The sequence below is a fragment of the Erythrobacter sp. SN021 genome (assembly GCF_021864455.1).
The window spans coordinates 478,385-533,705 of the sequence record NZ_JAKKUW010000003.1 but is presented as its reverse complement, the minus strand read 5'-3'; the positions used below and the strand labels follow the sequence as shown (position 1 = coordinate 533,705).

The window sequence follows — 55,321 nt, the reverse complement described above, 5'->3', positions numbered from 1 at the left end:
ACAGCCAGAGGCGCGACTTACGGGAACGTGTTTTGGCCGTTGCCAAGCGGGATTCCTTCGTGCGAGTGACGCGGGTTATGACCACGCGGACCGCCCCCCTTATCGCGCTTGCCCTCGCCACCTCAACCCTTGCGGCATGCGGCTCCCCCGGTCCCGTCGAAGAGCCGCCGCTCAGCCAAGAGGCGCTGGCAGCGGTAACCGCCGACCCCGGTGCGCCGACGCGGCCGCTGGCACGCGCGGCGGACGATCTCTTCACGCTCGACGGGCTTGGCGAGACCCGCGCCCTGATCGTCTATCACGGCGGCAAACCGGCAGTGGAGCGTTACGCTCCGGGCTATAACGAGACCACCCGCTTCGTCAGTTGGTCGATGGCCAAGACGGTTACCGCCCTGATGATCGGTATGCTGGTCGCGGACGGGCAATTGCGCCTCGATGCGCCCGCCCCCGTCCCGCGCTGGCAGCGCACGGGCGATCCCCGTGCCGAAATCACCTTGCGCCACCTGCTCCAGATGCGCGCTGGCCTCGAACACACCGAAGCGGGCGACCCGCCCTATGAAAGCGGCGAGGTGCGCATGCTGTTTCTCGACGGGCGCGACGACATGGCCGACTACGCCACGGCCCAGCCGCTCGAAGCCGAGCCGGGCGAACGGTTCGAATACTCCTCCAACACCACCGTTATACTTGCCGATATTGCCGCACGCGCGCTGACCGACAGCAAAGACCCGGATGAACGCCGCGAGGCCGTGGCCGACTATCTCGAAGCGCGCCTTTTCGCACCGCTGGGCATGACCAGCGCGGTGCCCGAATTCGACCGGGCGGGCACGTTGATCGGCGGCAGCCTGATCCACGCTACGGCACGCGACTGGGCCAAGCTCGGCGAGCTGTTGCGCAACAAGGGCTCGTATCGCGGCGAACAACTTGTTCCCCGCCAATGGGTCGATGAAATGATCGAGCCGAGCCCCAAAAGCCCGCATTACGGCCTTCAGACTTGGCTCAACCGCCCTCTTCCCGAGGGCGAGGAACACCCGCTGTTCCCCGACCGCGCGCCGCATAGCGCCTTTTCGCTGATCGGCCATATGGGCCAATACGTCTTCGTATCGCCGACGCAGAAGCTTACCGTGGTACGGCTTGGCCATTCGAACCGCGAGGAACGGATCGCGATGCTCCGGCAGCTTGCCGACGTGATCGAACTCTATCCGGAAACCTAGGGCAGGTAGAAACTGCCTTCGACCACGGTCACGCAGGATCCGCTGAGCACCGCCTTTTCGCCGTCGCGGCGGCAGATCGCATGCCCCCCGCGCCGCGAGGCCTGGAAGGCGGTGAAATCGTCGCGCCCGAGCCGCTGGGTCCAGAAATAGGTCAGCGCGGCATGGGCAGAGCCGGTGAAGCTATCCTCGTCCACGCCGCCGCCGGGAACGAACACGCGGCTGACCACATCGGTGTCCCGCCCCGGCGCGGTGCAGATGAACTGGTCGTTCCCGAGCGCGCGCAACCCCCGCAAATCGGGGGCGAGCGCGCGCACCCGATCTTCACTGTCGAACAGGTAAATGCCGTAGCGATCGGGGCTGAGCCAGACCTCCTGCGCCGGCGCGCCGATCAGCGCGATCGCTTCGGCCCATTCGCCCGGCTGGGTGCGGATCAGCGGCAGGGCGAGTTCATAACCCGCATCCGCCTGCGACACGTCGAGCAAACCCGCCTTGCGGGTGCGGAACGTCACGCGATCGCCGCCGTCGCGGGTCAGCAGGACGTGCCCGCTGGCCAATGTCGCATGGCCGCACAGCCGTACTTCCTCGGTAGGAGTGAACCAGCGCAGTTCCCAATCGGCCGCACCGCTCTTGTCGCGGACCACGAAAGCGGTTTCGGCGAAGTTGTTCTCCTCCGCAATGGCCAGCAAAGTGGCGTCATCGAGCCAATCCTCAAGCGGCATCACCGCTGCCTGGTTTCCGGCGAAGGGCCGGTCGGCGAAGGCATCGACATGCCAGTATGGTAGCGCGCGCATCATGCGTCCTTCTCAAGCTTGGCGAACTCATTTTCCTCGACCAGCGGATTGTCGGGCTCGTCGACATGCCCTTCGGGATCGATATGGATGAGCAGCTCCATGCACGGGAATTTGCAGCAGAGGTCTCCTTCTACTTTCTCGATTATGTCGTGAGCTTGCTCGATCGTCATGTCCGGCGGCAGGTCGACATGGAACTGGACGAAATCGCGGTTGCCGCTGGTGCGCGTGCGCAGATCGTGCAGGTTTGAAAGTTCGGGATGCGCGGCCGCCGCCTCGATGAAAGCCAGCCGCTTTTCTTCTGGCCATTCGCGGTCCATCAAGTCATCGACCGCTTCGCTCATCCCGCGCCACGCGCCCCGAGCAAGCCATGCGGCAATAGCCAGGCCGAAGAGCGGATCGGCGACCCCGAAACCGAGATACTGGTCGAATATCAGGGCTGCGATGACGGCCAGGTTGAGGAACAGATCCGATTTGTAATGCAGGTGATCGGTCTGGATCGCGAGGCTGCGCGTCCGGTTCATCACATAGCGCTGCCATCCGAGCAGGGCGAAAGTCAGCGCGATGGCGATCAGGGAAACGGCGATCCCTTCCTCGGCCGCGGCGGTCTCGCCCTGCCCGGCAAGCTGCATGATCGCCCGTACCGCGATACCGAAGGCCGACAGCGCGATAAGCATGACCTGGAAGATCGCTGCCAGCGCCTCGGCCTTGCCGTGGCCGAAACGGTGATCCTCATCGGCAGGCCGGGAGGCGATCCACACCCCGGTGAGCGTCGCGAGGCTGGCAATGAGATCCAGCGCCGAATCGGCAAGGCTGCCGAGCATGGCGGTCGACCCGGTGCGCCAGCTGGCCCAAGTCTTGAGCGCGACCAGCACCAGCGCGACCGAAATCGAGGCCATGGCCGCCGATCGGGCAAGAAAGGCGCGATTATGGCTCATGGATACAGCAGCGTATTGGTCCACGGGTCACTCGCGTCATCGCGGGAAAACAATCGGCGGTCGTGAAGGCGATACTGTCGATCCCGCCAGAATTCGATCCAGCGCGGGCTCAGGCGGAAACCCGTCCAGTGCGGCGGGCGCGGAATGTCGCCATCGGGATAACGCGCCTCTACCGCCGCAACCCGGTCGAGATAGACCTGCCGGTCGGGCAGCGGGCGTGACTGGTCGCTGGCGGCGGATCCGATCTGCGAAACACGCGGGCGCGAATGGAAATAGGCGTCCGCCTCGGCTTGGGTTACTTCATCCAGCGGGCCTTCGATGCGAATCTGGCGGCGCAGGCTCTTCCAGTGGAACAGCAAAGCAGCACGCCTATTGGCACGGATCTGCTCTCCCTTGCGGCTTTCCGCATTGGTATAGAAGACGAAACCATCGCTACCGTAGCCTTTCAACAGCACCATGCGGACCGATGGGAAACCATCGTCGGACGCTGTTGCCAGCGCCATCGCATTCGGGTCGTTGGGTTCGCTCTCCTTCGCTTCGGCAAACCAGACTTCGAACAGGGCGAAGGGGTCGCTTTGCGGGATGGCGCTTTCATCGTTCTGCATCGGGACAGATCCTACAGAATGGAACATTTGGACTACAGTTCAGGAGCAAAACACGCCGAGGCCCGTTCTTGCCCCGGAATCCGCTACGAACGGGGAAGGTTTACCGTCCATGCCATGGCCCCTATCGCCAATCAGTCTCCTAGGAAACCGCTCACGCTTGCGTAGCCGCGCTGTGATGCCTAGCTAACACGCCAAATGGTCATGAACACACCCGATCCCTACACCACACTTGGCGTTGCGCGCGGAGCGTCCGAAAAGGACATCAAAAGCGCCTATCGCAAGCTCGCCAAGGAACTTCATCCCGATCGCAACAAGGACAATCCCAACGCGGCCGAGCGCTTCAGCCAGGTCACCAACGCCTACGACCTGCTGTCCGACAAGGATAAGCGCGCGCAATTCGACCGCGGCGAGATCGATGCCGATGGCAATCCCGCCAACCCCTTTGCCGGCATGGGGGGCGGAGGCGGATTCCGCCCGAACGGCGGCCAACACGGCTTCCGGGCGGAGGATTTTCAAGGCTTCGGTAACGACCAGGTCGATCTGGGCGATATTTTCGAAGGGCTGTTCGGCGGCCGCGGCCCGCGCGGCGGAGGCAACCCCTTCGGCGGTGCGCAGCAACACCGCCCGCCACCACGGAAAGGGGCCGATATCGCCTATAAGCTTCGGGTGCCCTTTGTGGATGCCGCCACCCTCAAGACGCAGCGCATCACGCTGTCCGACGGCAAGACGGTCGACCTGAAATTGCCGAAGGGCGTCGAAACCGGCACGCAAATGCGCCTCAAGGGCAAGGGCGAACAAGGCCCTGGCGGCGCGGGCGACGGCTTGGTGACGATCGCGATCGACCGACACAAACTCTACAGGCGCGACGGCGACGACGTGCGGTTCGACCTGCCGATCACCTTGGATGAAGCAGTGAACGGCGGCAAGGTCCGCGTACCCACGGTCGACGGTCCGGTCATGATGACAATCGAGCCCGGCACACATGGCGGCACCGTATTGCGCCTGAAGGGCAAGGGGTTCACGCGCAAGAATGGCACGCGCGGAGACCAGTTGGTGACGCTCGAGATACAATTGCCGGATAATCTGGACGAACTTGCCAAGCGGCTCGAGGGGTGGAAGGACACCAGCGATCCGCGGAGCAAGCTAGGGGTCTAGCCCTTGTCGCCAAAACCAATTCCGGAAAGTCAGGAACGCGAGATCCAGTCGCTGTCTCCCGAGCAACGCCGGAAAGAAGCGGGTAATCTCAGAGGTCGTATCGAGAACCGTGTCGGCCCCGGCACCCGCGTGTGGAAAATCGCAAAGCGTACCTTTGTCGGCACCTATAATGACGGTTTCATTCACGCGGGGAACCTCGCTTATCTGTCGATGCTGGCGATCTTCCCCTTTTTCATTCTCGGCGCGGCGGTGTTTTCCGCCTTTGGGGAGGAGGCGGAACGCGCGGCGACGATCAACGCCGTCCTCTTCGCCCTGCCGCCCATGGTCGGCAATGTCATCGAGCCGGTCGCGCGCGACGTGATCGAAGCGCGCAGCGGCTGGCTGCTATGGGTCGGCGCGCTGATCGGATTGTGGACCGTAGGGAGCCTGGTGGAAACCATCCGCGATATCCTGCGCCGCGCCTATGGCACGCAGGCGACGCATGCATTCTGGAAATACCGGCTGCTGTCCTCCGGCGTGATCCTGGCGGCGGTATTCCTCCTCCTCCTGAGCCTGATCGCGCAATTCCTGATCGGCACCGCGCAGGAAGTCATCGAAGCCTATTTCCCCCAGCTGGTGGACAGGGTGGTGGCGCTGCGCTTGTCGCGTATCGTGCCGTCGCTCGGCCTGTTCGGTTCGCTCTACCTGATCTTCTACTCGCTCACCCCGTCGAAATACCGGCGCAAGCGCTATCCCAAATGGCCGGGGGTATTGTTGACCACCTTCTGGTGGATTTCGGTCACGACGATCATGCCCACGGTGCTGCGCAATTTCTTCGCCTACGATCTCACCTATGGCGGATTGGCGGGTGTGATGATCGCGCTGTTCTTTTTCTGGCTTGTCGGGCTCGGGGTGGTTATCGGCGCGGAACTGAATGCCGCGCTGGCCGAAACGCCGGAAGAGAAACTGGCCGAGGAAACCGACGAAGGGCGCAGGGCAGCGCTGGCAAGGGAAATGGAAGAAGAGGAGCACGCCGGATGAGCGGGTTGATGGCAGGAAAGCGCGGGCTGATCATGGGGCTCGCCAATGACAAGTCTCTGGCCTGGGGCATCGCGCAGCAGCTTGCCCGGCACGGGGCGGAGCTGGCGTTCTCCTATCAGGGCGAAGCGCTCAAGAAGCGCGTCGGGCCATTGGCGGAAAAGCTCGGGAGCAATTTCCTGATCGAATGCGACGTGTCCGATATGGCGGCACTCGATACCGCCTTCGACACGCTCAAACAGCGCTGGGAGACGATCGATTTCGTCGTCCACGCCATCGGCTTTTCGGACAAGAACGAGCTACGCGGGAAATATGTCGATACCAGCCTCGACAATTTCCTGATGACGATGAACATTTCCGCCTATTCGCTGGTCGCGGTGGCGCAGCGGGCGGCGGCCATTATGCCCCAGGGCGGATCGATCCTGACCTTGACCTATTACGGCGCGGAAAAAGTCATTCCGCATTACAATGTGATGGGTGTGGCCAAGGCTGCGCTGGAAACCAGCGTGAAATATCTCGCCAACGACCTTGGGCCGCAGAATATCCGCGTCAATGCGCTGAGCGCGGGTCCGGTCAAGACCTTGGCCGCGAGCGGCATCGGCGATTTCCGCTATATTCTGAAATGGAACGAGCTTAATTCGCCCCTGCGGCGGAATATCACGATCGACGATGTCGGCGGGTCGGGCCTGTATCTCCTGTCCGACCTGTCATCGGGCGTGACCGGCGAGACGCACCATGTCGATGCAGGCTATCATGTTGTCGGCATGAAGCAGGAAGACGCGCCGGATATCGCGCTGGACAAGGGCTGATTGTCCTCACTAAGTCATTGCGAGCATAGCGAAGCAATCCAGTCCGGACCGTTCTTGATTGCCGCGTCGCCTGCGGCTCCTCGCAATGACAGTGAATTGGTCTATGCCGCGTCGGGCCAGATCCCGCGCGTATCGTAAACGGCCTTGTCCCGCCGCTCTTCGGGCGGAATGACCTTGAAGACATCGTGATCGACCAGCGCGACGAGTACGCCTGATTCCTCCAGCGCCGTATCGATGTCGACGAGTTCGGCTCCGGTGCCGTCGAATTCCCTGGGCAATTCGCTCGCATAGGGTTCGACCACCTGAATGCGCGCCCCGAATTCCCGGGCAAGGCCTGCCGCGACGTAGCGCGCCGGGCTCTCGCGAAAGTCGTCGATATTGGCCTTGAAGGCCAGGCCCAGGCAAGCCACCTTGGCGTCCGGATTGGCTTCGATCAGCGCTTTCGCACGGGCGAGAACGTGGTGCATCTTGGCATCGTTGACCTCGCGCGCCTGGCGGATGATCTTTGCTTCTTCGGGCGCACCGTGGACGATGAACCACGGATCCACCGCGATGCAATGCCCGCCGACGCCCGGGCCGGGCGTCAGAATGTTCACGCGCGGATGCCGGTTGGCGAGGCGGATAACCTCCCACACGTCGAGGCCCTGCTTGTCGGCGATCATCGACAGTTCGTTGGCGAAGGCGATATTCACATCGCGGAACGCGTTTTCGACCAGTTTGGTCATCTCCGCGCTGCGCGCATCGGTGGTGACGCATTCGCCCTTCACGAACCGCTTGTAGAAAGCGAGCGCCTTCCTCGCGCAGCGCGGTGTGATGCCGCCGATCGATCGATCGTTATGCGTCAGTTCCTCGAGGATTTTCCCCGGCAGGACGCGCTCGGGACAATAAGCGAGCGATATGTCAGCTCGGTCGTCCGTGAGGCCCGGCATGGCGAGATCGGGGCGCTTTGCCGCGATCGCATCGCGCATCGCTTCGGTCGTGCCGACGGGCGAGGTCGATTCGAGGATCACCGTGTCGCCCTTCTTGAGCACCTCGGCAACCTTCTCGGCCGCGGCCATGACATAGGAGGTATCGGGCGTGTGATTCCCATCCTTCGCGAAGGGCGTCGGCACCGCGATCACGAAGACATCGGCCGGTGCGATCTCGGTCGAGGCCTTCAGCAGCCCGCGCTGGACCACCGCCTGCACCAGCCCGTCGAGATCGACTTCCTCTATATGTATTTCACCGCGATTGATGGTGTCGACCACGGTTTGGGTCACGTCGACCCCGTGCACCGGGCAGCCCGCGCGCGCGATGATCGCGGCGGTGGGCAGGCCGATATAACCGAGGCCGATGACGCAGACTTCGGGCTTGGTGTCACCACGCATGAATGTGTTTCCCTGAACCGTTCACTAGCGGGTCTAGCGCCTGTCGGTAAATTTTACAGTAACGACGATCAGGCGGATGCGAGAAGGTCCGCGATGCGGGCCGCCGAGCGCCCGTCCCCGAAAGGATTGTGGGCGCGCGCCATGGCGGCATAGGCCGCATCGTCATCGAGCAGGCGGTTGGTTTCGCGCACGATAGTGTCCGTATCGGTCCCGACCAGCTTTGCGGTTCCGGCCTCGACGCCTTCCGGTCGTTCGGTGGTTTCGCGCATGACAAGCACCGGTTTGCCCAGGGCAGGCGCTTCCTCCTGCACGCCCCCGCTATCGGTGAGCATCATGTGACTGATATCGAGCAAACGCGCGAAATGCGGGTAATCTAGCGGCTCGATCAGCGCGACATTGTCGAGACCGGCAAGCTGTTCGTTCATCACGGCGCGCACATTAGGGTTGAGGTGCACCGGGAAAATAACCGCAACGTCATCACGTGAAGCAATATCTTTAACCGCATTGGCGATATTTTGCATGCCCTCGCCGAAATTCTCGCGGCGATGGCTGGTCATGCCGATAATCCGTTTGCCCGAGAAACGCGCCTCGAGGTCGGCGAGGCCGCAAGCAAGCGATGGCTCCTGGGCAATTCGCGCAGTCACCCACCGGAGCGCGTCGATCACCGTGTTTCCAGTGACATGGACGTTTTCCCGATCGACGTTTTCGCGCAGCAGAGCCTCGCGCGCGGTTTCGGTCGGCGCACAATGGAGCGCGGCGAAGCCGCCGACCACGCGGCGATTCACTTCCTCGGGCCAGGGGTGGTAGATATCACCGCTGCGCAAGCCCGCCTCGACATGGCAGACGGGGATTTTCCGGTAATAGGCAGCGAGCGCCCCCGCCATTACCGTGGTCGTATCGCCCTGGACGACCACCCAATCGGGCTTCTCCTCGTCAAGCACGGCGCCGATCTCGACAAGCGCCCGCGCGGTCAGCGCATCGAGCGTCTGCCCCGGCGTCATCAGGTCGAGATCGTGGTCGGGCACGATCCCCGCGATATCGAGCACCTGATCGAGCATCTCGCGATGCTGCGCGGAAATGCACACGCGACTTTCGAAACGCGGATCGTCAGCGAGAGCGTGGACCAGCGGGAACAGCTTGATCGCTTCGGGACGCGTCCCGAAAACGGTGAGGATCTTGCGGGGCGTAGCCATGCCCGCCCTAGTAAGGGCAAATGGTTAAGCGGCGATAGACCTCAGAGCTGGCTTTCGTCGCTATCGGGTTCGGTCCGGGGCTCGGGCTCGGGCAACGCCTCTTCCCCCGGCACTTCGGCCGCGCGTTCGCGTTCAAGCCGCTCCATATATTCGCGTTCGATCATCTCGACCCGCTCCTGCTCGGCGGCGGCATCCTCGTCGATCGTTGCCAGACGCTTCGCGCGTTCGGCAGCGATGATCTCGCCGAAGCGTACACCCGCGTCGTTGGCCTTGTCGGCATAGGCGGCGTTGATCATTTCCTGGGTGCAGCCGGTGAACCCGCCCGCGCCGGTCGGCGAACACGACATGGTGCCGAAATCGCCCACCATTTCGAAGCTTTCCACGCGTTCCGCCCAGGACTTGTTCTCCGGACTGTCCGAGAAGCGCAGATTTTGCGGGATGCGATAGCGCTCGTCTTCGGATTTCCGCGCACAGACGACGATGACGTCTTCCGTACTTTCCGGGCATTCGTCGTCTCCGTAGACGATCACCATATTGTAACTGTCGTCATCTGCGACGGTACTTTCCTGCGCCTGCCCAATTGCAGGGAAAGCGAGCGCAAGGCTGGCGATGGCAATCAACGGTTTCGACATGTCGGTCCTCTTGGCGGATTTCGTGCTGGGGCAATAGACGCCCGATGGGGTGAACTCTCGGTGAAGCATTGCTCGTATATCGGTCATTCCGCTCACACGCGCTCCGAAATGCGGATTGCGGCGCGGCAACCGAGGCGGATGAGGCCGGACAGCAGCGGATAGGCGGGCGCGCGTTCGGCACCGGCGGCCAGCGCCGCGTCGCGGTGTTCGCGCTCATCCTCGCGGAATTCCTCGATCATCGCGGCCAGTTCGGGGTCTTCGCCCGTTTCATGCAATTGGTCGAGCTGCCTCGAATAATGATCGTCGATTTCGGTTTCGACCGCGGCGGTACAGGCCATGGCCGCTTCCGGGCCAATCAGCGCGGTCACCGCGCCCAGGGCGAAACCCGCGCGGTCCCAGAATGGCTGAAGCGCGGTCGGGCGCACACCGCGGCGCGCCATCAGCGCATCGAATTTCTCGCGGTGCCCGACTTCCTGTTCCGCCATGCCGGCGATCTCGGCCGAATGAGGCCCGCGGTCGCCCATGACCGCAAGCTGGCCTGCATAAATCCGCGTTGCGCCGAATTCCCCCGCCTGATCGACGCGGATCATCCGGGCGATATGGTCGGGAACCTTGGTCATGCGCGACGATCCTTCGCCAAAAGCCCCAGCACCGCAAGTCCGCCAGCCGTCGAGATAAGGAAATTATAGCCGGCCAGGCTGATGCCGAACAGCGTCCAGGCGGGTGCGTCGCAGCGCACCAGCGGTGTGTTCATGATGTCTTCCAGCGCATTGCCGCTGCCGCCGCCCGAAACCACCGCGCAGGATGTGATCCCGGGCCACCAGCCATATTCGACCCCGGCATGGAACAGGCCGATTGCGCCCGATGCAAGTATCGCCAGGGCGGCAAGGGCCGTCCAGACCCGCGCCGGGGGAATGATGAAGGCGATCAGCGCGAGCCCGACCGCGGCAAAATGCGGCCAGCGCTGCCACCAGCACATTTCGCATGGGTAGAGGCCGAACCCATATTCGGAAATATAGGCGCCGCCCAATAACAGCGCGGGCAAGGCAAGAGCCAAGCCACGGGCGAAACGGGCGTTCTGCGAAAGGTCCATGGGGCGCGATGTAGCCTATTTCGTCCGCGCGGCAATGCTCTTCGGGCTGGTCCGGCGCAGCGTTTCCAGCGCATAGTGCAACTGGAAATCCTCGATACCCTTCTCCTTCAGCTCTTCCGCTGTCTGGAGAAAGCGCGGATCGTCACGCTTGTCCTTTTCCACCGCGTCATCGTCAATGCCGAGCTCGTTGATGAGATGGCCGCGCAGATCCGATTCGCGCATCTGGAAACGCGACCGCTTCGCAAGGTCGGGATCGGAAAGCTGCGGCACGGTAATATCCGGGGTAATCCCCCCTTCCTGAACCGAATGACCCGACGGCGTATAATAACGCGCCGTCGTCAGCTTCAGCGCCGCATCGCGGCCCAGCGGCAGCAGCGATTGAACGCTGCCCTTGCCGAAGCTGCGCTCGCCCATGACCACCGCGCGGCGATGGTCCTGCAATGCACCGGCGACGATTTCCGATGCGGAGGCGGAGCCCGCATCGATCAGCACGACGATGGGGAGCCCTTCGGCTATGTCGCCGCGGAACACCGTTTCCGCATCGTAGGTGATGTTCTCCCCCCGGGCGCGGCCACGCTGCGAGACGATTCGTCCGTCGGTCAGAAACAGATCCGACAGCGCCACCGCTTCATCCAGAGAACCGCCGGGATTGGACCGCAGATCGAGCACGAGACCGTTGAGACGCCCCGTAGCCTTGCTCCGCAGGCCTTCCCACGCGGCAAAGACATCGCTGCCGACATCGCGTGAGAATTCGTTGATCATGATGTGGCCGATATTGCCGTCCTGCAGTTCCCAGGTGACGGGCTCGAGTTCGATCACGCCCCGCGTAACGGTCACATCGAAGGGCTCGTCGCGGCCGGGACGGAAGATGGTCAGATCGATCGACGTTCCCGAACGGCCGCGCATCTGCGCAACGGATTCGTCCAGCTTCTGCCCGACGATCAGCCGCCCATCCAGGTGCGTGATGAAGTCGCCGGCCTTGATCCCCGCCTCGTCGGCCGGACTGCCACGGAAGGGCGATATCACCTTCACCGCGCCATCTTCGGCGACGACCGAAAGGCCCAAGCCCGAATAATTGCCGTCGATCATGGTCTCCAGGCGCTGGAGATCGCTGCCGTCGAGATAACCCGAGTGGGGATCGAGCGCGGTCAGCATGCCGTCGATCATGCCGCGCACAAGCTTGTCGTCATCGACCGGCTCGACATAGCTTGTCTTGATCCGTTGGTAGACCGCCAGGACGCGGGCGAACTCCGGACCCGCGCGCCCCTCGACCTGCGCCAAGCTGGCAGTGGTCGCAGGGATCAACGCGACCGCAGTCACGAGAGCAGCCGAGCGGGCGAGTGCGGCGAACTTCAACGGCATGAAAACTCCTTTGCGCGGACCATATTATCGCTTGTCGGCGCTGAATGCCACATGAGCATGGCGGGTATGCCGCGGGGAAGCGATTTTCGACCGGCGATCTATCGCAGGTGGTCCAGCGGGTTCACCGGCTCGCCGCCCTGCCTCAGCTCGAGCGTCACTTCGCCGCGCCGCGTTGGGGCGAGACCGAGCGGTGAGCCTGCCGTCACATTCTGTCCCACCGCAACATCGAGAATTTCGAGACCGGTGACGAGCGTGGTCCAGCCATTGGCGTGCTCGATAATGACGATTCTGCCAAAGCCGCGATACGGCCCGGCGAATCCGACACGCCCCGCCCCCGGAGCGACGACTTGCGCGCGTGGCCGGGCCGCGAGTGCGATCCCGGCCTGTCGCTGGCCGCTGGCGCTCGCCTCGCCGAAACCCGCGGTAATCTCGCCCGCGACAGGCAGCAGGTAGCGCGCTGGCGGTTCGGTGGCGCTGGGTTCGGGGCTGGGCGGCGTGACGGCGACCCTCGCGGCCCCTGGATCGGCGGGGCGCGGCACCGGGCCGGGCAGCATGGCAAGTCGTTCGCGCAGCGAGCCCGCCGCTTCCAACCGCCCCACCAGCTCGTCCAGATCGATCGCCTGCTCGGCAAGGACGAGAGCCCGCTGCGCCTCCCTATCCGCGCCGCCCGCGGCCTGGCGCGCCCGCAGTCGTTCCTGCTCGGCTAGGGCGACGAGTTCCTTGCGCCGCCGGAGCAGCACCTCCTCGCTTTCACGCCGATCGGCGAGAGCTTGGCGCGCCTCTGCCTGCAAGGCCCGCGCACGTTCCAGATCGCCGCGCAAGGCCGACGTTTTTTCGCGCACAAGAGGAATGGTGCTGTCGAGCACCGCGCGCGTGTAAACGAGATCGCGCAAACTGCCCGGTTGCAATGCAGAAAGCGCCAAGGGGCGGCTCGACATCGATTGAAGCGCCGCGGTCAGCCGGACGAGCGGAGTCCGCCGACGGGCCAGCTTGCGATCGAGCATGCGCTTCTCGCGATCGGCCAGCGCCAGCCGCGCCTCGGACGCCGCGATCCCGGCTTCGGCCTGTTGCACGCGCGCCGCCAGCGCCGCCGCCTCGGCCCTGGCCTTTTCCGACGCTTCGCGAGAGCGCGCCGCGCGCTGTTCCAGCCGCTCGCCCCGCGCCCGCGCGTTACGTTGCTGCTGACGCGCGGCGTCGAGCGCCTCGCGCGCCTGTTCCACCGCTTCGAAGCGGACCGGGGCCTGCGCGATCGCAGGCAGACCCAGCAGGCCTGCCAAGGTCAATCCGGCGATGACGGGGAGGCGGCGGTTCATGGCCGCGTTTCTGCCCTATCATCCACTGCGATGATAGGGGTGGCCGGCAATTATGGTCGTTGCGCGATATAGTTGTTCGGCAAGCATGGCGCGGGCCAGAAGGTGAGGCCAGGTGGCCTTGCCAAAAGCCAGCAAGAGATCGGCCTCATCGCGGTCCTCTTCCGGATGCCCGTCCGCCGCGCCCAGCATGAAGCGGCATTCACGTATGCCGTCATCGCGCCAGCGCCCCAGTATTTCGGCGAGTTTCTCGGACGACAGATCTCTGCCGCGCTCGTCGAGAAGCACGGTCCGGCAGGGTGTTTGCGATTCGGGAACACGCCCCCCGGTATCGGGCAACTCGGTAAATTTGGTCGGCCATGTAAGGCGCTTTTCATAGCGCGCGACCAGTTCGGCCTCGGGCGACCGACCGATCTTTCCTCGGGCAATGACGTGAAGAAGAATGGCTCCGCTCCTCCAGACCGACGATCATCCGACCCCTTCCGGATCCGCCAGGACAGCCGTTCACCCGCAAGCGCTCGGCGGAGAAGCGGCGTCGGGAATGCGGCCCCACAAGGGGGCTGCGAGAAACGGACTAGGCCGTGCCAGCCACGGGTGGCGCGTCGCCAAAAGCCCACATGCGCTCGAGATTGTAGAAGCTACGGACCTCCGGGCGGAACAGGTGGACGACCACGTCGCCGGCATCGAGCAGGACCCAGTCGGCAGCGGGAAGCCCTTCGAGCTTTACCGGCCCGAATCCCGCCTGTTTAACCTTTTCGGCAAGTTTCTGCGCCATCGCTGCGACCTGACGGGTCGAACGCCCCGAAGCGATCACCATGTGATCGGCAATCGAGCTTTTGCCTTCGAGATCGATGGTCACGACTTCCTGCGCCTGATCGTCGTCGAGCTGTTGCAGCACGAGTTTGAGCAGCGGATCGGTTGTAGCGTCAGCCAAGTTGATCACCTGGGCGGGTTCGGTCCCGGATGAAGCCGGGCCTGTATGCGCCTGTGTCATAGGCGGATGCGATACTCCTGGATTGAGAGGCTCGGGCCATGGAAGGAACAACGCGCATCATGGCGCGGTGGTTTCCTCCCCCGACAAAATCATACGATGTGTCACTTGGTCCCTCGGAGGCGGCCCGGTGTAACGTGCGGCCCAATCGGGATCGGCGCGGCGAATGGCCGTGGCCGATCGTTCATCGGGATCGAAACGCAATATCACCAGTGCCGGTGCGCTCCATTCGCCCCTGTTCACGAAGCTGGACAGGGGCACGGAAAAGCGCCTCAGCCAGGCCATCGCGGGGCTCGCGACAGCACCCGCATCATAACCAGGTCGGGCGATGACCGCAATCGGCATCCTTCGCGCGATCCCCCGCCAGTCCTTCCAGCGGTGGAACTGCGCGAGATTGTCCGCCCCCATCAACCACACGAATTCATATCGGGGGTAGCGCCGACCCATCGCACCGAGCGTATCCACGGTATAGCGCGTTCCCAGCTCTCGCTCGATCGCGGTCACGCGGATCGGCGCGCGCCTGGCCTGGTCCATGGCCGAACGGACGCGGGCATCGAGCGGCGCCATGCCCGCTTTGGGCTTGAGCGGGTTGCCAGGCGAAACCATCCACCAGATTTCATCGAGCGCGAGGGCGCGGAGGACGAATAGCGAAATCCGTCGATGGCCGCCATGCGCCGGGTTGAAACTGCCGCCCAACAGCCCGATTCGCCGCCGAACGTGCATCAAAACCCACTCCGGATTTTTTTGTCGTTTTTATACAATGGGTTGACAGACCCTGTGTTGGCGCAAGCCAAGTCTTTGGTAAACCACGGTTTAGGCTTTGGCTCCTCGCATATTTCAGAGACCGGGTCGCCATCGAACGACTCGTCCCGCTTAAGCTTCAACTCGTGGATTCTTCGGGAACCGCGATTCGATTTCATCGGCAACCTTTGTTAGCGCTCGGCCCGGGACGTTAAAGACCATAAGGGACGGGTCGTTTTGAGCAACAAGATTGCCACGAGTGGCTGGGGGAGCCGCGTGCGAAGCTGGTTTCCCGATCGCGAGTTCTTCATGCGATCGGAAGGGCAGGTTCGCTTCATCACCATTTCGTCGAAAGTCCAGATGACCGTCGCCGCCATCGCTTTGGCGGCGCTGATCGTTTGGGCCGTTTCGATGGCTGTAGCTGGCTGGACTCAATATCGGGCGACTGCCGATCGGCTTTCCTTGCTCGACCGCGAAGCGAAGGTTGCCACCGCGACCGAGCGTGTGAACGCTTACCGCGAAGACATCGATGCTGTCGCGACAGACCTGGTGAAGCGCCAGGAATTCATCGAGGACATGGTTTCCTCGTTACCGGATGATGTGAAGTCGGTCGCCAAGGTGAGCAATTCGGCGGGTGAAGCTGCCGCCACGGTCGACAAGGTCAGCCTGTCGATTCCAGAGGCCACCGCACTTGCGCGGATCGAAGCCCGCCAGCTTGCTTTCGTCGAAGGGCTGACCCGCTATGCGGACTGGCGCGCCCAGCGCGCTGCCGCCGCGCTCAAGTCGCTTGGCCTCAATCCCGACACCATGATCCGCAACGCCGACCGCAGCGCCATGGGTGGTCCGCTGGAAAAGCTCGTGACCAGTGCCGATGGCACGATCGACCCGCGTTTCGAGCGGCTCGGCCTGTCGATCGCGCGGATGGCGGCACTCGAACGTGGCCTCGCCGGTATCCCGCAGGTCACCCCGGCACGCAAGGACATGATTTCGAGCGGGTTCGGCTATCGGCGCGATCCCTTCACCCGCCGCGGCGCCATGCATAAGGGTCTGGACTTCAAGGGTGCAATCGGCACGCCGATCCGCGCCGCTTCGACCGGTCGCGTCAGCTTCGTCGGCTGGAAGGGTGGCTATGGCAAGACTGTCGAGATCACGCACGGCAATGGCCTGATGACACGGTACGCCCATATGTCGCGCTTCGAAACAAAGGTGGGTCAGCGCGTGGAAGCGGGCGACACCATTGGCGCGATCGGCAATACCGGCCGATCGACCGGACCCCACCTCCATTTCGAGGTTCGCATTAATAATCGCGCGGTCAACCCGCGCACCTTTCTGGAGACTGCCCCCAATGTTCTCGAAGAAATCCGGCGAGCTCCCCAATTCGCCTCAGCCGAATAATCCGGGACGCGAACGCATGGCCAGCAAGGGCAATTCCACTTTTTCCGTCTTCGGTTCCGACACTGCGATCACCGGCGATATCAAGGCCTCCGCAGACCTGCACATCGACGGATCGGTAGAGGGCGACATCAGTTGTTCGTCGCTTGTCCAGGGCGAAACGAGCAGCGTGAAAGGCGCTATCGAGGCTGAAAGCGCACGCCTTGCAGGCACGATCGAGGGCTCGATCGCGGCGCGCGAGCTGGTCATTCTCAAGACCGCCAAGATCACCGGCGATGTCTTTTACGATGCGCTTACGATCGAACAGGGCGCACAGGTCGAAGGGCGGTTCGCTCACCGCGACGCGCGGGCCAAGACGCCCGCACAGTCTGCGGGCAAGCCGGAACTCGCCGTGGCCGGCTGAGCAGGTTAAGTTTGGAGGGGATGAGGGCCGCCTGCGCAACGACGCCGGCGGCCTTCTCTTTGCATTCCGTCGGGGCTGCCCGGCTTCCCGCAGGAACGCGCCGGTTCAGTCCAGAACTTCGGCGCGCAAGGCTTTGCGGTCGAGCTTGCCGATCATCGTTTTCGGCAAATCGGTGCGGATCACGACCTCATCGACCCGTTCATGCTTGCCGATACGCGCGTTGAGCCAGCCGCGAAGCTCTTCCGCGGTTGCCTGCCCTTCTGCCTCCAGCGTGACATAGGCGACCGGCGCTTCGCCCCGATACGCGTCCGGACGGCCGATAACCAAAGCCTCCTTGATGGCCTCATGTTCAACCAGCACGTCCTCGACCTGGCTGGGAAAAACCTTGAACCCGCCTACCGCGATCATGTCCTTGATACGATCGACGATCTGGAGAAACCCGTCTTCGTCCATTGTCGCGACGTCGCCGGTACGCAGCCACGTCTTGCCGCGATGCTCGATGAAGACCTCTTGGGCGGCCTCGGGCCGATTCCAATACCCCTGCATGACTTGCGGGCCATGAAGCGCGAGTTCTCCCGGTTTCCCGTCAGCTACGACAATCGCGGGATCCTCCTTGTCGAGCAGCAGAACCTCGGTCTGCATCAGGACCTGGCCGATGGTTCCGGGCTTGCGCGTCCCTTCATAGGGATTGGCCGAGACCACGCCCGCGCTTTCCGTGAGACCGTAGCCTTCGACCAGACGCACACCCGTCGCCGCCTCGAATTTTTCGCGCAAGGGGCCGGGCAGCGGTGCGCCGCCCGAGATGCATATTCGGAGGCTGGAAAGATCGGTCTTGGCCAGATCCGGATGGTCGAGCAACGCCTGGAACATGGTGGGCACACCGGGAAACCCCGTCGCGCCATATTTCTCTACCGTTTGCAGCACTTGCTTGGTTTCGAACCGCGGGACCATCGCGATCGACGCCCCCGTCACGACCGCATGGTTGAGCAAGGCCGTGTTGGCGAAGACGTGAAAGAAGGGGAGCGCGCCCATGAACACTTCGTTCGCCGGATCACCGAACGGGTTGAGACCGGCGGTTTGCTGCGCATTGATGGAAAGGTTCGCATGGGTAAGCATCGCGCCCTTGGGCGTGCCGGTCGTCCCGCCCGTATATTGAAGAAGCGCGAGCGACTGCGGATCGACCGTCGGAAGCTGTCCGCCTGACCTTTCGCCCTGCTTCAGCAAATCGTCCCAGCGGAGAATATCCGCGCGATAATCGACCTTCGCCACTTTGCTGCGTGCGAACAGTCGCAGGGCGATTCCCTTGAGCCTGGGGAGCATTTGCGAGAGCGAGCTGACGACCAGCGTTTCAAGCTCGGAACCGCGCAACACCTCTTCCGCCGTTGCGTAGAGTTCGGGCACATCGACGGTGACGAGCAGACGCGTGCCGGAATCGGCAACCTGCTCTTCCAGTTCCTCGACCGAATAGAGCGGAGAGAAATTGACCACCACGGCCCCCGCCATCATCGCCCCGTAATAACCCACCACGTAGCTCGGCACATTGGGCAGGAACAGGCCGACACGATCCCCTTCGGCGATACCCCGCGCCTTGAGGGCATGCGCGAAAGCCCGCGCGTCGCGATAGAGTTCGGAATAGCTGTATGTGCGCCCGAGGAAATGCAGCAATGGCGCAGAGGGAGAGGCCTGGGCTGTCCGCGCGAACATGTCGGGAAGCGCGATCGGTTCGAAACGCGTATCCCATGCGACCGGGTGGTGGTTCGGCAACTTGCTTACATCCATGTCAGTAACATGGAGTATTGCGCTTTAAACGCAAGTAAAAAGGCGGGAGAAGCTCATGCCTCTCCCGCCTCGTGAAATACTGGGTGCTCTTGCTGTCAGGCTTCGCCGGTTTCCCCGGCTTCTTCCGCCTCTTCCGCTGCGCGCTTGGCTTCGAGCCAGGCGGCGGCCTCGGCCTCCTGCGCCGCTTCGGCGGCGGCCTTTTCATTGGCGTCGCGTTCGGCGCGCAGTTCCTCGATCAACTTGTCGCGATCGCTGGTGCCGGTCGGTGTCGCCGGAACGGTCTCGTCTTCGACCGGCAGATTCTTGGCTGCCTTCGCGACCACCGCATCGAGTTCGCGTTGCGAACACAGGCCGAGCGTGACGGGGTCCTTGGGCTGGATATTCTGGATGTTCCAGTGGCTACGCTCGCGAATCGCCGTGATCGTATTGCGGGTGGTGCCGATCAACTTGCCGATCTGTGCATCGGAGATTTCCGGATGGCTGCGCAGAATCCATGCGATGCCATCGGGCTTGTCCTGCCGTTTGGAAACCGGTGTGTAGCGCGGTCCCTTGGTGCGGCTGACTGCCACAGGTGCGCGCTGCATCTTCAGCTTGTATTCGGGATCGGCCTGGCCCCGCTCGATCTCTTCCTGCGTCAGTTCGCCCGAGTGGACAGGGTCGCGCCCGGTATATTTGCTGCCCGCGAGATCGTCGGCCATAGCCTGCACTTCGAGCAGGTGGAGGCCACAGAATTCGGCGATCTGCTCGAAGGACAGACCGGTGTTGTCGACCAGCCAGGTGGCGGTCGCATGCGGCATCAGCGGTTTGGGTTGGTCGGCCATGAACGTGCCTTTTCTCGTCATGCGAAAATAGAAGGGCCGCCCCTCGCGGGACGGCCGTTATCGTGCCGATGTAGGCGAGAGTGGCGGATTGGGCAAGCGTTTCGCTAGGCAGCGGGCAGTTCTTCCCTCTCCAGGGTCGCAAGCCCGTCGAGAAACTGGCCGGTGGCCGCAGTCCAACTGAAGCCGGCTCCATATTCGGCGCAAGCCCTGCGGTCGCAAAACAGGGCGGCGGCAATCGCCCGGTCGAGGTCTTCGCTCAGCGCCCCCACCTCGTCGGTCACGATATCGCGCGGTCCGGGAACCGGAAAGGCTGCCACCGGAATGCCGCAGGCAAGCGCTTCGATCATGACCAGGCCGAACGTGTCGGTCCTGCTGGGAAACACGAAGACATCCGCCCCTGCATAGCAGCCGGCCAGATCGCGGCCGGACCGCCGGCCCAGAAAATGCGCTTCGGGAAATCTGTCCTTGAGCGAGGCGAGCGAAGGCCCGTCGCCGACCACGACCTTGCTGCCGGGATAGCTGCTGGCGAGAAAGGCCTCGATATTCTTCTCTACGGCGACCCGCCCGACATAAAGCTGGATCGGTTTCGGCAGCCCCGCATATTCGGGCGGCGGCGACGCATCCGGCGTGAAGCAGGCCAGATCGACTCCCCGGCTCCAGCGGTGCAGCCGCGCGAGGCCGTGAGCGCGCAGTTCTTCGCAAATGCTCTCGGTCGCCACCAGCACGCGTTTGGCCGGGCGGTGAAACCAGCGAATGTAGTGCCAGAACCACTCGGCCGGCAGGCGAGTGCGTTTGGCCAGATAATCCGGGAACTGCGTATGGTAGGCGGTGGTGAAGCATATTCCGTGGCGGGCACAATGACGCCGTGCCGCCATGCCGAGCGGTCCCTCGGTTGCGATATGGATCGCCTCCGGAGCGAACTCGCGCAAGCGGGTCGCGACCGCTCCCGGCAGGGCCAGCGCAAGCCGGATCTCGGGATATGTCGGGCAAGGAACCGATGCGAACTGGTTGGGAGAGATCACCATCACGTGATGGCCTTGCCGTGACAGTTGCTCGCAAGTCGTGGTCAGAGTTCGCACCACGCCGTTCATCTGCGGCAGCCAGGCATCGGTAACGATAGCGATCCGTTGCGGAGGCGTGGGCGGGATCCCCGCGGTTCGGGCCGGCGCCGCGATCGACAAGGTCACGCCGCCTCCCGGACTTTCGTCTTGGCGTCAGTCCGCCCCGTTTCGCGCCGCGCGACTTCTTCGGGCCAATTGAGGATTTCCATGGACCCGTCGAAATGCTCCACCAGGGCATTGCACCCTTCCACCCAATCGCCATCGTTCCAGTATTCGACACCGTCGAAATCACGGAACTCGGCAGTGTGGATATGGCCGCAGACGACACCGTCGACCCCGCGCTCGGCCGCTGCGCGAGCGACCACCTCCTCATATTTCGAGATGAACTCGACCGCGTTCTTGACCTTGTGCTTGGCGGCCTTGGAGATAGACCAGTAGGGAAGACCCAACCGGTTGCGCGCGGCCGCCACCCAGTTGTTGAGCTTCATCATCAAATGGTACGCCGCGTCGCCGATGAAGGCGAGCCAGCGGTGCGCCAGCATGATGGTATCGAATTCATCGCCATGCAGCACCATCAGGCGCCTGCCATCGGCAGTGGTGTGAAAGGCCGCGCGCATGATTTCGACCCCGCCGAAGTTCATGCCGCTGAAGGGCCGCACCATCTCGTCGTGATTGCCCGGAATGTAGATGATCCGCGTACCGCGCCTGGCTCGCCGGAGAATGCGCCAGACGATGTCGTTGTGCTCGGCAGGCCAGTAGAACTTTTTCTTGAGCCGCCAGCCGTCGATGATATCGCCCACAAGATACATCGTTTCGCTGTCGGTGTGATCCAGGAAATCGATCAGCAGCTCGTGATTGCACCCCTTGGTGCCAAGATGCACATCGCTGATCCAGATCGTGCGGAACTTGCGCCTTTCGCCAACGACCCGTTCGGGCACGCTGGGCTTGATCGACGGAAAATTCGCAACCTTGTGGGCAACGTCGAAGTTTCTGGGCAGATCATTCATGGTCATGGCCCCCGACCAGTGTCGGCATGGTCATGACGCATGATTGTTACATGCGATTCACAGTACCATTACGGATCGGCGACAAGATGTCCGTGGCGCGTCAGGAGCCGGAGACCGCTAAAACGATCTTTCCGATATGATCCCCTGCCTCCATGTGCTCATGCGCGGCGCCCGCGCCTTCGAGCGGGAACGTCCGATCCATTACCGGAGCCACCGTGCCGCCTTCGAACAGCGGCCAGACATGCTTCTCGATTTCGTCGGTAAGGAGAGCCTTGAATTCGTCGGAGCGCGAACGCAGTGTCGAGCCTGTGAGAACCAGGCGTTTGCGCATGACCGTGGCCATGTTGATTTCGGCCTTCAGCCCGCCAAGCACCGCGATTGTCACATGGCGTCCGTCGGGTGCCAGACATTCGATGTTACGGGCGACGTAAGCGCCCGAGACCATGTCGAGCACGACATTGACGCCTGCCCCCTTGGTAAAGGCCTTCACCTCCTCGACGAAATCCTGGGTCTTGTAATTTATCGCGAGATCGCCGCCGAGATCGCGGATGGCCCGGCATTTTTCCTCGCTGCCCGCGGTGGCGATCACCGTGACATCGAACGCCTTGGCCAACTGGATCGCCATCGTCCCGATGCCGCTGGTGCCGCCATGGACAAGCAGCGTGTCGCCATCGCCTGCCCAGCCGCGTTGAAAGACGTTATGCCATACAGTGAAAAGCGTTTCCGGGATCGCCGCCGCGGCATCGAATGGCATCGCTTCGGGCAGTTGCAGGCAATGCCCCGCATCGGCGAGGCAGTATTGCGCATAGCCCCCGCCCGAAACGAGCGCGCAAACCCGCCGCCCGAGCATTTCGGGCATGACGCCTGCACCCAGCGCAACGACCGTCCCCGCAACCTCCAGTCCCGGGATCGGCGACGCGCCCGGCGGTGCCGGGTAGAAACCCTGTCGCTGGATGACATCGGGCCGGTTTATGCCCGCATAGGCGACACGGATCAGCACCTGGTCTTCACCCGGTTGCGGAACGGGAAGGGTTTCCGCCCGCAGCACCTCGGGTCCGCCCGGCTTGTCGAAACCCATTGCGGTCATCGTTTCGGGCAAATCTGCTGCCACCTGCGCCCCCATTGTCGTGTCATCCCCCGTGGCATCTCAGCCACGCGACGGTGCAATACCGCGCGACCCCGTTGACAGCAACCGCGCAGAATTGCGAGACTGCCCGCAATGGATACCGACGAGAGTCCCCGCCCGCGAGGCGATGCCGCGAGCTTGCTCGCCACGGAAGATCTCGGCCCTTATTCGCAGGACGAACTGGAAACGCGCATCGCGCTGCTCGAGGCCGAAATCGTGCGCGTGGAAAAGCACCGCCTCGCCGCCGCCGCGCATCGCGACGCGGCCGAAGCATTGTTCGGACGCAAGGATTAGTTGGCAGTGCAGGGGCTGCAAAATCCTGCCTCAATGCCCATATCGAACGCGCATACAGCATTGGCTAACCTTCGGCCCATAAGCTGTCCTGTCATCGCCCCGCGCGAGTCCCATGAGAAAGACATCTGAATGCCCAGCTTCGCCGCCAATCTCGAAAAGACCCTCCACGCAGCGCTGACCGATGCGGGCGAACGTCGGCACGAATATGCGACGCTCGAGCATCTGCTGCTCGCGCTGATCGACGATGAGGATGCCGCGCAGGTCATGGCCGCATGCGGTGTCGATCTGACCGAACTCACGGTAGTGGTGAAACAGTATCTGGAGCAGGAATACCAGTCGCTACAATCGGACGAGAGCGCCGATCCGCAGCCGACGGCGGGCTTTCAGCGCGTGATCCAGCGTGCCATCCTGCATGTTCAATCTTCGGGCAAGGATACGGTAACCGGAGCCAATGTGCTGGTGGCGCTGTTCTCCGAGCGCGATAGCTATGCGGTCTATTTCCTCCAGCAGCAGGACATGAGCCGTCTCGACGCGGTCAGCTTCATCAGCCACGGCATCGGCAAAGGCGGCAAGCAGATTGAGAACCGCCCGCCCGACGGCGCGGAGAACACCGAGACGCAGAGCGAGGACAAGCCCGGCGAAAAGGGCAAGAAGGAAACCGCGCTCGACCAGTTCACGGTCAACCTCAACAAGAAGGCCGAGGACGGGCGCATCGATCCGCTGATCGGTCGCGGGCCTGAAGTCGACCGGACCGTCCAAATCCTCTGCCGCCGCAGCAAGAACAACCCGCTCTATGTCGGCGATCCGGGCGTCGGGAAGACCGCTATTGCCGAAGGTCTCGCGCGCAAGATCGTCGAAGGCGAAGTGCCCGAAGTGCTGCAAGACGCGGTGATCTATTCGCTCGACATGGGAGCGCTGCTGGCGGGAACGCGTTATCGCGGCGATTTCGAGGAACGCCTGAAGCAGGTGGTGAACGAACTCGAAGGCATGCCCGAGGCCATCCTGTTCATCGACGAAATCCACACGGTGATCGGTGCGGGCGCGACCAGCGGCGGGGCGATGGATGCCTCGAACCTTCTGAAGCCCGCGCTTTCCAGCGGTGCGATCCGCTGCATCGGTTCGACCACCTACAAGGAATTCCGCAACCATTTCGAGAAAGACCGCGCGCTGCTGCGCCGCTTCCAGAAGATCGATGTGAACGAGCCGACGGTGGAGGACACGATCAAGATCCTCAAGGGCCTGAAGACCGCGTTCCAGGATCATCACAAGGTGACCTACACGGTCGACGCGCTGAAAACCGCGGTTGAGCTTTCGGCGCGCTACATCAACGACCGCAAGCTGCCCGACAAGGCAATCGACGTGATCGACGAGGTCGGCGCGATGCAAATGCTGGTTCCGCCGAGCCGTCGCAAGAAGAAGATCACCGCCAAGGAAATCGAGGCCGTGATCGCGACCATGGCGCGGATCCCGCCGAAATCGGTCAGCAAGGACGACAAAAAGGCGCTCGAGAATCTCGAACGCGATCTCAAACACGTCGTCTTCGGCCAGGACCCGGCGGTGCACAAGCTGTCGACCGCGATGAAGCTCAGTCGTGCGGGTCTGCGCGATCCGGACAAGCCGATCGGCTCGTTCCTGTTCAGCGGCCCCACCGGCGTCGGCAAGACCGAAGTCGCGCGCCAGCTCGCCAGCATCATGGGCATAGAACTCAAGCGCTTCGACATGTCCGAATATATGGAGCGTCACAGCGTCAGCCGCCTGATCGGCGCGCCACCGGGCTATGTCGGCTACGATCAGGGCGGGTTGCTGACCGATGCGGTCGACCAGAACCCCCACTGCGTCCTGCTGCTCGACGAAATCGAGAAGGCACATCCGGACCTGTTCAACATCCTCTTGCAGGTCATGGATAATGGTCGCCTGACCGATCATCACGGCAAGACGGTCGATTTCCGCAACGTCGTTCTCATCATGACCACCAATGCCGGCGCCGCCGACATGGCGCGCCAGGGCATCGGCTTCGGCGATGTGAGCAAGGAAGACGCAAGCGAGGAAGCGGTAAAACGCATGTTCACGCCCGAATTCCGCAACCGCCTCGATGCCATCGTTCCGTTCGGCTACCTTGGCAAGGAAACCGTCGCCCGCGTGGTCGACAAATTCATTCTTCAGCTCGAACTCCAACTGGCCGAGCAGAATGTGGATATCCAGTTCGACAAGGACGCGCGTGCCTGGCTGGCCGACAAGGGCTATGATCGCCTATACGGCGCCCGTCCGATGGGCCGCTTGATCCAGGAGAAGATCAAGCAGCCGCTGGCCGAAGAACTGCTGTTCGGCAAGCTCGCCGACGGGGGCGAAGTGTCGGTGACGCTGAAGGACGGCAAACCGAGCTTCGAACTCACCCCGGCTCCGCCGAGGGCCAAGCGCAAGCCTCCCGCGAAGAAGAAGGCTGCGAAGGGCACCGCGGCGCCCAAGAAGCCGGAAGCCGATACCGAAAAAGGCAAGAACGAAACGAAGGGCTGACCTGCGGCAGGGGCAGAACAGGGGCGCTCGCGGGAACGCTTGCCCCCCTGCCCGCTTGAGTCGGGAGTGAGCATAGACTTCTCCTGGATTCGCCCCGAGCCGCACGGCATCCATATCGTCCCCGCCGATTGCTGGGTCGATCCCAGCCGTGCGGTAGCCAAGGCGCTTGTCACCCACGGCCACGCCGATCATGCGCGCGGCGGACATGGACAAACCGTCGCGACGCCCGAAACGCTGGCGATCATGAAGTTGCGCTACGCAACTTCGGACGGGGCCACGCCGGTCGCATATGGCGAAACCATCACACTGCCCGGCGGGGTCGATGCGACCTACATCCCTGCCGGGCACGTGCTCGGCAGTGCCCAAATCCTGCTCGAACATGCGGGCGAACGCGTGATAGTGACAGGCGATTACAAGCGCCGCGCAGACCCGACCTGCCCGCCTTTCGAAGCCACACCCTGCGACATCTTCGTTACCGAGGCGACCTTCGGGCTGCCGCTGTTCACCCACCCGCCGATCGAGGGGGAGATGGCCAAGCTGCTCGAGCGGCTGGCCGCGCATCCCGAACGCTGCGTGCTTGTCGGGGCTTATGCGCTCGGCAAGGCGCAGCGGGTAATCGCCGAGCTGCGCCGAGCAGGCCATCGCGACCCGATCTATCTGCACGGTGCGCTGGAGAAGATGTGTCGCCTTTACGAGGAACACGGTGTCGGTCTGGGCGAGCTGCGCCTGGTAGCGGATCATACGAAGGAGGACATGCGCGGCGCCGTGGTGATGTGCCCACCCTCCGCGCTCAACGACCGTTGGAGCCGCCGCTTGCCCGAGCCCATCACCGCCATGGCAAGCGGCTGGATGCGCGTGCGCCAACGCGCCCGCCAGCGGAATGTCGAATTGCCCCTGGTGATTTCAGACCACGCCGACTGGAGCGAACTCACGCGCACGATCAGGGAGGTCGACGCATATGAGAACTGGATCACGCATGGTCGCGAGGATGCTTTGCTGCGCTGGTGCCAGCTTCACCAACGCCGCGCCCGGGCACTCGCGCTCGTGGGGTATGAGGACGAGGACGACTGAGGCATGGAGAGTTTCGCCGCCCTGGTCGATGCGCTGGTCTATACGCGCAGCCGTAATGAGAAGCTGAGACTGATCGCGGAGTACCTGCGCTCCACACCCGACCCGGACCGCGGCTGGGCGCTCGCCGCGCTGAGCGACGGGCTCGACTTTCCCGCCGTGAAGAGCTCGACCATCCGCAATTTGATGAAGGATCGTGTCGATCCGGTGCTGTGGACGCTGAGCCGCGATTTCGTCGGCGATACGGCCGAGACCGCAAGCCTTTTATGGCCTGCGCCCGATAGCGAACCCGATCCCCCGGGCGTGTCCGAAACCGTGGAACTGCTTTCGGCGATGACCCGCAAGAGCGTCATGGTCGATTTGCCAAACCTTCTGGACCGGCTCGACGCGTCGGGCCGCTATGCATTGCTCAAGCTCGCGACGGGGGGGATGCGCATCGGTGTCTCGAGCCGACTGGCCAAAACCGCCTTCGCGCAGGCTTTCGAAGTGTCGGTCGAACAAGTGGAAGAATATTGGCACGGCCTCGAGCCACCCTATGATCCACTCTTCGCCTGGGCGGCGCATGGCCAGGCCCCGCCCGACATCGAGAACCTTCCCACTTTCCGGCCGTTCATGCTCGCCCACCCGTTGGAGGACACGGTGGTCGACCTCGCCGACTATGCGGCGGAATGGAAATGGGACGGTATCCGCGTCCAATTGGTGCGCGCTGGCGAGGAAACGCGGGTTTACAGCCGCTCGGGCGACGACATTTCGGCGACTTTCCCGGAACTGATCGATGCCCTGCCCTTCCCGGCGGCGCTCGATGGCGAGCTATTGGTGCGCGGTTCGGCGCAGGGCGGCGAGGAAGGCGGCGCCGCCAGTTTCAATGCGCTGCAACAGCGGCTGGGGCGCAAGACGGTGAGCAAGAAGATGCTGGCCGAGTTTCCCGCCTTCGTGCGCCTTTACGACGCGCTGTTGATCGAGGGCGAAGACGTGCGCGAACAGCCTTGGACCGCGCGCCGCTCGCGGCTCGAAGCCCTGATGGCCCGCCTGCCCGAAAGCCATTTCGACATCAGTTCGGTGGTCGAGGCGCGCGACTTCGATCACCTCGCCGAAATCCGTGCAGGAAGCCGCGAAGACGCGATCGAGGGGCTGATGCTCAAGCGCAGGGACAGTCCCTATATCGCGGGGCGACGTGTCGGATATTGGTACAAGTGGAAGCGCGACCCGCTGCTGGTCGATTGCGTGTTGATGTACGCTCAGCGCGGTTCGGGAAAGCGCTCGAGCTTCTTCTCGGACTACACTTTCGGCTGTTGGGACGGCGATCCCGATACCGGCGCCGACCTGCTTCCCGTGGGCAAGGCCTATTCGGGGTTTACTGACGAGGAGCTCAAGAAGCTCGACCGGCATGTGCGCCAGAACACGGTCAACCGGTTCGGCCCGGTGCGCGAAACCGACAAGAGCCTGGTCTTCGAAGTCGCCTTCGACAGCGTGCATGAAAGCAAGCGGCACAAAAGCGGGCTTGCCATGCGCTTTCCCCGCATTCATCGCATCCGCTGGGACAAGCCGCCGCACGAGGCGGATCGGATCGCGGCGCTGAGGGCGCTTATCCGCGATTGAGGAGGCAACGAAGGATGGACATGAAGGCGCTGCTGCTGGCCACCCATGCGAACATGCTGGGGACACTGGACGGGCTGGTCGCCAAGGCGGCAAACCACGCGCAATCCGCCGAGCTGCTGGGCGCGCGGCTGGCGGACGACATGCATCCGCTGTCGACACAGATCCGGTTCCTTGCGAACATGCCGGGGGAAGCGCTGGAACGGCTCGGCCTGATACGCTTCACCAGCCGCGAGGACGACCCGCAGACTTACGAAGAAGCGCATGCGATCATCGCCGAAGCGCGCGCGCTGGTCGAAGACGCCGCACGGTTCGACTTCCCCGACGAAACCGCCCCACTCGCAATGAACCTGCCAAACGGGATGACGTTCGATCTGACCGCGCAGGAGTATGTGCGCGATTGGGCGCTCGCACAGTTCTATTTCCACACCGTCGCAGCCTACGCCATCCTGCGCCAGGCAGGGCTTGAGGTCGGCAAGGCCGACTATGTGCCGCACATGTTCAAATATCTGCGCGAACCGGCGGCCTAGGCGGAAATAGCGAGCACTTTTTCCCGCGAAGTCGCGCCGCGCAATATGCGACAGCGTGACGCCGACATTCCAAGAGCGCGCGACACCAGCTTTTCGACGGCTGCGTTCGCTTCGCCATCCGTCGGCTTGGCGCGGACCTTCACCAGCACCAGACCATCCTTGATAGCGATGCTTTCGGTGCGCGCGCCGGGTGTCACGCGCACACGCAATTGCCCTTGCTGGACGAGCGCGTGGAGGTCTTCCGTGTCGGGGAGATCAGCTTTGGGTCGCGGCATCGACCGCCGCCGCATGGGCCTTGGCGTTTTCGGCATAATGCGCGACGCCGATGCGCATGCCGGCAATTGCCGCATCGTCGAGATCGCGCATCTTGCGCGCAGGTCGGCCGCCCCACAGCTCGCGCGCGCCCATCACCTTGCCTTCGGTCAGCATGGCCCCGGCGGCGAGCATCGCATCCGAGCCGATCACCGCCTTGTTCATTGCGATCGCGCCGAGACCGACGAATCCGCGATCCTCGATCGTGCAGCCATGGACCATCGCCATGTGGCCGATCAGCACGTCGTCGCCAATGATCAGCGGCGAACCGTCGGGATCGCCCGGTCGTTCGGGATCGCAATGGCAGACGCTTCCGTCCTGGATATTGCTGCGCTCGCCGATCACGATGCGGCTGACATCGGCGCGCAACACGCAATTGTACCAGACCGAGCTGTCGGCCCCGATCTCGACATTGCCGATGATCGCGCAGCCCGGCGCGACGAAAGCGCTATCGTGAATTTTCGGCGTGTGGCCGTGGATCGGAATGATGGTGACGCCGGGGCGGCTCGCGGTCATCGGGTGTTCTCCCATTGCTCGTGTGTGAGCGAATACTGGATCGTCGGATTGTCTTCCGGCGGAAAGGCCGGGTCGGAAAAATCAAGATCTTCGCGGCGGACCATGCCGAGCTTTTCCATCAGTTTCCAGCTTCCGACATTGGCACCGCTGGTCAGCGCCACGACATGCGGCGCGCCCACGCGAGTGAACGCCCAGTCGAGCACCGCGCGCATTGCCTCTTCGGCAAGCCCAAGCCGCCAGCGATCCTCGCGTACCAGCCAGCCCACCTCGTGATCGCCCTGATTGGGCGCGAGCGGGTTGTCGACGCGCTTGATCCCGCAATGGCCGACCATCTCGCCGGTGGCCTTCTCGATCATGAACAGGAAGCTGAAGCCTTCGCGTGCGTAGAGCGCCATGGATTTGGCATGCTTGGCTTCGATCTCGTGCAATTCCTTGACGCCGCCAAGCCGCGCCATCACGCTCGGCGTGTTGAGCACGCGCATCTGCTCTTCCGCATCGCTCTCTTCGATCGTGCGCAGGATCAGCCGATCGGTTTCGGCGATAATGTCAGCCACGAACGGCTTCCCACTCCGCCTTGTCGATCGAGTAGACAATTATAACCGGGTTTTCCGTATCGAACTCATCATTCTCGAAATCGAGATCCTCGCGTCGGCGCATACCGAGGCGCTTCATCAGGCCCCAACTGCCCTCGTTGCGCTGAACGGTGAGCGCAATCACCTCTTCCGCGCCGAAACGTTCGAAGGCCAGCTCGAGCGAGGCCTGCGCCGCCTCGCGCGCATAGCCTTTGCCCCAGGCATCCTCGCGCAAGCGCCAGCCGGCTTCCATCATACCGATCGGCCCGCCCGCCTGGTTGGAGCGTTTCAGCCCGCAAAAGCCGAGAATCGCGCCGTCCTCCTTGCGCTCGACGCACCAGAAGGTGTGCCCATGCTCGCGTTCATAGGAGAGCAGACGCTCCTGCGCGCCCTTGCGCTTCGCCTCGTCGGCCACCCCGCCGAGCCAGCGCATGACATTTTCCGTATTGGTGCCTTGCCAGAAACGCGGCCAATCCTCGTCGCGCCAGTCGCGCAGCACCAACCGCTCGGTCTCGTGTCGAAAATCACCCATTGAGGAGCTCCGCGGCGCGCGGCGCATGATAGGTCAGGACCCCGCTGCATCCGGCGCGTTTGAACGCGATCAGCTTTTCCATAAGCAGCGCGTCGCGATCGCCCACGCCCGCCGCCGCGCCCGCTTCGATCAACGCATATTCGCCGCTCACCTGATAAGCGAAGACCGGCACCTGGAATTCCTGCTTAGCGCGCCAGATCACGTCGAGATAGGCGAGGCCGGGCTTGACCATGATGCTGTCAGCGCCCTCGGCGATGTCCATCGCGATCTCACGCAGCGCCTCATCGCCATTGGCCGGATCCATCTGGTAGCTCTTCTTGTCGCCCTTGAGCAGTCCGCCCGACCCGACCGCATCGCGGAACGGGCCATAAAAGGCCGAGGCGTATTTCGCCGAATAGGCCATGATCTGGACGTTGGGATGCTGGTTCATCTCCAGCGCCATGCGGATCGCGCGGACGCGACCGTCCATCATATCCGACGGTGCGATGATATCCGCGCCCGCTTCGGCCTGATTGACCGCCTGGTCGACCAGAACGGCCACGGTATCGTCATTGAGGACATAGCCGGTCTCATCGAGCAGCCCGTCCTGCCCGTGGCTGGTATAGGGGTCGAGCGCCACGTCGGTAAGGATGCCGATATCGCTGCCGCAGGCATCGCGCACAGCCTTGATCGCCCGGCACATGAGATTGTCGGGGTTGAGCGCCTCGGCCCCGTCGTCGCTGCGCTTTTCGGGCTGCGTGTTGGGAAACAGCGCAATACAGGGAATGCCGAGATCGACCGCTTCCCTCGCGCGCTTCGCGATCCCGTCTACCGACCAGCGCGAGACGCCCGGCAGGCTCGTCACCGGCTCTTCCACACTCGACCCATCGGTCACGAAGAGCGGCCAGATCAGATCGGCCGGCGTAAGCACCGTTTCGCGGTGCATCGCGCGGCTCCAGCCGGTGGCACGGGTGCGACGCAGGCGGGTGGCGGGGTAGCTTGCGTTGGTCATGGCGCCGCTCTGCCGCAAGCGCACGCGCGGTGCAATCTCAACTGTTCTTGGGCGCCGACAGCTTGTCGATTTCGCGCTCAGGCTCCTGCGCCGCAAGTTCGGCTGCGGTCTGTTGCAGTCCGGCCAGCGCGGCCCCCGGTTCGATAGTTTTCATCTTGCCGAGAGTATCCTTGAAGCGGCGCAGCTCGGCTCCGGCGAGTTGGGCGCGGGTCACATATGTGACCGAGGCAGGATTGATCGCCCGGCCACCACGATACATCTCGTAATGCAGGTGCGGCCCCGTCGACAGGCCGGTCGATCCGACATAGCCGATCACCTGGCCGCGCCGCACGTCTTGCCCCCGGCGGACAGCAATGCGGCTCATATGGCAATAACGCGTGTCGAGCCCGCCACCATGGCGCAGCCGCACGGCATTGCCGCAACCACCCATCCGACCCGCACCGGTCACGCGGCCATCGGTGACGGCAACGATCGGGGTGCCGTGGCGAGCCTTGAAATCCAGGCCGGCATGCATGCGCCGATATCCCAGGATGGGATGACGGCGCATGCCGAAACGCGATGTTGTCCGGCCGGGAACGGGGGCCATGAGACCGCCGCGCTGCTCGCCGACACCGGAGGCCTCGTAAAATTCGCCATCCTCGCCCCAGCGCATCAGCTGTACACGCGGCTTCTCATCGCGCTCGAGCCCGGCGTAAAGCAACTGGCCCGCCTGACGTTCGCCCGTGGCCGCGCGGCGATGCGCGACGATGAAGTCGAACGTATCGTCCGAACGTACGTCGCGGTCCAGGTTCACATATTGGCCAAGCGTCTTGAGATAGGCCTGCACGGCGCTGGCGGGCGCGCCCGCAGCCCGTGCCGAGCGATACAGACTATCCCCGACCACCCCCCTGATACGCAGTGGCGTCTCGTCCACCCGAATGACTTTCTGCGTCAGCGACAGTTCGGTGCCCTGGTCGAACCGCCCGATATCGAGAGCAAGATCGAAACGCGCGCGAAAGGCTATCGATTCGACCGGGCGGGGTTCGCCGGGTGCTGGGCGGCGTCCCAGCGCGATATCGAATTTCGTTCCGGGCTTGAGGTCGTCCAGCGCAATCGCACCGCCGACGAGTTCGGCCACCTTTACAGTGTCGGCTCTCCCGACACCTGCCCGCCGCAACATGCGTTCGAAACTGTCCCCTTTGGCCAGGGTCGCGACCATTTCCAGCCTCGGTCGCTCTGGCGCGGAGGCCAGAGGAGCGACAAGAGCAGTCGCGCCCATGTGCCGCCCGCTATCCGCGCCGAGTGCCAGAGGCATGATCATCTGGCTGCGATATTCGTCGCGCGCCGCATCGTCGATTTGGGTTGGCGCCGCCGCTTCCAGCGGGGCGAAGCTCGGCCAGAATGCCAGAGCCGTGGCCGACAGGCCAAAAAAGGTCGCGAACCCGCGAAACCACCGTTTGCTGCCGATATCGCTGCCGAGGTCCGGCACGAGATCGAACGCTGCCAGCCGGCCGGCGAACTGTTCGCATACGGTCCTGAGAGAAAAGGATGGGGATTCGGCAGGGGAGACGATCTGATCGTGCGCGAGCGCGGCAGCGGACCGACCAAAACCGCCGGATTCGGTCATTCCCCCCGCTCCATCTGTGTCCACGTGGGACCTGTACACGTCTCGTGTCCCTTCCAGCTGGCCGATCCGGTACGAACGGATATGGCGCGCGCCCCTTCTTGTGAATCCTTTGCCCGTCGTGCCTGCCAAAACAAAGTAAAGCGGGGCTTAACTTGCGATCATGCGAGTCCGGATTGCGGTGAATCGATGCGAAGGCGCGGCGCGCGGTTGCACCCGTGATCGCGCACTGCCACTTAGGGGGCGTGCAGGGTAGCGCGATCAAGGCGGTCCTCGGACCAACCAATACCGGCAAGACGCATCTGGCGATCGAGCGCATGGCGGCGCATTCGAGCGGCTGCATGGGCTTTCCGCTGCGCCTGCTCGCGCGCGAAGTCTATGACCGGGTCCGCGCGATCAAGGGCGACAATGCGGTGGCCCTGATTACCGGTGAAGAACGGATCGAGCCCAAGGGCGCGCGCTATAGGTGCTGTACGGTCGAGGCGATGCCGCGCGACGGGGCGGGTGCGGCTTTTGTCGCGCTTGATGAGGCCCAGCTTGCTGCCGATCGCGAGCGCGGCCACATTTTCACCGATCGCCTGCTGAATATGCGGGGGCGCGAGGAAACGATGCTGCTGGGCGCCGGCACGCTCGAACCGCTGGTCCGGCAATTGGTGCCTCAGGCGGAAATTTCCGAGCGCCCGCGGTTCTCGACGCTGACGCATATCGGGCCGCGCAAATTATCGCGCCTGCCACCCCGAAGCGCGATCGTCGCCTTCAGCGCCGAACAAGTCTATGCGGTGGCCGAAATGCTCCGCCGGTTTCGCGGCGGCGCGGCAGTGGTCATGGGCGCCCTCAGTCCCGAAACACGCAATAAGCAGGTCGCGCTGTTCCAGAATGGCGAGGTCGATTACATCGTCGCCACCGACGCGATCGGCATGGGGCTCAATCTCGATGTCAATCATGTCGCCTTTGCGGGCCTGACCAAGTTCGACGGGGTGCGAATGCGACGGCTGCTGCCTGCGGAAATGGCGCAGATCGCCGGACGTGCGGGCCGCCACCAGCGCGATGGCACCTTCGGGACGCTCTCGGGAACGAACAAACATGGCGCGCCGCCGGAATTTACCGAGGAAGAGGTCTACGCGATCGAGGAGCACCGCTTCGCGCCATTGACTCATCTTTACTGGCGCGAGCCCGAGCCGCGCTTCGATTCGCTGGCCACATTGATAGCCGATCTCGAGGCGCCGCCGGGGGATCCCGCATTGCGCGCCGCACCCGAGGCGATCGACCTGGCCACGCTCAAGCGCCTCGCAGAGGAACCTGTCGCGGCCGATGTGCGCGGACACGGTGCGGTCCGGCGGTTCTGGGAGGTCTGCTCGCTACCCGATTTCCGGCAGCGCGGCCCCGACGTTCATGCGCGCTTCGTCGCGCGCCTGTGGCAGGATCTCGCGCAGGGCTATATCGGCGCGGACTATGTCGCCGCGCGGATCAGCGAACTCGACAATATGGCCGGAGACATCGATACGCTGCAGGGGCGGATCGCGGCGATTCGCAGCTGGGCCTATATCTGTCAGCGGCCCGATTGGGTGCTGGCGCGGGACGAGATGGCGTCGCGCGCACGGGCGGTAGAGGCAAAACTGTCGGACGCGCTGCATGCGCGGCTGACAGAACGATTCGTAAACCGGAGGACGGCGATCCTGATGAAGTCGCTAGGACAGGATGCAGGCATGTTGCCGATTGAATTGAGTGATGCGGGCGAGGTTAGCGTGGAAGGCGAAGTGCTGGGCCATGTCGAGGGGCTCCGCTTCACCGTCGATCCCTCCGCCCGGCACGAGGACCGCCGCATGTTGCTGGCGGCTGCCGAGAAGGCACTGCCCAGACTGCTCGGCGAGAAGGCCGAAGCGCTCGCATCGTCGGATATGGACAATATCGAACTGGCAGGCGGGGCAATCCGCTGGAACGGGCAAGAGCTCGCAAAGCTCGAGCATCGCGATGGCACCGTGATACCGCTGGTAAAGCCCGTGCGGGAAATCGCTGCGCTTCCCGAGACCGCGCGCACCAGGCTCTTGGCAGCACTGGAGGCCTGGCTCGCCAAGACGCTCGAACCGCTCGCCCCGCTGGAAAAGATGCACCATGCGGCAAGCAATCCCGATGCCGGGTCACAAGCCCGCGCGCTGCTCCTCAACCTGATCGCGGGACATGGCTACGTCACCCGCGAGAAGGCGGGCATCGAGCATCTGCCGAAGGAGATGCGGCCCTTCCTGCGCAAGATCGGCGTGACCTTCGGTGCGCTCGATATCTTCGCTCCCGCGCTGCTCAAGCCGGCACCACGCCGGCTACTCCACGCGCTCGGGCTCGACCGGCGGGCCTTGCAAGAGGCGATGCTCCCGGTGATCGCCGACGTGAAGAAGCTGCCTTCGGGCTATCGCCATGCGGGCAGCCAGGCGATTCGCATCGATCTGGCGGAAAAAGTCCTGCGCGCCGCGCATGAAACGCGTGCCAAGGCTCAGGCCAAAGATCGCAAGCGCAAATTCGTGCTGGATTATGCGCTCCCCGTTTCGATCGGTCTGGAAGAAGCGAATATCGCGCGGTTGCTGGGCAATGCGGGTTTTCGCGTCCAGAAGGCCAGGCCTCTTCCCGAAGGGCAGTTCGGACCGCCCCGGCCCGACCGCTGGGAATGGCGCCCTTCGCGCCGCAAGCAGGAACGCGCCAGGCCCGCTCAGCCCCGCGAGGGCAACGCCTTCGCGGCGCTCGCCGATCTGGTACGCTGATGGCGGAGCCCGCGTGAGAATCGACCGGCTGCTGTGCTATCTGCGCTTCACGCGCACCCGCAGCGCGGCGCACAAGCTGGTCGACAAGGGGCATATTCGCCGCAATGGCGAGCGCGTGACGCGCTGTTCGCGCGACATTGCGGAGGGCGATATCCTCACCCTTCCCCTCGGCAAGTCGGTCAAGCTGGTGGAAATCCTGGCTCTGCCCAAACGCCGCGGGCCGCCGCGCGAAGCACAGGCCTGCTATCGGGAGCTTGACCCCAACGGATAATCCGCCCTAGCAGCGCGGATCAGGGAAACACTTCGCGAGGATTACGCTACCCATGACCTATGTCGTCACCGATGCCTGCATCAAGTGCAAGTACACCGATTGCGTCGAGGTCTGTCCGGTCGACTGTTTCTACGAGGGCGAGAACATGCTGGTCATCAATCCCAGCGAATGTATCGACTGCGGCGTGTGCGAGCCCGAATGCCCTGCCGAAGCCATTCTTCCGGATACCGAAGACGGCCTTGAAAAGTGGCTGGAACTGAACACCAAGTTCAGCGCGGAATGGCCCAACATCACCCAGTCGAAAGAGCCGCCCGCCGATGCCGATGAATTCAAGGACAAGGAAGGCAAGTACGAGCAGTACTTCTCTCCCGAACCGGGTGAAGGCGACTAAACGCTAGGCGCGCATGCTCTCTGCGCTGAAAGGGGCCTGGCAAGCCGGATCGCGGGACAATATCGGGCTTATAGCTGCGGGCGTCGCCTATTATGCCTTGCTCGCTCTCATCCCCGCCCTTGGCGCAATCGTGCTCGCCTACGGCGTCTTCGCCGCTCCGCAGACCGTCGGCTCGCATATCGAGCTGTTGACGAACCGGCTTCCCGCATCTGCGGCGGACTTGATAGCCGGGCAATTGAAAGCTGTGTCGGACGGATCGTCCGGTGCTCAGGGCGTCGGCCTGTTTGTGTCGCTGGCAATCGCGCTGTTCGGCGCGCGAAGCGGGGCTCGCTCGCTGATGACCGGCTTCAACATCGTGTTTCATGCAGATGAGGAACGCGGCTTCGTCAGGGGCAATCTGGTCGCGGTTGCAATCACGGCCGCGAGTCTTGCGAGCATGATCGCGGCGGGTATCGCCAGCGCGGCACTCGCCAATCTCGGCGGCGTGGTCGGTGGTTCGGCGACTATGGTGCTTGCCGGTATCGCGGCCACTCTTGCGGCGGGCATGCTCTACCGCTTCGCACCCAATGCCCCTGCCCCGGCGTGGTCGGCAATATGGCCTGCCGCCGCCCTGTTCGCTGCCTCGTGGCTCGTTGCCACTGCCGGTTTTGCTTTTTACGCAGCGAATTTCGGGAATTATAATGCGACTTACGGCACGCTTGGAGCGGTACTGGCGCTCATCACATGGTTCTGGGCGACAGGTTTCCTGCTGTTATTCGGGGCCGAGTATGCGGCCCTTCGCAGCACCCGGAACACGGCCTGAATAGCCGCGTTCCCGCCCAGACTCGCAATATTGGGGGCAGTGTGCTATATAATGCAACAACTGCACCGGTTTGCTCCCGGGCAGGTGTGAGAATTGAAAGGGCAGGCCACCAACACCGTCATATTTGGTGCCAGACCGCGCTCCCCCCTGTGGGATTGCGGCCTTGAGTTCCCGTGACGCTGTTGTTCACTCCGGCCGGGCCTGGATGAAAGGATAGATTGCATGGCTAGCAAGGCTGATGCCTTCGACGTTGGCGACTACGTTGTTTACCCCAAGCACGGTGTCGGCCGTGTCATCGAGCTCCAGAGCGAGGAAATCGCCGGTATGCAGCTCGACCTCTATGTCCTGCGATTCGAAAAGGAACGCATGACGCTGCGCGTTCCGGTCAACAAGGTCGAATCGATCGGCATGCGCAAGCTGTCTTCCGACAAGACCCTCAAGGAAGCCATGGAAACCCTTAAGGGCAAGCCCAAGGTGAAGCGCACCATGTGGAGCCGCCGCGCCCAGGAATATGAAGCGAAGATCAATTCGGGCGAAATCGTCCTGATCGCGGAAGTGACGCGCGATCTCTTTCGCCCCGACGACCAGCCCGAGCAGAGCTATTCGGAGCGCCAGATTTTCGAAGCGGCCTCGAGCCGCCTCGCCCGCGAGCTCGCGGCGATGGAAAAAACCGACGAGGCGACCGCTCTCGAGAAGATCCTCGACGTCCTGCGCGAACACGCGCCGCAATATTACGAAAATACCGAAGACGCGTAAGCGCGTCGAAATTCGGACAGGTAAAGGGGGGTGCCGCAAGGCGCCCCCTTTTTTCACAGGACCACTCCACCAAACGATTACACTTGTCGACGAACGGACTCGACACGCGCTCCGCTTAATGGGAAGCACGCAGCCATCCATCGGGAGAACCGCCATGTTTCGTCTGCTCGCCGCCTGCACACTCGGCCTTGCCGCCTTCGCCGCAATACCCGCCACTCAAGCGCATCCGGGGAAAGAGTGGCGCTCCTCCCTCGACGATGGAGAACGCATCTCAACCTCCTGGTCCGGCACCGCGCGCTTCGATCAGGTGACGCTTGCCAGCAAAGACGATGTTCGCGTGACGCGTGGCGATCGCTGGCGCATCAGGGCCAGCGGCAATCCCGTCGTGCTCGCCGAATTGCGCTTCAAGGTCGAAGATGGCGCACTGATTATCGGTCGCCGCTCGAACCGCGACAAGATTGAAGGCAGCGCGAGGATCGAAGTGATCGCCCCTGATGTCGAAGGAGTCACTCTGGCCGGGTCGGGCGACCTTTCGATCGATACGATGGATACAGACCAGGTCGACGCCATCGTGGCCGGATCGGGTACGATCGAGGTCGGCCGTATCGCCGCCAGGGAACTGACGGCAACGGTTGCAGGGTCCGGCGACCTGCGCATCGCCGGGCGGGCAGGCAATGGGCGTATTACGATCGCCGGTAGCGGCGAAATCGATGGCCAGCGGCTCCGCCTCGAACGGGCTAGCGTTTCGATTGCCGGATCGGGCGATGCGCGCTTCAGTGCAGACGGCAGCGTATCTGCAAGCATTGTCGGCAGCGGCGATGCCATCGTCTCTGGCACCACCGATTGCACCCAGACTCGGATGGGCTCCGGGCGCCTGACCTGTTCGCGCTGAACCTCGTCTGACCTGCCGCAAAGGGGCGCTCGAAGTGAGCGCCCCTTGTTTGCCGACCTTGATGATCTCGGCATGCTGTATTATATCAGCAATACGGACTGCCGTAGTGAAAGGAACACGACCGCGATGATCCATCGAATTTTCAGGGGCCTCGCCCCGATTGCCGTCCTCGCCGGTGCCACGCTCGTTGCCGGGTGCGACGGGATGAATATCCAGATTGGCGACGTCGAAGGCGTTCCCTTGGCCGAACTGGACATGACCGGTGCCAATCCCAGCGAACTGGTACTTGCCGGCCCGGACAAGGTGATCGTCACTCAGGGCGACGAACTCGACATTGCCGTTTCGGGTGATGACAAAGCGGTCGATGCCATGCGCTTCGCCCTGGATGACGATTCGCTGATCATCAGTCGCGAGAAAAATAGCTGGAAAGATCGCGGCAAAGCCACGGTTCGAGTGACCATGCCCAGCCTGCGCGCCATGGTCCTGGCCGGTTCGGGCGAGCTGGAGGCGGCTTCGATGACGGGCAAGACAGATGTCACCATTGCCGGATCGGGTACCGCCAAAGTCGCCGATTTCGACGCCGATTCGCTCGACCTGACAATCGCCGGGTCCGGCGATTTCGAAGGGGCCGGCCAGGTGGATACGCTCGACCTGACCATTGCCGGTTCGGGCAAGGCCGCTATGGAAGGGCTCAAGGTCGGCAAGGCCGATATTTCAGTCGCGGGATCGGGTGACGCCGAATTCTCGTCCGATGGCGAGGTCGACGCCAGCATTATGGGATCGGGCACGATCACCGTGAATGGCCGCGCGGACTGCACCGTCAGCTCGATGGGTTCGGGCAAGCTCAATTGTCGCGAGGCGCGCAGCGCCGCCGAAGCAGCGGAGGCGCCGGTTTCACCCGAAACACCCGAAGCGCCCGAGGAGCCCAAGGAGCCCGACGCACCGGGAGCCTGAGTTCATCGACGGCACACCGATTATCGGCTAGGCGGCACAGTGAAAGGAACTCACATGCGTCGCCTAGCTATTCTGGTTCTCCTTCCATCGGCTGTGATGTTACCCGGCTGTCTGGCGAAGACCGTGGTCGACGTCGCGACAGCTCCGGTCAAAGTGGTCAGTAAAGGGGTGGACCTCGCCACCACAAGCCAATCGGAGGCGGACGAAAAACGGGGCCGGGAAATCCGCAAGCGCGAGCAGCGTCTGGCAAAGCTCGAACGCGATTACGAAAAACAGCTCGACCAGTGCGAAGACGGCGATCGCCGGGCGTGCAACGAAGCACGCGACACCTATGCCGAGATGCAGCAGATCATACCCAGCATTCCGACCGAGCCCGAACGCTAGTCGGCCGGAGTTGCCGCCCGGCGAAGCCGGTCGTTGATGGCGATGCCGATCCCCTCGTCCGGGATCGGTGCTACGGCGATACGAGGCTTGTCCGAACGTGCGCCCTCGTGGAGGCAAGCATAGAGCCGCGCGGCTGCCTCGGTTAGATCGCCGCTCGCGGACAAAGTGCACTCTCCCGGATGTTCCCCGAATCCGATCCAGAACTCGTCTGGCGCAACTTCTGACGCCATCAGACGGACCGGCTTGCCCGGCGCATAGTGACTGGCCAGTTGGCCAGGGGCTTCGATCCGTCCCGGTCCCTCGGCCGAAGGGCCAAGGGCGATGGGTCCCGGGCGCAACACCTCTACCGACCCATCGGCCCGAACCGCGGCAATCGTCGATTCGAGACCGCGCTCACATTCACCGCCGTCCAGAACCGCATCGATACGGCCATCCAGCGAAGCCAGGACATGCGCTGGCGAGGTGGGGCTGATGAAGCCGCTGCGATTGGCCGAAGGGGCCGCGAGGGGAAAGCCGGTTCGGTCAAGCAATGCGCGCATGACCGGGTGCGCGGGCATCCGCAGAGCGAGCGTTTCGAGACCTGCCGTGACGGCAGGGGCGAGCCTTGCGCCGCGATGGCGCGGAAGCACGAGCGTCAGCGGGCCGGGCCAGTATTCGCGCGCAAGCCGCTGGGCCGCAGGTGGGAACTCGGCAAATTCTCTTGCCTGTTCCAGCGAAGCGACATGGACGATCAGCGGGTTGAAACTGGGCCTGCCTTTCGCTTCATAGATACGCGCCACCGCCGTGTCGCTATCGGCGCGGGCAGCAAGGCCATAGACGGTCTCGGTGGGCACGGCCACAAGGCCCCCGTCACGGAGGATATGCACCGCCCGAGCGATGCCACCCTCATCCGCGTCAAGCGTTTCCGTAGCGTATTTGCCGCCCATGGATGCGCGCTATATCTGAACCCCCGCAAAGCCAAGAGGATTACCTGTGACCTATACCCCCGCCACCCAGGACCAGTTGCTCGCCATTCGCGTCAATGCGGGCATCGACGAGCTTGCCCAAAGTGAGAAATTCGCTGCGGCCGAGCCCGATATGGTCGAAGCGATCGTGGCGGGAATCGGAGAGTTCGCGGCTGGTGAATGGGCTCCGCTCAACCGCGTTGGCGACCTCGAAGGAGCGAAGCTGGAAAACGGCTCGGTTCGCCTGCCCAATGGTTTCGCCGAGGGCTATGCCGGGTATGTCGAGCAAGGGTGGAACGCGATCTCCGGGCCGGTCGACTTTGGCGGGCAGGGGCTGCCCTTCACACTATCGTGCAATGTGCTCGAGAATCTGGGCACGGCGAACATGGCCTTCAACCTGCTCCCCATGCTCAGTGTGGGCGCGATCGAATCGCTCGAACATCACGGATCGAAGGAGCTGCAGGAAAAATACCTGCCCAAGCTGGTCAGCGGGGAATGGTCGGGCACGATGAACCTGACCGAACCGCAGGCGGGATCGGACGTAGGCGCGTTACGCACCACGGCCGAGCCCATCACCGATGGCGAGCACGCGGGCAAATACCGGATCAAGGGCCAGAAGATCTACATCACCTGGGGCGAACACGATCTGTCGAAGAACATCATTCACCTCGTGCTCGCGCGCCTGCCCGATGCGCCCGAAGGAAGCCGCGGGATCTCGCTCTTCATCGTGCCCAAATATCACGTGAAGCAAGATGGATCGCTCGGATCGCGCAACGATCTGCGCTGCGTCAGTATCGAGCATAAGCTCGGCATCCACGCCTCCCCCACCTGCGTCATGAGCTATGGGGACGAGGACGAGTGTATCGGCGAGCTGGTCGGCGAGGAAAACCGTGGGTTGATGGCCATGTTCACAATGATGAACAATGCGCGGATCAATGTCGGCAATCAGGGCGTCCAGATCGGCGAGCGCGCGACACAGCAAGCGCTGATATACGCGCGGGAGCGCGTCCAATCCGCCCGCGCCGGTTCGCCCGACAAGTCGCCGGTTTCAATCATCGAGCATCCGGACGTGCGCCGCATGCTGCTGCGGATGAAAGCGCTGACCGAAGGGGCGCGTGCCCTGCTTTATTATACCGCCGGCCAGGTCGATCGGGGCACGTTGGGCGATGTCGATGCCCGGGCGCGAGGCGAAGTGCTAACTCCGCTGATCAAGGCGTGGGGTACCGATATCGGAATCGAGGTCGCCAGCCTTGGCGTTCAGATCCATGGCGGCATGGGATTCGTGGAAGAAACCGGCGCCGCGCAGCACTGGCGTGATTCGCGAATTGCGCCGATCTACGAGGGGACCAACGGGATACAGGCCGCCGACCTCGTCACCCGCAAGCTTGGCCTCGATGGGGGGAATGCCCTTTCCAGGCTGATTGCGGATGCCGCCAAAGACGCCGGCGACGAACCGGCACTGGCCAAGCTCGCGGAGGATTGTGCCGCGGTGGCCGACTGGATGCGCGAAGGGGCCAGCCTAGACGATCGCCTTGCCGGATCGGTGCCGTTTTGCACGATGTTCGCCGTCACTGTCGCGGGGTGGCAACTGCTGAAGCAATTGCGCGCCGTGGAAGCGGGTGAAGCGCCCGGACTGGCGGCCACGAAACCGGCCAGCGTACGGTTCTTCCTCGATCGGATCGTGCCCGAGGCGTCGGGGCTGAAAACCGCCGCCATGGCAGGGGCCGCGCCGCTCTATGCGGTCTCGTCCGACCAGTTGGCGGGCTGAAGAACTATTATTCGGCGGTGACGCGCCGCGCATAATCGTCCTGGCCAAAGGTCGCTTCCTGCCCGCGCAATTCGCGCTGGGCAGGAAGCCGGTCGCCGGTCACACGGTCGAGCCCGGCTTGCGGTTCGGCACCCGGCGCAACGACGCGCCAGATGATCCCGGCCGTATCGTCGGAAACCAGCAGCGAGCCATCGCCCGCCCATTCGACCCAGGTCGGCCGTCCGCGCGTCGTGCCGTCATCCTTGAGAAAGCCGGTGAGCACGGGAATCGGCTTTCCGGTTGGATTGCCGCGCTCGTCGAAGGCGACATAGACGACATCGTAGCCCGATGGCGGCTTGCGGTTCCAGGACCCGTGCTGCGCGATGAAGGCGCCGCTTGCGAACCGTTCGCCCATCTTCGCGCCTTCCCGGCTGAACACCAGTCCGAGGGCAGCCACATGGGGGCCGAGCGCATATTCAGGGGTCCTGACATAGCTGATGAATTGCGGGATCGGATATTTGACCCGGCGGTCGAAATTGTCGCCGTAATATACCCAGGGCCAGCCGTAATGAACGCCGACAGGGACATTGGTGAGATAGTCGGGCACCAGGTCCGAGCCGAGCATGTCGCGTTCGTTTACCGTGGTCCAAAGTTCACCGGACCATGGGCTGAAGTCCAACCCATTCGCATTGCGCAGCCCCGCTCCGAACACGCGCTGGCGCCCGGTATCCAGATCGATTTCCCAGATGAGGGCGCGGCCTTCCTCGATGTCCATGCCGTCTTCGCCGATATTCGACTTCGACCCGACGGCGGCATAGAGCCGGTCTCCGTCGGGATGCAGCGCGAGGTTGCGCATCCAGTGGCCGGTTCCCTCTGCAAGGACAGCGATCTTGCGCCCTTCGCCGGTCAGCCGCGTCGCGCCGAGCTCGTAGTCGAAGGCCAGCACTTCGTCGTGATTGGCGACATAGAGGGTGCCATCTCCCCATGCGATCCCGGATGGCGAATCGAGATCGTCGCGCAGGACGAAGCGGCCTTCCGCCACACCATCGCCATCGGCGTCGCGCAAGAGGACAAGCTGATTCGCGCTTTCGCCGCCCGCTCCCGCCTTGCGGAAGAGGAAACCGGCGACCAGATCGCGCAGCCAGTTGCTGTCGCCGCTCTCGATCTTGGGCGATTGGGTCAACGAGACGAGGATATCGCCATTGGGCAGTGCCTGCAGCGTGCGCGGATGATCGAGCCCTTCGGCGAAGCGATTGACGGAAAGGCCCTCTGCCACGGTCGGAGCCTCGCTCTCGCCCCAGCCGACCGGCTCCGCGATGGCGACTGTCGGGAAACTCTCTTCGGCCGGCTCGTCGAGTGTCGGGTCGGTCCCCACCGTCTCTTCGAAAGCGATGTCCGCAGTGTCTCCCCGGGTAAGGAAGTACCCGGCGACCAGAATCACCAGAAGGATGACGAGGAGCGCGATGCCCAGCTTTTTCAGGATGCTCATGCCAGAAGGGATAAGCGAGCGCGCAACGGGGAGCAATGGGGCTTGCGGGGCGGCGTGGGCGCGCTACATCGCGCACCATGTTCGATTTTCGTCCCGAGCCCGGAACACCCAAACCCGAAACCTATCGCCAACTGCTTGAGGCGGCCGAGGCGCTGACCGCAGGTGAACCCGACGCAGTCGCCAATATGGCCAATGTCGCGGCTTTGATGTGGGACTTTCTGCCCGAGCTCAACTGGGCGGGTTTCTACCGTGTCATCGACGACGAACTCGTGCTCGGCCCTTTCATGGGGCGGCCCGCCTGCATTCGCATTCCGGTCGGCCAAGGCGTCTGCGGTAGGGCGGCCGGCGACGGCGCCACACAGCTAGTCGAGGACGTTCACAGCTTTCCGGGTCACATCGCCTGCGATTCCACGACCAATTCCGAACTGGTCGTGCCGGTCATGCGCGATGGCAGCGTTATCGCGGTCATCGACCTCGACAGCCCGGCCAGGGGCCGCTTCGACGCCGAGGACGCCGCCGGTATCGAGGCGCTGGCCAGAATTCTCGCCGAGCGAATCTGACCATCGCTGACCCATCGCGGCACAACCCCGCCACTCTTTTTGCGATGCGCCGGTAGAGTGCTAAACTCGTCCCTGCGCGCGGCGCGGCCCTCTGCCGAGTCGCCAAGAGGAGTTCGTACCATGCCTACCCGTTCCGCTCTCGCCCTGACAGCGTCGGCCTTCGCGGTTCTGCCGGGCGCCGCCTTCGCGCAGGAGGCCATGTCGTACGAAACAGGGGCGTATGAATACGCCCAACCCCTGCCCGAACTCGATGACGATGTGGTCACCGAAACGGTGGCCGAGCCGCTGGGCGTCGAACCTGGCCCCATAGGCGCCGCCAGAGTCATCCCCGCTCGGCAGGCTGCGCAAGCCCCGGTCTTTGTAAGCAAGCCCACAATCCAGCCGATCGACCCATCGGACCCTCGATATTATCGGCACGATGAGGTCGGCACTATGCCGATGGCAGCAACTCGGACGATCCCGACGCGAGCACCAGTCTACGCAACGCAAGGGCAGCAACCGACCTATGTCTATGTGCAGCAACCACCGCAGGTCATCCATGTACACCAGGCGCCCATGCGCTATGCGCAGCCAGCAGTCGGCACCGCGCGAGTGATCTATCGCGAAACGCCAATGCAAGTCGTCCCTGCGCAATATGGATATGGCTATCAGCCGGGTTATGGCGGCACACCGACCTATCTTCCGGCCGGGGCGGAGGTCGTGGCGTTCGATCGCAACGCATGGCTCGAGGAATGCCGTGCCCGACTCGACACTTATGAGAGCGATAGCGATCGTGGTGAAATCATCGGCGCCTTGATCGGAGGCGTTGCAGGAGGAGTGCTCGGCAATCGCATAGCCGGGCGAGGCAATCGCACGGCGGGCACGTTGATCGGCGCGGGCACCGGCGCGCTTGCCGGAATGGCCGTGGGGGATGCGATCGAGGATGGCAATCGCCGTGCGACCGACAGCTACGGGCAATGCCAGGCCTATCTCGACGACTATATGCAAAAAGCCACCGCCAGTGCGGGAACCACACAGTATGCCCAGCCGGGTCAATACATGCTGGTCCCGGTGACCGTGGCAGTGCCCCAGCGCGCAGTGTATCGCGACGGAACTCCTGCGGACTAACCCCAAGGGCGATAGTGATGCAACGCACCGGCATCTCGGGCACCAGGGGCCGACGAAGGTGAATAGCGCGCGGACGGAATAACGGTCTCTGCCCGGGCGATATGCGTCGCCCCGCGAATGAGCAGGTTCGTTATTTCGCCCCGCGGCCTTGGCGAGCGCGAGAGGCGACGAAAGTCTCGATTTGCGCGGGCTCCACCCGATCGAAACGCTTCGAGATCATAGTCGACGCCCCCGGCCAGAAGGGGAGCAGTGCCCGCAGCTTCTAAGTCGCGCCGCGCAACATCGATGTCGCTGGGACCATCGCCGCGCCGGAGACTTCTATACCGCCAGTCGCCGGATTATACGATCTAAGCCGAACGAAGCGTTTCCGGATCGGGCAGCCTGATGAAATCGATGATCCCGGACCGTCCCTTTCGCCCTCGATAGTCTGAACTCCCTCTCGGTCGCGAAAGGGTCTTGGGCTCGGGCGCCAAGGTAGAGAAATGCTTTCAGGCCTCGCTTCGACCAGCTTTCCGTTAAATATCGCCGCCCGTAAGCCTTTGACAAATAAGGTCAAGTTGATCGAGAGTGCGATACCGAATGGTCACGCTACCCGTGTTGGGCGTGACATCGGTGGTGATCCTGACCGGCATGCCAAGGAATTCTTCGAGGTGACCCTGCACGGCAGTGATATCGGCGTCGTTTTCGCTTTGATGGGGGTGGGCCGAAGGCGTATCCGACCGCGATTTTCGCGGCTTGCGGGTTAGCGCCTCCATTTCGCGCACGGACAAACCATCGGAGAGCGCTTTTTCCGCGAGGCTTTCGGCCTCATCCCGGCCGACCAAGGCACGCGCATGCCCCATGGAAAGTGTCCCCTCGGCCAATAACGCCAGCACGCTATCGGGGAGGCTCAGGAGGCGTTGGAGATTGGCGACGTGGCTGCGCGACTTGTCGACAAGCTTTGCGATCTCCGCCTGGGTCATCCCCTCATCTTCGGCGAGCTTCTGATACGCGCGCGCCTCGTCGACCGGGTTGAGATCCTCGCGCTGGAGATTTTCGATGAGCGCCAGCGCCATCACTTCGCGCCGGTCAAGCTCGCGAATCAGTGCCGGTATCTCGTGCAATCGCGCCTTTTGCGCGGCGCGCCAGCGGCGCTCGCCCGCAACCAAGCGATAACGACCCTGTCCCAGCGGCGACACGATGACTGGCTGGATCACGCCACGCGATTCGATGGAAGACGCGAGTGCTTCAAGCGATTCCTCGTCGAAGCGCGTCCGGGGTTGTCCGGGAAGCGGTTCGATATCCGCCACCGGAATGGAAGCGAGCCCATCGCTCGGATGGGCCTGGCTCACACCCGCCGAGGACCGCGCTTGCTGCCCCCCACCCCCATCCGCGCCCGACCGGACAAGCGGTTCCTCGCGGCGGGTTTCGCCTAACAGGGCTCCAAGTCCCTTCCCCAGCTTCTTCTTGCGATCGATCGTCCTGGCTCCCGATTTGTCCGCGCCGTCACTCATGCCGCCTTTTTCCTTTCCGGCAGACGCCCGATGAGTTCCCGAGCCAGGCCGATATAGGCCCGGCTTCCGGGGCAATTGTGGTCATAGACCAGTGCCGGCATTCCATGGCTCGGCGCTTCGGAAAGGCGCACATTGCGCGGAATCACGTGCTCGAAGACCAGATTGCCGAGACAATCGCGCACATCGTCGGCCACTTGATCGGTCAGCCGGTTGCGGCGGTCGAACATCGTCAAAACAATCCCAACAATGCCCAGATCGGCATTGAAACCCTGTTGTACCCGCTCGACAGTCTGGAGAAGCTGACTGAGGCCTTCAAGCGCGAAGAACTCGCACTGCAGCGGCACAAGCAACGTATCCGCGGCGGACAGGGCGTTGAGTGTCAAAAGGCCGAGCGAGGGCGGACAATCGATAAAGCATACATCGTAGCCCGCAAAACTCCCGCGAGCTTGTGACGAGAGCGCACGCCTAAGTCTCGCTGTGCGATCCTCTACCGAGACGAGCTCGACCTCCGCTCCCGATAGATCCTGCGTCGCCGGAACGATATCGAGGCCGGGTATATCCGTCGGCTGCGCACATTCTGCCAGGGCGGCCTGATCGAGCAGGAGATCGTAGCTGGTATTTTCACGCGCGGCAGCCGCTATGCCAAGACCGGTCGACGCATTACCCTGAGGGTCAAGGTCTATCAGCAAAGTCTTCCACCCCGTCGCAGCCATAGCCGTCGCGATGTTGATGGCAGTGGTCGTTTTACCCACTCCGCCCTTCTGATTGGCGATAGCAATGGTGATCATGCTTTTGCGCTCCATTCTCCGCGACCGACCACGATCCCAGCCTCCGGATCGGTCACCGATTGTTCCACGTGAAACATGGCACGGCGATTCTTGGGCAGTCCCGCTACTTCATGCGCCGCCGATCGGCCCTTGGGCAACACCCAATGGGTAGAGCTTGTGGAGAAGGGCGCGGATAAAGTCAGCAGTCGGTCGAGTGGAGCGAAGGCCCGAGCGGAGATAATCCGGGCCTCGAAAGGCGTAACATTCTCCAGACGTTGCCCCTCTACCCGACAATTCTCGAGCCCCAAATTCGCAATTGTGGCTTCCAGCCATTCGATACGGCGGCGTCTCGATTCCACGAGAACCACCGATAGATCCGGACGCATCGCGGCGATGACCAGGCCTGGAAATCCCGCGCCGCTTCCAAGATCGAGCCAGGGGCCGTCGCACGGCTCGCAAAGCTCGAGCAACTGGGCCGAATCGGCAATATGCCGCTGCCAGACCATCGGCAGTGTCGCTTGGGCAATCAGGTTCTGCCGCTGGTTTTCGGCCGATAATTCCCTGACGACCATATCGAGCCGATCGAGCGCGAGTCGGTCGGACAGGCGGGCAACATAGGTGCGGGCTTCGTCTTCGCTGGCGATCATGCCGCACGATCCCTCTTTCGGACATGAACGAGCAAAGCGGCGAGCGCCGCAGGCGTGACACCGCTGATACGGCCAGCGGCCGCCAGCGATTCCGGCCGTGCAACCGACAACCGCTCTATCATTTCATTGGACAGTCCAGGAACCTCGGCGAAGGGAAAGTCGGGAGGCAGGCGCTGCGCTTCGCTTGTGCGCAGATCGGCAAGCTCGGCCCTTTGCCGCGCGAGATAAGGCGCGTAAAATGCATCCTCCGCCAACTCCGTGGCAAGCGAATCGTCGGGATCCACACCGTCCAACCACGGCCCCAGAGCGGATAAATCGGCATGACCGCCAGCGATCCACTCGGAGGCTGGACGAGGTCCGGTGTCACGTTTCACGTGAAACCCCGCCTCCGCCAGAACTTTCGAATGAATAGGGGTCGCGAGCGCTTGTTCATATCGCGCGCGACGCTCTTCACGCCTGTCGTACCATTCTGCCCGTTCTTTTCCGACCAGGCCATGTTTCATTCCCAGGGGCGTCAGGCGCGTATCGGCATTGCTCGCCCGAAGACGTAGCCGGTATTCCGCCCGTGAGGTGAGCATACGATAGGGCTCGGTGATACCCTGAAGCGTCAGATCGTCGAGCATCACGGAAATGTAGGAATTCGCGCGATCCAGCGGCAGCGCTTCGACGCCAAGGAGCGCCGAAGCGGCGTGCATGCCGGCGACGATTCCCTGAGCCGCTGCCTCTTCGTAGCCCGTCGTACCGTTGATCTGCCCCGCGCAGTAAAGGCCCGGAATAGCGTGAAGCTCCAGCGAAGAAGCGAGCGCGCGCGGGTCGATATGGTCATATTCGACTGCATAACCGGGAACGGACATTTCCACACGGCTCAAACCATCCATCGCCCGCAGCATGGCCAGTTGGACATCGATGGGAAGCGATGTCGATATTCCGTTCGGATAGACAAGCTCGGTATCCAGACCCTCCGGCTCTAGGAACACCTGATGCCCATCACGATCGCCAAAACGATGGATTTTGTCTTCGATAGAGGGGCAGTAACGGGGGCCTGCCGCTCCGATGGCGCCGGAAAACAGCGGTGACCGATCGAGGTTGGCGCGGATAATGTCATGCGCGCGCGCATTGGTACGGGTGATTCCGCAGAACAGCTGGGGGTTCGATCTCGCCCCGGTCAGCGAACTCATCGTCCAGCATTCTTTGTCAGACGGCTGCTCCTCCAGCGAAGCCCAATCGATCGTGCGCCCGTCCAGACGTGGAGGCGTGCCGGTCTTAAGCCTTCCCATCGGAAGATCGGCCTCGCGCAATTGCTTCGCCAGACGGTGGGCAGCCCCCTCGCCTATCCGCCCGCCTTCGAAGCGTTCTTCACCGCGATACAATATTCCGCCAAGGAAGGTGCCCGTGCACAAGATCAACGCGCGCGACGTGATCCGCGTTCCATCCGCCAATTCCAGTCCACAGACCCGCCCCCCCTCGAGACGAAGGGCAGCCGCCTCTCCCGCAACCAGGTCCAGTGATGGCTGCGCCCGGACCATCGCTTGAACCGCCCGATGAAACAACTTCCGATCGGCTTGAACGCGCGGCCCCCATACCGCGCTGCCCTTCGACCTGTTCAGCATGCGATAGTGTATCGCTGCGGCGTCGGCAGCACGGGCGATTACGCCGTCGAGCGCATCGACTTCGCGGACGAGATGCCCCTTCCCCAGCCCCCCGATTGCCGGATTGCAGCTCATGGCGCCGATCTTGTCGAGATCGAGCGTCACCAGAGCCGTGCGAGCGCCCATTCGGGCGGCGGCGCAGGCCGCTTCGACCCCGGCATGGCCGCCGCCGACTACAAGAACATCGAAATCGTGCATGGGATCGGCGCTCTACCGAAAGCCGGGATTCGCGTCAAAGGCGCATGTTTCACGTGAAACAACTATTTTCCGATACAAAATTTGCCGAAAAGCGTGTCGAGCATTTCCTCGGTCGACTCGCGGCCAACCAGTCGATCCAGCGCGCGGCGCGCGGTCCGAAGGTGTTCAGCGACAAGCAGGAGGTCGTCGTCCACTCTCACGGCGGAGAGGCCCTCGGCCGCGGCCAAGGCCCAATCCCGCTGACGCCGATTGAAAGCCAATCTGTCCACGGGGGGTAAAGCGGTGCGCCCTCGCTCGACCAGAAGCGCGGTCAATCGTTCGATCCCGGCACCGGTTACCGCTGAAACTTGTAAACCGTCACTTTTTGAGGAGTGAAGATCCGATTTGGAGCGCACACAAATCGCGCCTTCGGGTGCGTCTGTCTCCTCGCCCAACCACAGGACGATCTGCCCGGCCGAGACCTCGCGGCGGGCTCGCTGTATCCCGATTTCCTCGATGGCGCCCGCCCCGCTCTCCCGCATTCCTGCCGTATCCACCAGTACGAATGGGACGCCGCCAATGGCTACGGGGCGTTCGAGAACGTCGCGGGTCGTCCCCGCCTCGGCAGTGACGATCGCGGCATCGTCCGCCAACAATGCGTTGAATAGCGACGATTTCCCCGCATTGGGAGGACCCGCCAAAACGACCCTGATGCCATCCCGAAGACGCTCGGTGGCAGGCTGGGCGGCGATGCCACGGATCTCCGCCGCGAGATCTTCCAACCGCGCATGGAAGTCACCCGGCAGGCCGGCAACATCGTCCTCGTCGGCAAAATCGATGACGGCCTCGACCGCAGCGGCGAAACCGAGAACACGCTCGCGCCATCCCTCAATTCGGCGCGATAGCTCCCCTCCGACCGAGAGCATCGCTCCCCGCCTTTGCATTTCGGTTTCAGCTGAAAGCAAATCGGCAAGACCCTCCGCCTCGGCGAGATCGATCTTGCCATTGCCGAAGGCGCGCCGCGTGAACTCTCCCGGCTCGGCTTCGCGCAATCCCGCGTAGGTCCCAAGTTCCTGGAGGATAGCGGCGATCACCGCCCTGCCCCCGTGGCAGTGAATTTCAGCCAGATCCTCGCCGGTAACCGTGGCTGGACCGCGAAACCACAGGATCAAAGCCTGGTCGAGCGTATCGCCAGTGGCATTGCGCAGGGCTCTCAATCGGGGGGAACGTTCGGGAGGAAGGCCCCCGCTAAGCCGTTCGAGCACCGACCCGGCACCCGACCCACTTATGCGGATAACACCGATCCCCGCGGGCGGCGCACCGCTCGACAGCGCATAGATCGTCTCGCTCATCGCGCCGTAACGGCCTCAATCGTCGTCGGAAGTCTTCTTCGCCGACGAGCTACGCGCCGCATTGGCACCTTCCATGAAACTTTGGAAAAGCTTGAAACCCGCCTGCCCCATAGGTGCCAACTGTTTCGCATATTCCTGCAATTGGTCGGTATTGTTCACACCCTTCATCGCCTTCGACATCATGTCGACATAGACGGCGTTTGCCTTGCCGACATCGGGCAGCCCCATGAAGGTCCTTGCCTCTTCGGGCGTGCAATCGATTTCGATATGGACCTTCATCGCGCTTCCTCCGTTATGGCTTGCGAGACCCTATTTGGGTCTGCAATGCGCGTCATGCAAGCATAAGACACCATTCGAAGCGAGCGAGGCACAAAACCCATGACCGAAACCGTCACCATCCACACACTGTCGGGCACGGAAGAATTCACCGCTTACGTCGCAAGGCCCGCCGAGCGAGCCAAGGCCGCGATTCTCGTCATCCAGGAGATCTTCGGGGTCAATGCGGGCATCCGGCGCAAGTGCGACAAGCTCGCGGAAGAGGGTTATCTCGCAATCGCTCCCGACCTGTTCTGGCGCCTAGAGCCGGGAGTCGAGCTCGATCCCGATGTCGAACCCGAATTTCAGCGCGCTCTCGATCTGATGGGCCGGTTCAATCAGGATCAGGGAATTCGGGATATCGAAGCCACGATCCATTATATCAGGCGCGAGGAAAGCGTTCCCAAGGTTGGTTGCGTTGGTTACTGCCTCGGTGGACGCCTCGCTTTCATGACCGCCGCCCGCACCGATATCGATGCGAGTGTCGGCTATTATGGCGTCGGTATCGACGGTCTTCTCGGTGAAAAGCATGCGATCGCGAACCCGCTCATGCTGCACATTCCTACAGAGGACGGATTCGTCGACAAGAATACGCAAAAGGCCATGCATGACGGCCTGGACGACCATCCCAAGGTCACACTGCACGATTACGAAGGGCTCGATCACGGTTTCGCCACCGAATTCGGCAAGCGTCGATCCGAAGACGCCGCGCAATTGGCAGACAGCAGAACCGCCGAGTTTTTCGCCCGGCATCTCGGCTGACGCGTGGAGCATATTCCCTTTCGGTATGTCGTCCCCGCCGGTCTGGTCGCACTGTGCGGGGTCGCCTGGTGGTGGGAACCGGCGCGCTGGACGCTATGGCTCCTAATTCCGCTTGTGATCCTGGCGCTCTGGGATTTTCTTCAGCGCGAACATACACTTAGGAGAAATTACCCGGTCCTGGCCCGTATTCGTTGGTTGATGGAGGACCTGCGGCCCTTCGCGCAGGCCTATATCGTGGAGGACGACCTCGATGGTCGTCCCTTCAGCCATCAGGCGCGAGCGCTCGTTTACGCGCGGGCAAAGGGCGATCTGGATTCTCATCCGATGGGAACCGAGCTCGATGTCTACTCCGATGAATATGAATGGCTCAGCCACTCGATCGCACCGAAACAGGATGCACCCGATCACTGGCGCGTCACCGTGGGCGAAGGCACCTGTGCCAAACCCTATTCCGCCGCCCTGCTGAATATCTCGGCAATGAGCTTCGGTTCGCTTTCCGCGCGCGCCATCGAAGCACTCAACGCGGGCGCCGCCCTTGGCGGGTTTGCGCACAATACGGGCGAAGGCTCGATCAGCCGCTATCACCGTTCCCCCGGCGGCGATCTCATCTGGGAGCTGGGCAGCGGATATTTCGGCGCGCGTCGGTCCGACGGGCATTTCGATCCGGACCAGTTTCGGGACAATGCCACCAGCGATCAGGTGAAGATGATCGAAATCAAACTGAGCCAGGGTGCCAAGCCGGGGCATGGCGGTGTGCTGCCGGGCGCCAAGGTGACCGAAGAGATCGCAGAGGCGCGCGGAGTGCCCGTTGGCGAGACGGTGATTTCGCCGGCGGCCCATCCGGCCTTCTCGACACCGGTTCAATTGCTCGAATGGCTCACCTCTCTGCGCGATCTATCGGGTGGCAAGCCGATCGGCATCAAGCTGTGTGTCGGGCAACCGCACGAACTCTTCGCCATTGGCAAAGCGATGTTGGAAACCGGGCTGCACCCCGATTTCATTACCGTCGATGGCGCCGAAGGAGGAACTGGCGCGGCACCGCTCGAATTATCCAACTCGGTGGGCATGCCCTTGCGCGAGGGGCAAATCATGGTGCGCAACATGCTTGTGGGGCTGGCGCTCAAGGACAAGGTCAAAATCGCCGCTTCGGGCAAATTGCATTCGGGCGCGCAACTGGCCAAGGCTTTCGCGCTCGGTGCCGATTGGTGCAATGCCGCCCGGCCCTTTATGTTTGCCCTGGGCTGCGTACAGTCGATGAATTGCCACAGGGGAACCTGCCCTACCGGCATCGCCACCCAGGACGCATGGCGGCAACGCGGCCTGGTCGTGGAGGAGAAGGCTCCCCGCATCGCGCGCTTCCAGCATCAAACGCTTCACTCGCTACGCGAAATCGTGGTGGCCATGGGGCTCGCCAGTCCCTGGGAAATCGACCCGCACGATATGCGCGAACGGTTGAACGGGGCGCGCTCCGATGCCATCGATCGCATCTACACCTTCCTCGAGCCGGGCCAGTTGCTCGAGGATGCCGACGCGACACCCTATGCCCGGCACTGGCATGCCGCCCGGGCGGACACTTTCCGGAGAGCAGAATGAGCGCAGAGCTAGGCCTGAAACGCTGGCACCAAGTCATCGAAAACGGCAGCTGTGCCGAAGAGCTCTCTGCCATTATCCGTGACGACGCCGTATTCCATTCGCCCGTCGTGCATACCCCTCAGGTCGGCCGCCCCATCGTGGTCGCCTACCTTTCCGCCGCCGGAAAAACACTCGGCAATGACAGCTTCGAATA

The 55,321-nt window shown here is 63.1% G+C and carries 58 protein-coding genes (2 of these 58 cut by a window edge); 25 read left to right on the top strand and 33 right to left on the bottom strand.

The window, feature by feature from the left end; genetic code table 11:
- On the bottom strand, window positions 1–46 hold the 5' portion of the coding sequence (locus L5849_RS10155) for a hypothetical protein (RefSeq protein ID WP_236925472.1). The gene continues 299 nt to the left of window position 1, outside the view; 46 of the gene's 345 nt are visible here — the first part of the coding sequence; the start codon lies at window positions 44–46; its stop codon lies beyond the left edge, outside the window.
- A gap of 31 nt (window positions 47–77) precedes the next feature.
- On the opposite strand from L5849_RS10155, the gene L5849_RS10150 reads away from it, so the two are divergent.
- Complete coding sequence (locus tag L5849_RS10150; RefSeq protein ID WP_236925471.1) at window positions 78–1,208, top strand: serine hydrolase; 1,131 nt, start codon at window positions 78–80, stop codon at window positions 1,206–1,208.
- Here the strand turns inward: L5849_RS10150 and L5849_RS10145 are convergent.
- From L5849_RS10145 to pdxH, 3 genes are read right to left on the bottom strand one after another with little or no spacing between them, the layout of a single operon-like run.
- Window positions 1,205–2,002 (bottom strand): PhzF family phenazine biosynthesis protein, encoded by a 798-nt coding sequence (locus L5849_RS10145; protein ID WP_370459217.1) that lies wholly within the window; start codon window positions 2,000–2,002, stop codon window positions 1,205–1,207. The genes L5849_RS10150 and L5849_RS10145 overlap by 4 nt on opposite strands.
- Window positions 1,999–2,934, bottom strand: coding sequence for a cation diffusion facilitator family transporter (locus L5849_RS10140; RefSeq protein WP_236925469.1), 936 nt, complete (start codon window positions 2,932–2,934; stop codon window positions 1,999–2,001). The genes L5849_RS10145 and L5849_RS10140 overlap by 4 nt, the downstream gene beginning before the upstream one ends.
- A complete protein-coding gene (pdxH, locus tag L5849_RS10135) occupies window positions 2,931–3,539 on the bottom strand; it encodes a pyridoxamine 5'-phosphate oxidase (protein WP_236925468.1) in 609 nt (202 codons plus the stop codon). Before pdxH ends, L5849_RS10140 begins: the two co-directional genes overlap by 4 nt.
- Before the next feature lie 201 nt (window positions 3,540–3,740).
- Here pdxH and L5849_RS10130 point away from each other — a divergent pair, with 201 nt between their 5' ends.
- The 3 genes from L5849_RS10130 to fabI are packed head-to-tail and all read left to right on the top strand — an operon-like array spanning window position 3,741 to window position 6,520.
- Complete coding sequence (locus L5849_RS10130; RefSeq protein ID WP_236925467.1) at window positions 3,741–4,694, top strand: DnaJ C-terminal domain-containing protein; 954 nt, start codon at window positions 3,741–3,743, stop codon at window positions 4,692–4,694.
- A gap of 3 nt (window positions 4,695–4,697) precedes the next feature.
- Window positions 4,698–5,714, top strand: a complete 1,017-nt coding sequence (locus L5849_RS10125) for a YihY/virulence factor BrkB family protein (protein WP_236925466.1) — start codon at window positions 4,698–4,700, stop codon at window positions 5,712–5,714.
- Window positions 5,711–6,520, top strand: coding sequence for an enoyl-ACP reductase FabI (fabI, locus tag L5849_RS10120; RefSeq protein WP_236925465.1), 810 nt, complete (start codon window positions 5,711–5,713; stop codon window positions 6,518–6,520). The genes L5849_RS10125 and fabI overlap by 4 nt, the downstream gene beginning before the upstream one ends.
- A gap of 101 nt (window positions 6,521–6,621) precedes the next feature.
- Here fabI and wecC read toward each other — a convergent pair whose 3' ends face one another.
- The 10 genes from wecC to L5849_RS10070 form a co-directional block, all read right to left on the bottom strand.
- Entirely contained in the window at window positions 6,622–7,887 is a 1,266-nt protein-coding gene (gene wecC / locus L5849_RS10115; protein ID WP_115415615.1) for a UDP-N-acetyl-D-mannosamine dehydrogenase, read from the bottom strand.
- A gap of 68 nt (window positions 7,888–7,955) precedes the next feature.
- Window positions 7,956–9,080: a non-hydrolyzing UDP-N-acetylglucosamine 2-epimerase gene (gene wecB, locus L5849_RS10110; RefSeq protein ID WP_236925464.1), complete on the bottom strand. Its 1,125-nt coding sequence runs from the start codon at window positions 9,078–9,080 to the stop codon at window positions 7,956–7,958.
- Window positions 9,081–9,121: 41 nt separating this feature from the next.
- Window positions 9,122–9,712, bottom strand: a complete 591-nt coding sequence (locus L5849_RS10105; protein ID WP_236925463.1) for a hypothetical protein — start codon at window positions 9,710–9,712, stop codon at window positions 9,122–9,124.
- Between the two features lie 92 nt (window positions 9,713–9,804).
- On the bottom strand, window positions 9,805–10,332 hold the full coding sequence (locus L5849_RS10100; protein WP_236925462.1) for a demethoxyubiquinone hydroxylase family protein: 528 nt from the start codon (window positions 10,330–10,332) through the stop codon (window positions 9,805–9,807).
- Window positions 10,329–10,805 carry a disulfide bond formation protein B gene (locus tag L5849_RS10095; RefSeq protein WP_236925461.1) on the bottom strand — a complete coding sequence of 159 codons (477 nt, stop codon included), beginning with the start codon at window positions 10,803–10,805 and terminating at the stop codon, window positions 10,329–10,331. The genes L5849_RS10100 and L5849_RS10095 overlap by 4 nt, the downstream gene beginning before the upstream one ends.
- Window positions 10,806–10,820: 15 nt before the next feature.
- Window positions 10,821–12,161, bottom strand: coding sequence for a S41 family peptidase (locus L5849_RS10090; protein WP_115417752.1), 1,341 nt, complete (start codon window positions 12,159–12,161; stop codon window positions 10,821–10,823).
- 104 nt (window positions 12,162–12,265) lie between these two features.
- Window positions 12,266–13,480, bottom strand: a complete 1,215-nt coding sequence (locus L5849_RS10085; RefSeq protein ID WP_236925460.1) for a murein hydrolase activator EnvC — start codon at window positions 13,478–13,480, stop codon at window positions 12,266–12,268.
- Window positions 13,481–13,498: 18 nt separating this feature from the next.
- The gene (locus L5849_RS10080) at window positions 13,499–13,921 is read right to left on the bottom strand and encodes a 23S rRNA (pseudouridine(1915)-N(3))-methyltransferase RlmH (protein WP_236925491.1); all 423 of its coding nucleotides are present in this window, start codon (window positions 13,919–13,921) and stop codon (window positions 13,499–13,501) included.
- 130 nt (window positions 13,922–14,051) lie between these two features.
- On the bottom strand, window positions 14,052–14,471 hold the full coding sequence (gene rsfS / locus L5849_RS10075) for a ribosome silencing factor (protein WP_115415607.1): 420 nt from the start codon (window positions 14,469–14,471) through the stop codon (window positions 14,052–14,054).
- A gap of 57 nt (window positions 14,472–14,528) precedes the next feature.
- A complete protein-coding gene (locus L5849_RS10070) occupies window positions 14,529–15,191 on the bottom strand; it encodes a nicotinate-nucleotide adenylyltransferase (protein ID WP_236925459.1) in 663 nt (220 codons plus the stop codon).
- Window positions 15,192–15,446: 255 nt separating this feature from the next.
- Here L5849_RS10070 and L5849_RS10065 point away from each other — a divergent pair, with 255 nt between their 5' ends.
- Together L5849_RS10065 and L5849_RS10060 are read left to right on the top strand one after the other, a co-directional pair.
- Window positions 15,447–16,604 carry a M23 family metallopeptidase gene (locus L5849_RS10065; RefSeq protein ID WP_370459216.1) on the top strand — a complete coding sequence of 386 codons (1,158 nt, stop codon included), beginning with the start codon at window positions 15,447–15,449 and terminating at the stop codon, window positions 16,602–16,604.
- 16 nt (window positions 16,605–16,620) lie between these two features.
- Window positions 16,621–17,004: a polymer-forming cytoskeletal protein gene (locus L5849_RS10060; protein WP_115415605.1), complete on the top strand. Its 384-nt coding sequence runs from the start codon at window positions 16,621–16,623 to the stop codon at window positions 17,002–17,004.
- A 105-nt stretch (window positions 17,005–17,109) separates the two neighbouring features.
- On the opposite strand, the gene L5849_RS10055 is transcribed toward L5849_RS10060, so the two are convergent.
- The 5 genes from L5849_RS10055 to L5849_RS10035 all read right to left on the bottom strand — a co-directional run bounded on the left by L5849_RS10055 (window position 17,110) and on the right by L5849_RS10035 (window position 22,750).
- On the bottom strand, window positions 17,110–18,783 hold the full coding sequence (locus L5849_RS10055; protein WP_236925458.1) for a long-chain fatty acid--CoA ligase: 1,674 nt from the start codon (window positions 18,781–18,783) through the stop codon (window positions 17,110–17,112).
- 95 nt (window positions 18,784–18,878) lie between these two features.
- A complete protein-coding gene (locus L5849_RS10050) occupies window positions 18,879–19,604 on the bottom strand; it encodes a DUF1013 domain-containing protein (protein WP_236925457.1) in 726 nt (241 codons plus the stop codon).
- 104 nt (window positions 19,605–19,708) lie between these two features.
- Window positions 19,709–20,695, bottom strand: coding sequence for a glycosyltransferase family 1 protein (locus L5849_RS10045; RefSeq protein WP_236925489.1), 987 nt, complete (start codon window positions 20,693–20,695; stop codon window positions 19,709–19,711).
- Window positions 20,696–20,787: 92 nt separating this feature from the next.
- Window positions 20,788–21,672 carry a UDP-2,3-diacylglucosamine diphosphatase gene (locus tag L5849_RS10040; RefSeq protein ID WP_236925456.1) on the bottom strand — a complete coding sequence of 295 codons (885 nt, stop codon included), beginning with the start codon at window positions 21,670–21,672 and terminating at the stop codon, window positions 20,788–20,790.
- A gap of 100 nt (window positions 21,673–21,772) precedes the next feature.
- On the bottom strand, window positions 21,773–22,750 hold the full coding sequence (locus L5849_RS10035) for an NAD(P)H-quinone oxidoreductase (protein ID WP_255704308.1): 978 nt from the start codon (window positions 22,748–22,750) through the stop codon (window positions 21,773–21,775).
- Between the two features lie 141 nt (window positions 22,751–22,891).
- Between L5849_RS10035 and L5849_RS10030 the strand changes: the two genes are divergently transcribed.
- The 5 genes from L5849_RS10030 (at window position 22,892) to L5849_RS10010 (ending at window position 28,800) form a co-directional block, all read left to right on the top strand.
- Entirely contained in the window at window positions 22,892–23,092 is a 201-nt protein-coding gene (locus tag L5849_RS10030; protein WP_115415601.1) for a DUF1192 domain-containing protein, read from the top strand.
- Between the two features lie 129 nt (window positions 23,093–23,221).
- Window positions 23,222–25,606: an ATP-dependent Clp protease ATP-binding subunit ClpA gene (gene clpA, locus L5849_RS10025; RefSeq protein ID WP_236925454.1), complete on the top strand. Its 2,385-nt coding sequence runs from the start codon at window positions 23,222–23,224 to the stop codon at window positions 25,604–25,606.
- Between the two features lie 66 nt (window positions 25,607–25,672).
- Window positions 25,673–26,677 (top strand): ligase-associated DNA damage response exonuclease, encoded by a 1,005-nt coding sequence (locus L5849_RS10020; protein WP_236925453.1) that lies wholly within the window; start codon window positions 25,673–25,675, stop codon window positions 26,675–26,677.
- Between the two features lie 3 nt (window positions 26,678–26,680).
- Window positions 26,681–28,273, top strand: coding sequence for a cisplatin damage response ATP-dependent DNA ligase (locus L5849_RS10015; RefSeq protein ID WP_236925452.1), 1,593 nt, complete (start codon window positions 26,681–26,683; stop codon window positions 28,271–28,273).
- Between the two features lie 20 nt (window positions 28,274–28,293).
- The gene (locus L5849_RS10010; protein ID WP_236925451.1) at window positions 28,294–28,800 is read left to right on the top strand and encodes a DUF1993 domain-containing protein; all 507 of its coding nucleotides are present in this window, start codon (window positions 28,294–28,296) and stop codon (window positions 28,798–28,800) included.
- Here L5849_RS10010 and L5849_RS10005 read toward each other — a convergent pair.
- From L5849_RS10005 to L5849_RS09980, 6 genes are read right to left on the bottom strand one after another with little or no spacing between them, the layout of a single operon-like run.
- Window positions 28,797–29,075: a DUF167 domain-containing protein gene (locus L5849_RS10005; RefSeq protein WP_236925450.1), complete on the bottom strand. Its 279-nt coding sequence runs from the start codon at window positions 29,073–29,075 to the stop codon at window positions 28,797–28,799. The genes L5849_RS10010 and L5849_RS10005 overlap by 4 nt on opposite strands.
- Window positions 29,056–29,628, bottom strand: coding sequence for a gamma carbonic anhydrase family protein (locus tag L5849_RS10000; RefSeq protein WP_236925449.1), 573 nt, complete (start codon window positions 29,626–29,628; stop codon window positions 29,056–29,058). The genes L5849_RS10005 and L5849_RS10000 overlap by 20 nt, the downstream gene beginning before the upstream one ends.
- Window positions 29,625–30,182 carry a GNAT family N-acetyltransferase gene (locus tag L5849_RS09995; RefSeq protein ID WP_236925448.1) on the bottom strand — a complete coding sequence of 186 codons (558 nt, stop codon included), beginning with the start codon at window positions 30,180–30,182 and terminating at the stop codon, window positions 29,625–29,627. Before L5849_RS09995 ends, L5849_RS10000 begins: the two co-directional genes overlap by 4 nt.
- Complete coding sequence (locus tag L5849_RS09990) at window positions 30,175–30,732, bottom strand: GNAT family N-acetyltransferase (protein WP_236925447.1); 558 nt, start codon at window positions 30,730–30,732, stop codon at window positions 30,175–30,177. The genes L5849_RS09995 and L5849_RS09990 overlap by 8 nt, the downstream gene beginning before the upstream one ends.
- Window positions 30,725–31,723 carry a porphobilinogen synthase gene (gene hemB / locus L5849_RS09985; protein ID WP_115415591.1) on the bottom strand — a complete coding sequence of 333 codons (999 nt, stop codon included), beginning with the start codon at window positions 31,721–31,723 and terminating at the stop codon, window positions 30,725–30,727. The genes L5849_RS09990 and hemB overlap by 8 nt, the downstream gene beginning before the upstream one ends.
- 37 nt (window positions 31,724–31,760) lie before the next feature.
- Window positions 31,761–33,329 (bottom strand): M23 family metallopeptidase, encoded by a 1,569-nt coding sequence (locus L5849_RS09980; protein WP_236925446.1) that lies wholly within the window; start codon window positions 33,327–33,329, stop codon window positions 31,761–31,763.
- 242 nt (window positions 33,330–33,571) lie between these two features.
- On the opposite strand from L5849_RS09980, the gene L5849_RS09975 reads away from it, so the two are divergent.
- The 8 genes from L5849_RS09975 (at window position 33,572) to L5849_RS09940 (ending at window position 40,526) form a co-directional block, all read left to right on the top strand.
- Window positions 33,572–36,076, top strand: coding sequence for a helicase-related protein (locus tag L5849_RS09975; protein WP_370459215.1), 2,505 nt, complete (start codon window positions 33,572–33,574; stop codon window positions 36,074–36,076).
- Between the two features lie 13 nt (window positions 36,077–36,089).
- On the top strand, window positions 36,090–36,347 hold the full coding sequence (locus L5849_RS09970) for an RNA-binding S4 domain-containing protein (RefSeq protein WP_115415589.1): 258 nt from the start codon (window positions 36,090–36,092) through the stop codon (window positions 36,345–36,347).
- A 52-nt stretch (window positions 36,348–36,399) separates the two neighbouring features.
- Complete coding sequence (fdxA, locus tag L5849_RS09965) at window positions 36,400–36,738, top strand: ferredoxin FdxA (protein WP_115415588.1); 339 nt, start codon at window positions 36,400–36,402, stop codon at window positions 36,736–36,738.
- Between the two features lie 13 nt (window positions 36,739–36,751).
- The gene (locus L5849_RS09960; protein WP_236925445.1) at window positions 36,752–37,540 is read left to right on the top strand and encodes a YihY/virulence factor BrkB family protein; all 789 of its coding nucleotides are present in this window, start codon (window positions 36,752–36,754) and stop codon (window positions 37,538–37,540) included.
- Window positions 37,541–37,762: 222 nt separating this feature from the next.
- Window positions 37,763–38,296, top strand: a complete 534-nt coding sequence (locus L5849_RS09955) for a CarD family transcriptional regulator (protein WP_115415586.1) — start codon at window positions 37,763–37,765, stop codon at window positions 38,294–38,296.
- Between the two features lie 154 nt (window positions 38,297–38,450).
- Window positions 38,451–39,188, top strand: a complete 738-nt coding sequence (locus L5849_RS09950; RefSeq protein ID WP_162814830.1) for a head GIN domain-containing protein — start codon at window positions 38,451–38,453, stop codon at window positions 39,186–39,188.
- Between the two features lie 126 nt (window positions 39,189–39,314).
- Entirely contained in the window at window positions 39,315–40,142 is an 828-nt protein-coding gene (locus tag L5849_RS09945) for a head GIN domain-containing protein (protein ID WP_236925444.1), read from the top strand.
- A 54-nt stretch (window positions 40,143–40,196) separates the two neighbouring features.
- Entirely contained in the window at window positions 40,197–40,526 is a 330-nt protein-coding gene (locus L5849_RS09940; protein WP_236925443.1) for a hypothetical protein, read from the top strand.
- On the opposite strand, the gene L5849_RS09935 is transcribed toward L5849_RS09940, so the two are convergent.
- The gene (locus tag L5849_RS09935) at window positions 40,523–41,452 is read right to left on the bottom strand and encodes an L-threonylcarbamoyladenylate synthase (RefSeq protein ID WP_236925442.1); all 930 of its coding nucleotides are present in this window, start codon (window positions 41,450–41,452) and stop codon (window positions 40,523–40,525) included. The genes L5849_RS09940 and L5849_RS09935 overlap by 4 nt on opposite strands.
- 46 nt (window positions 41,453–41,498) lie before the next feature.
- Between L5849_RS09935 and L5849_RS09930 the strand changes: the two genes are divergently transcribed.
- Window positions 41,499–43,238, top strand: a complete 1,740-nt coding sequence (locus L5849_RS09930) for an acyl-CoA dehydrogenase (RefSeq protein ID WP_236925441.1) — start codon at window positions 41,499–41,501, stop codon at window positions 43,236–43,238.
- 7 nt (window positions 43,239–43,245) lie between these two features.
- Here the strand turns inward: L5849_RS09930 and L5849_RS09925 are convergent, their stop codons facing one another.
- A complete protein-coding gene (locus L5849_RS09925) occupies window positions 43,246–44,706 on the bottom strand; it encodes a sorbosone dehydrogenase family protein (RefSeq protein WP_236925440.1) in 1,461 nt (486 codons plus the stop codon).
- 77 nt (window positions 44,707–44,783) lie between these two features.
- Here L5849_RS09925 and L5849_RS09920 point away from each other — a divergent pair, with 77 nt between their 5' ends.
- Together L5849_RS09920 and L5849_RS09915 are read left to right on the top strand one after the other, a co-directional pair.
- Entirely contained in the window at window positions 44,784–45,266 is a 483-nt protein-coding gene (locus L5849_RS09920; RefSeq protein ID WP_236925439.1) for a GAF domain-containing protein, read from the top strand.
- 120 nt (window positions 45,267–45,386) lie between these two features.
- A complete protein-coding gene (locus L5849_RS09915; RefSeq protein WP_236925438.1) occupies window positions 45,387–46,373 on the top strand; it encodes a glycine zipper 2TM domain-containing protein in 987 nt (328 codons plus the stop codon).
- Window positions 46,374–46,888: 515 nt separating this feature from the next.
- Here the strand turns inward: L5849_RS09915 and L5849_RS09910 are convergent.
- The 6 genes from L5849_RS09910 to L5849_RS09885 all read right to left on the bottom strand — a co-directional run bounded on the left by L5849_RS09910 (window position 46,889) and on the right by L5849_RS09885 (window position 52,737).
- Entirely contained in the window at window positions 46,889–47,866 is a 978-nt protein-coding gene (locus tag L5849_RS09910; protein ID WP_236925437.1) for a ParB/RepB/Spo0J family partition protein, read from the bottom strand.
- On the bottom strand, window positions 47,863–48,654 hold the full coding sequence (locus tag L5849_RS09905) for a ParA family protein (RefSeq protein ID WP_115415581.1): 792 nt from the start codon (window positions 48,652–48,654) through the stop codon (window positions 47,863–47,865). Before L5849_RS09905 ends, L5849_RS09910 begins: the two co-directional genes overlap by 4 nt.
- On the bottom strand, window positions 48,651–49,280 hold the full coding sequence (rsmG, locus tag L5849_RS09900; RefSeq protein WP_236925436.1) for a 16S rRNA (guanine(527)-N(7))-methyltransferase RsmG: 630 nt from the start codon (window positions 49,278–49,280) through the stop codon (window positions 48,651–48,653). The genes L5849_RS09905 and rsmG overlap by 4 nt, the downstream gene beginning before the upstream one ends.
- Window positions 49,277–51,127, bottom strand: a complete 1,851-nt coding sequence (mnmG, locus tag L5849_RS09895) for a tRNA uridine-5-carboxymethylaminomethyl(34) synthesis enzyme MnmG (RefSeq protein ID WP_236925435.1) — start codon at window positions 51,125–51,127, stop codon at window positions 49,277–49,279. The genes rsmG and mnmG overlap by 4 nt, the downstream gene beginning before the upstream one ends.
- 62 nt (window positions 51,128–51,189) lie before the next feature.
- Window positions 51,190–52,458 carry a tRNA uridine-5-carboxymethylaminomethyl(34) synthesis GTPase MnmE gene (gene mnmE, locus L5849_RS09890; RefSeq protein WP_236925434.1) on the bottom strand — a complete coding sequence of 423 codons (1,269 nt, stop codon included), beginning with the start codon at window positions 52,456–52,458 and terminating at the stop codon, window positions 51,190–51,192.
- A gap of 15 nt (window positions 52,459–52,473) precedes the next feature.
- Window positions 52,474–52,737: a DUF6489 family protein gene (locus tag L5849_RS09885; protein WP_236925433.1), complete on the bottom strand. Its 264-nt coding sequence runs from the start codon at window positions 52,735–52,737 to the stop codon at window positions 52,474–52,476.
- A 99-nt stretch (window positions 52,738–52,836) separates the two neighbouring features.
- On the opposite strand from L5849_RS09885, the gene L5849_RS09880 reads away from it, so the two are divergent.
- The 3 genes in view from L5849_RS09880 to L5849_RS09870 are tightly spaced (at most 3 nt apart) and all read left to right on the top strand, a layout consistent with a single transcriptional unit that may run on beyond the window.
- On the top strand, window positions 52,837–53,535 hold the full coding sequence (locus L5849_RS09880) for a dienelactone hydrolase family protein (protein ID WP_236925432.1): 699 nt from the start codon (window positions 52,837–52,839) through the stop codon (window positions 53,533–53,535).
- A 3-nt stretch (window positions 53,536–53,538) separates the two neighbouring features.
- A complete protein-coding gene (locus L5849_RS09875) occupies window positions 53,539–55,128 on the top strand; it encodes an FMN-binding glutamate synthase family protein (RefSeq protein WP_370459214.1) in 1,590 nt (529 codons plus the stop codon).
- Window positions 55,125–55,321, top strand: the 5' end (the start) of a protein-coding gene (locus L5849_RS09870) for a nuclear transport factor 2 family protein (RefSeq protein WP_236925431.1). It continues 202 nt past the right edge of the window; the window shows 197 of its 399 coding nt (coding positions 1–197); it begins with the start codon at window positions 55,125–55,127; its stop codon lies off the right edge, out of view. Before L5849_RS09875 ends, L5849_RS09870 begins: the two co-directional genes overlap by 4 nt.

Excerpts from the sequence above, each read along its gene's own strand:
- L5849_RS10150 (WP_236925471.1), top strand. The coding sequence starts at position 78 with ATGACCACGCGGACCGCCCCCCTTATCGCGCTTGCCCTCGCCACCTCA.
- L5849_RS10145 (WP_370459217.1), bottom strand. The coding sequence starts at position 2,002 with ATGATGCGCGCGCTACCATACTGGCATGTCGATGCCTTCGCCGACCGG.
- L5849_RS10140 (WP_236925469.1), bottom strand. The coding sequence starts at position 2,934 with ATGAGCCATAATCGCGCCTTTCTTGCCCGATCGGCGGCCATGGCCTCG.
- pdxH (WP_236925468.1), bottom strand. The coding sequence starts at position 3,539 with ATGCAGAACGATGAAAGCGCCATCCCGCAAAGCGACCCCTTCGCCCTG.
- L5849_RS10130 (WP_236925467.1), top strand. The coding sequence starts at position 3,741 with ATGAACACACCCGATCCCTACACCACACTTGGCGTTGCGCGCGGAGCG.
- fabI (WP_236925465.1), top strand. The coding sequence starts at position 5,711 with ATGAGCGGGTTGATGGCAGGAAAGCGCGGGCTGATCATGGGGCTCGCC.
- wecC (WP_115415615.1), bottom strand. The coding sequence starts at position 7,887 with ATGCGTGGTGACACCAAGCCCGAAGTCTGCGTCATCGGCCTCGGTTAT.
- wecB (WP_236925464.1), bottom strand. The coding sequence starts at position 9,080 with ATGGCTACGCCCCGCAAGATCCTCACCGTTTTCGGGACGCGTCCCGAA.
- L5849_RS10105 (WP_236925463.1), bottom strand. The coding sequence starts at position 9,712 with ATGTCGAAACCGTTGATTGCCATCGCCAGCCTTGCGCTCGCTTTCCCT.
- L5849_RS10100 (WP_236925462.1), bottom strand. The coding sequence starts at position 10,332 with ATGACCAAGGTTCCCGACCATATCGCCCGGATGATCCGCGTCGATCAG.
- L5849_RS10095 (WP_236925461.1), bottom strand. The coding sequence starts at position 10,805 with ATGGACCTTTCGCAGAACGCCCGTTTCGCCCGTGGCTTGGCTCTTGCC.
- L5849_RS10085 (WP_236925460.1), bottom strand. The coding sequence starts at position 13,480 with ATGAACCGCCGCCTCCCCGTCATCGCCGGATTGACCTTGGCAGGCCTG.
- rsfS (WP_115415607.1), bottom strand. The coding sequence starts at position 14,471 with ATGACACAGGCGCATACAGGCCCGGCTTCATCCGGGACCGAACCCGCC.
- L5849_RS10070 (WP_236925459.1), bottom strand. The coding sequence starts at position 15,191 with ATGCACGTTCGGCGGCGAATCGGGCTGTTGGGCGGCAGTTTCAACCCG.
- L5849_RS10060 (WP_115415605.1), top strand. The coding sequence starts at position 16,621 with ATGGCCAGCAAGGGCAATTCCACTTTTTCCGTCTTCGGTTCCGACACT.
- L5849_RS10055 (WP_236925458.1), bottom strand. The coding sequence starts at position 18,783 with ATGGATGTAAGCAAGTTGCCGAACCACCACCCGGTCGCATGGGATACG.
- L5849_RS10050 (WP_236925457.1), bottom strand. The coding sequence starts at position 19,604 with ATGGCCGACCAACCCAAACCGCTGATGCCGCATGCGACCGCCACCTGG.
- L5849_RS10045 (WP_236925489.1), bottom strand. The coding sequence starts at position 20,695 with ATGAACGGCGTGGTGCGAACTCTGACCACGACTTGCGAGCAACTGTCA.
- L5849_RS10040 (WP_236925456.1), bottom strand. The coding sequence starts at position 21,672 with ATGAATGATCTGCCCAGAAACTTCGACGTTGCCCACAAGGTTGCGAAT.
- L5849_RS10035 (WP_255704308.1), bottom strand. The coding sequence starts at position 22,750 with ATGGGTTTCGACAAGCCGGGCGGACCCGAGGTGCTGCGGGCGGAAACC.
- L5849_RS10030 (WP_115415601.1), top strand. The coding sequence starts at position 22,892 with ATGGATACCGACGAGAGTCCCCGCCCGCGAGGCGATGCCGCGAGCTTG.
- clpA (WP_236925454.1), top strand. The coding sequence starts at position 23,222 with ATGCCCAGCTTCGCCGCCAATCTCGAAAAGACCCTCCACGCAGCGCTG.
- L5849_RS10015 (WP_236925452.1), top strand. The coding sequence starts at position 26,681 with ATGGAGAGTTTCGCCGCCCTGGTCGATGCGCTGGTCTATACGCGCAGC.
- L5849_RS10010 (WP_236925451.1), top strand. The coding sequence starts at position 28,294 with ATGAAGGCGCTGCTGCTGGCCACCCATGCGAACATGCTGGGGACACTG.
- L5849_RS10005 (WP_236925450.1), bottom strand. The coding sequence starts at position 29,075 with ATGCCGCGACCCAAAGCTGATCTCCCCGACACGGAAGACCTCCACGCG.
- L5849_RS10000 (WP_236925449.1), bottom strand. The coding sequence starts at position 29,628 with ATGACCGCGAGCCGCCCCGGCGTCACCATCATTCCGATCCACGGCCAC.
- L5849_RS09990 (WP_236925447.1), bottom strand. The coding sequence starts at position 30,732 with ATGGGTGATTTTCGACACGAGACCGAGCGGTTGGTGCTGCGCGACTGG.
- hemB (WP_115415591.1), bottom strand. The coding sequence starts at position 31,723 with ATGACCAACGCAAGCTACCCCGCCACCCGCCTGCGTCGCACCCGTGCC.
- L5849_RS09980 (WP_236925446.1), bottom strand. The coding sequence starts at position 33,329 with ATGACCGAATCCGGCGGTTTTGGTCGGTCCGCTGCCGCGCTCGCGCAC.
- fdxA (WP_115415588.1), top strand. The coding sequence starts at position 36,400 with ATGACCTATGTCGTCACCGATGCCTGCATCAAGTGCAAGTACACCGAT.
- L5849_RS09960 (WP_236925445.1), top strand. The coding sequence starts at position 36,752 with ATGCTCTCTGCGCTGAAAGGGGCCTGGCAAGCCGGATCGCGGGACAAT.
- L5849_RS09955 (WP_115415586.1), top strand. The coding sequence starts at position 37,763 with ATGGCTAGCAAGGCTGATGCCTTCGACGTTGGCGACTACGTTGTTTAC.
- L5849_RS09950 (WP_162814830.1), top strand. The coding sequence starts at position 38,451 with ATGTTTCGTCTGCTCGCCGCCTGCACACTCGGCCTTGCCGCCTTCGCC.
- L5849_RS09945 (WP_236925444.1), top strand. The coding sequence starts at position 39,315 with ATGATCCATCGAATTTTCAGGGGCCTCGCCCCGATTGCCGTCCTCGCC.
- L5849_RS09940 (WP_236925443.1), top strand. The coding sequence starts at position 40,197 with ATGCGTCGCCTAGCTATTCTGGTTCTCCTTCCATCGGCTGTGATGTTA.
- L5849_RS09935 (WP_236925442.1), bottom strand. The coding sequence starts at position 41,452 with ATGGGCGGCAAATACGCTACGGAAACGCTTGACGCGGATGAGGGTGGC.
- L5849_RS09925 (WP_236925440.1), bottom strand. The coding sequence starts at position 44,706 with ATGAGCATCCTGAAAAAGCTGGGCATCGCGCTCCTCGTCATCCTTCTG.
- L5849_RS09920 (WP_236925439.1), top strand. The coding sequence starts at position 44,784 with ATGTTCGATTTTCGTCCCGAGCCCGGAACACCCAAACCCGAAACCTAT.
- L5849_RS09915 (WP_236925438.1), top strand. The coding sequence starts at position 45,387 with ATGCCTACCCGTTCCGCTCTCGCCCTGACAGCGTCGGCCTTCGCGGTT.
- L5849_RS09910 (WP_236925437.1), bottom strand. The coding sequence starts at position 47,866 with ATGAGTGACGGCGCGGACAAATCGGGAGCCAGGACGATCGATCGCAAG.
- L5849_RS09905 (WP_115415581.1), bottom strand. The coding sequence starts at position 48,654 with ATGATCACCATTGCTATCGCCAATCAGAAGGGCGGAGTGGGTAAAACG.
- rsmG (WP_236925436.1), bottom strand. The coding sequence starts at position 49,280 with ATGATCGCCAGCGAAGACGAAGCCCGCACCTATGTTGCCCGCCTGTCC.
- mnmG (WP_236925435.1), bottom strand. The coding sequence starts at position 51,127 with ATGCACGATTTCGATGTTCTTGTAGTCGGCGGCGGCCATGCCGGGGTC.
- mnmE (WP_236925434.1), bottom strand. The coding sequence starts at position 52,458 with ATGAGCGAGACGATCTATGCGCTGTCGAGCGGTGCGCCGCCCGCGGGG.
- L5849_RS09885 (WP_236925433.1), bottom strand. The coding sequence starts at position 52,737 with ATGAAGGTCCATATCGAAATCGATTGCACGCCCGAAGAGGCAAGGACC.
- L5849_RS09880 (WP_236925432.1), top strand. The coding sequence starts at position 52,837 with ATGACCGAAACCGTCACCATCCACACACTGTCGGGCACGGAAGAATTC.